This window comes from Aeromonas sp. TS_SC_11 (assembly GCF_057318915.1).
In genome coordinates, this window is sequence record NZ_CM170470.1 from 902501 (window position 1) to 950000 (window position 47500).

47 protein-coding genes and 2 rRNA genes (2 of these 49 cut by a window edge) are annotated in these 47500 nt (G+C 60.1%); 20 read left to right on the forward strand and 29 right to left on the reverse strand.

Annotated features, from left to right (window positions below; translation table 11 throughout):
* Positions 1-2539 carry the 5' portion of a DNA polymerase I gene (gene polA, locus AC1P02_RS04290; protein ID WP_485184235.1) on the reverse strand. The gene continues 218 nt to the left of window position 1, outside the view, so only the first 2539 of its 2757 coding nucleotides appear in the window; it begins with the start codon at positions 2537-2539; the stop codon falls past the left edge of the window.
* Positions 2540-2939: 400 nt separating this feature from the next.
* Here polA and elbB point away from each other — a divergent pair, with 400 nt between their 5' ends.
* The gene (gene elbB, locus AC1P02_RS04295) at positions 2940-3590 is read left to right on the forward strand and encodes an isoprenoid biosynthesis glyoxalase ElbB (RefSeq protein WP_408125089.1); all 651 of its coding nucleotides are present in this window, start codon (positions 2940-2942) and stop codon (positions 3588-3590) included.
* 71 nt (positions 3591-3661) lie between these two features.
* On the opposite strand, the gene AC1P02_RS04300 is transcribed toward elbB, so the two are convergent.
* The 4 genes from AC1P02_RS04300 to fieF form a co-directional block, all read right to left on the reverse strand.
* Complete coding sequence (locus AC1P02_RS04300) at positions 3662-3871, reverse strand: cell division protein ZapB (protein WP_011899225.1); 210 nt, start codon at positions 3869-3871, stop codon at positions 3662-3664.
* A gap of 259 nt (positions 3872-4130) precedes the next feature.
* Positions 4131-5411, reverse strand: coding sequence for a hypothetical protein (locus AC1P02_RS04305; RefSeq protein WP_058395965.1), 1281 nt, complete (start codon positions 5409-5411; stop codon positions 4131-4133).
* 21 nt (positions 5412-5432) lie between these two features.
* The gene (gene cysE / locus AC1P02_RS04310) at positions 5433-6212 is read right to left on the reverse strand and encodes a serine O-acetyltransferase (RefSeq protein WP_485184238.1); all 780 of its coding nucleotides are present in this window, start codon (positions 6210-6212) and stop codon (positions 5433-5435) included.
* A gap of 8 nt (positions 6213-6220) precedes the next feature.
* The gene (gene fieF / locus AC1P02_RS04315; RefSeq protein WP_005321213.1) at positions 6221-7132 is read right to left on the reverse strand and encodes a cation efflux pump FieF; all 912 of its coding nucleotides are present in this window, start codon (positions 7130-7132) and stop codon (positions 6221-6223) included.
* Positions 7133-7218: 86 nt separating this feature from the next.
* On the opposite strand from fieF, the gene AC1P02_RS04320 reads away from it, so the two are divergent.
* The 3 genes from AC1P02_RS04320 to trmL all read left to right on the forward strand — a co-directional run bounded on the left by AC1P02_RS04320 (position 7219) and on the right by trmL (position 9812).
* The gene (locus AC1P02_RS04320) at positions 7219-7914 is read left to right on the forward strand and encodes a response regulator (RefSeq protein ID WP_485184241.1); all 696 of its coding nucleotides are present in this window, start codon (positions 7219-7221) and stop codon (positions 7912-7914) included.
* Positions 7911-9266 carry an ATP-binding protein gene (locus tag AC1P02_RS04325; RefSeq protein ID WP_005321218.1) on the forward strand — a complete coding sequence of 452 codons (1356 nt, stop codon included), beginning with the start codon at positions 7911-7913 and terminating at the stop codon, positions 9264-9266. The genes AC1P02_RS04320 and AC1P02_RS04325 overlap by 4 nt, the downstream gene beginning before the upstream one ends.
* Positions 9267-9347: 81 nt before the next feature.
* Positions 9348-9812 carry a tRNA (uridine(34)/cytosine(34)/5-carboxymethylaminomethyluridine(34)-2'-O)-methyltransferase TrmL gene (gene trmL / locus AC1P02_RS04330; RefSeq protein ID WP_005321220.1) on the forward strand — a complete coding sequence of 155 codons (465 nt, stop codon included), beginning with the start codon at positions 9348-9350 and terminating at the stop codon, positions 9810-9812.
* On the opposite strand, the gene AC1P02_RS04335 is transcribed toward trmL, so the two are convergent.
* From AC1P02_RS04335 to lexA, 4 genes are all read right to left on the reverse strand, one after another.
* Positions 9794-11179 (reverse strand): MATE family efflux transporter, encoded by a 1386-nt coding sequence (locus tag AC1P02_RS04335; protein ID WP_485185417.1) that lies wholly within the window; start codon positions 11177-11179, stop codon positions 9794-9796. The genes trmL and AC1P02_RS04335 overlap by 19 nt on opposite strands.
* A gap of 22 nt (positions 11180-11201) precedes the next feature.
* The gene (locus tag AC1P02_RS04340) at positions 11202-11828 is read right to left on the reverse strand and encodes an SCO family protein (RefSeq protein WP_125609354.1); all 627 of its coding nucleotides are present in this window, start codon (positions 11826-11828) and stop codon (positions 11202-11204) included.
* 209 nt (positions 11829-12037) lie between these two features.
* Positions 12038-12325, reverse strand: a complete 288-nt coding sequence (locus AC1P02_RS04345; RefSeq protein WP_005321232.1) for a hypothetical protein — start codon at positions 12323-12325, stop codon at positions 12038-12040.
* 453 nt (positions 12326-12778) lie between these two features.
* Positions 12779-13402, reverse strand: coding sequence for a transcriptional repressor LexA (gene lexA / locus AC1P02_RS04350; protein WP_005321237.1), 624 nt, complete (start codon positions 13400-13402; stop codon positions 12779-12781).
* A 204-nt stretch (positions 13403-13606) separates the two neighbouring features.
* Here lexA and plsB point away from each other — a divergent pair, with 204 nt between their 5' ends.
* Entirely contained in the window at positions 13607-16030 is a 2424-nt protein-coding gene (gene plsB, locus AC1P02_RS04355) for a glycerol-3-phosphate 1-O-acyltransferase PlsB (RefSeq protein WP_096119124.1), read from the forward strand.
* A gap of 58 nt (positions 16031-16088) precedes the next feature.
* Here plsB and ubiA read toward each other — a convergent pair whose 3' ends face one another.
* Together ubiA and AC1P02_RS04365 are read right to left on the reverse strand one after the other, a co-directional pair.
* Positions 16089-16958: a 4-hydroxybenzoate octaprenyltransferase gene (ubiA, locus tag AC1P02_RS04360; protein WP_005321240.1), complete on the reverse strand. Its 870-nt coding sequence runs from the start codon at positions 16956-16958 to the stop codon at positions 16089-16091.
* The gene (locus AC1P02_RS04365; RefSeq protein ID WP_058395971.1) at positions 16955-17491 is read right to left on the reverse strand and encodes a chorismate--pyruvate lyase family protein; all 537 of its coding nucleotides are present in this window, start codon (positions 17489-17491) and stop codon (positions 16955-16957) included. The genes ubiA and AC1P02_RS04365 overlap by 4 nt, the downstream gene beginning before the upstream one ends.
* A 145-nt stretch (positions 17492-17636) precedes the next feature.
* Between AC1P02_RS04365 and AC1P02_RS04370 the strand changes: the two genes are divergently transcribed.
* Both AC1P02_RS04370 and AC1P02_RS04375 read left to right on the forward strand, forming a co-directional pair.
* Complete coding sequence (locus AC1P02_RS04370) at positions 17637-18068, forward strand: flagellar basal body-associated FliL family protein (RefSeq protein ID WP_485184246.1); 432 nt, start codon at positions 17637-17639, stop codon at positions 18066-18068.
* Between the two features lie 105 nt (positions 18069-18173).
* Complete coding sequence (locus AC1P02_RS04375; RefSeq protein ID WP_005321246.1) at positions 18174-18338, forward strand: hypothetical protein; 165 nt, start codon at positions 18174-18176, stop codon at positions 18336-18338.
* Positions 18339-18365: 27 nt separating this feature from the next.
* Here the strand turns inward: AC1P02_RS04375 and AC1P02_RS04380 are convergent, their stop codons facing one another.
* From AC1P02_RS04380 to AC1P02_RS04395, 4 genes are all read right to left on the reverse strand, one after another.
* Positions 18366-18698 carry a DUF2799 domain-containing protein gene (locus tag AC1P02_RS04380; RefSeq protein ID WP_034283891.1) on the reverse strand — a complete coding sequence of 111 codons (333 nt, stop codon included), beginning with the start codon at positions 18696-18698 and terminating at the stop codon, positions 18366-18368.
* Between the two features lie 137 nt (positions 18699-18835).
* Positions 18836-18958 (reverse strand): hypothetical protein, encoded by a 123-nt coding sequence (locus tag AC1P02_RS04385; protein WP_005321250.1) that lies wholly within the window; start codon positions 18956-18958, stop codon positions 18836-18838.
* Positions 18959-19032: 74 nt separating this feature from the next.
* Entirely contained in the window at positions 19033-20013 is a 981-nt protein-coding gene (gene acuI, locus AC1P02_RS04390; protein ID WP_155603889.1) for an acrylyl-CoA reductase (NADPH), read from the reverse strand.
* Between the two features lie 32 nt (positions 20014-20045).
* Positions 20046-21068 (reverse strand): LacI family DNA-binding transcriptional regulator, encoded by a 1023-nt coding sequence (locus AC1P02_RS04395; RefSeq protein WP_059113557.1) that lies wholly within the window; start codon positions 21066-21068, stop codon positions 20046-20048.
* A 252-nt stretch (positions 21069-21320) separates the two neighbouring features.
* On the opposite strand from AC1P02_RS04395, the gene AC1P02_RS04400 reads away from it, so the two are divergent.
* The 3 genes from AC1P02_RS04400 to ulaA are packed head-to-tail and all read left to right on the forward strand — an operon-like array spanning position 21321 to position 23394.
* Positions 21321-21764, forward strand: coding sequence for a PTS sugar transporter subunit IIA (locus AC1P02_RS04400; protein WP_096119127.1), 444 nt, complete (start codon positions 21321-21323; stop codon positions 21762-21764).
* Between the two features lie 32 nt (positions 21765-21796).
* Positions 21797-22084, forward strand: coding sequence for a PTS sugar transporter subunit IIB (locus AC1P02_RS04405; protein WP_005321257.1), 288 nt, complete (start codon positions 21797-21799; stop codon positions 22082-22084).
* 53 nt (positions 22085-22137) lie between these two features.
* A complete protein-coding gene (gene ulaA / locus AC1P02_RS04410; protein WP_096119128.1) occupies positions 22138-23394 on the forward strand; it encodes a PTS ascorbate transporter subunit IIC in 1257 nt (418 codons plus the stop codon).
* 65 nt (positions 23395-23459) lie between these two features.
* Here ulaA and waaA read toward each other — a convergent pair whose 3' ends face one another.
* A complete protein-coding gene (waaA, locus tag AC1P02_RS04415; protein WP_485184251.1) occupies positions 23460-24725 on the reverse strand; it encodes a lipid IV(A) 3-deoxy-D-manno-octulosonic acid transferase in 1266 nt (421 codons plus the stop codon).
* Position 24726: 1 nt separating this feature from the next.
* Positions 24727-25842, reverse strand: a complete 1116-nt coding sequence (waaF, locus tag AC1P02_RS04420; RefSeq protein WP_219598139.1) for a lipopolysaccharide heptosyltransferase II — start codon at positions 25840-25842, stop codon at positions 24727-24729.
* A 241-nt stretch (positions 25843-26083) separates the two neighbouring features.
* On the opposite strand from waaF, the gene AC1P02_RS04425 reads away from it, so the two are divergent.
* Positions 26084-26872 carry a glycosyltransferase family 2 protein gene (locus AC1P02_RS04425; protein WP_485184254.1) on the forward strand — a complete coding sequence of 263 codons (789 nt, stop codon included), beginning with the start codon at positions 26084-26086 and terminating at the stop codon, positions 26870-26872.
* A 61-nt stretch (positions 26873-26933) separates the two neighbouring features.
* Here AC1P02_RS04425 and AC1P02_RS04430 read toward each other — a convergent pair whose 3' ends face one another.
* Complete coding sequence (locus tag AC1P02_RS04430; RefSeq protein ID WP_485184256.1) at positions 26934-27977, reverse strand: glycosyltransferase family 9 protein; 1044 nt, start codon at positions 27975-27977, stop codon at positions 26934-26936.
* 233 nt (positions 27978-28210) lie between these two features.
* Here AC1P02_RS04430 and coaD point away from each other — a divergent pair, with 233 nt between their 5' ends.
* Entirely contained in the window at positions 28211-28693 is a 483-nt protein-coding gene (gene coaD, locus AC1P02_RS04435) for a pantetheine-phosphate adenylyltransferase (RefSeq protein WP_005321264.1), read from the forward strand.
* A 78-nt stretch (positions 28694-28771) separates the two neighbouring features.
* Here coaD and AC1P02_RS04440 read toward each other — a convergent pair whose 3' ends face one another.
* The 6 genes from AC1P02_RS04440 to radC all read right to left on the reverse strand — a co-directional run bounded on the left by AC1P02_RS04440 (position 28772) and on the right by radC (position 32442).
* Entirely contained in the window at positions 28772-29650 is an 879-nt protein-coding gene (locus AC1P02_RS04440) for a VirK/YbjX family protein (protein WP_485185418.1), read from the reverse strand.
* A 178-nt stretch (positions 29651-29828) separates the two neighbouring features.
* Complete coding sequence (gene mutM / locus AC1P02_RS04445) at positions 29829-30641, reverse strand: bifunctional DNA-formamidopyrimidine glycosylase/DNA-(apurinic or apyrimidinic site) lyase (RefSeq protein WP_404293852.1); 813 nt, start codon at positions 30639-30641, stop codon at positions 29829-29831.
* 25 nt (positions 30642-30666) lie between these two features.
* On the reverse strand, positions 30667-31122 hold the full coding sequence (locus AC1P02_RS04450; protein ID WP_265467463.1) for a hypothetical protein: 456 nt from the start codon (positions 31120-31122) through the stop codon (positions 30667-30669).
* 93 nt (positions 31123-31215) lie between these two features.
* Positions 31216-31383 (reverse strand): 50S ribosomal protein L33, encoded by a 168-nt coding sequence (gene rpmG, locus AC1P02_RS04455; RefSeq protein ID WP_005307500.1) that lies wholly within the window; start codon positions 31381-31383, stop codon positions 31216-31218.
* A gap of 11 nt (positions 31384-31394) precedes the next feature.
* The gene (rpmB, locus tag AC1P02_RS04460) at positions 31395-31631 is read right to left on the reverse strand and encodes a 50S ribosomal protein L28 (protein ID WP_005321271.1); all 237 of its coding nucleotides are present in this window, start codon (positions 31629-31631) and stop codon (positions 31395-31397) included.
* A 136-nt stretch (positions 31632-31767) separates the two neighbouring features.
* Positions 31768-32442, reverse strand: a complete 675-nt coding sequence (radC, locus tag AC1P02_RS04465) for a RadC family protein (RefSeq protein WP_017411691.1) — start codon at positions 32440-32442, stop codon at positions 31768-31770.
* Positions 32443-32589: 147 nt separating this feature from the next.
* On the opposite strand from radC, the gene coaBC reads away from it, so the two are divergent.
* From coaBC to AC1P02_RS04485, 4 genes are all read left to right on the forward strand, one after another.
* On the forward strand, positions 32590-33792 hold the full coding sequence (gene coaBC / locus AC1P02_RS04470) for a bifunctional phosphopantothenoylcysteine decarboxylase/phosphopantothenate--cysteine ligase CoaBC (protein ID WP_058395980.1): 1203 nt from the start codon (positions 32590-32592) through the stop codon (positions 33790-33792).
* Between the two features lie 145 nt (positions 33793-33937).
* The gene (dut, locus tag AC1P02_RS04475; protein WP_005321291.1) at positions 33938-34396 is read left to right on the forward strand and encodes a dUTP diphosphatase; all 459 of its coding nucleotides are present in this window, start codon (positions 33938-33940) and stop codon (positions 34394-34396) included.
* A gap of 68 nt (positions 34397-34464) precedes the next feature.
* Positions 34465-35061: a nucleoid occlusion factor SlmA gene (slmA, locus tag AC1P02_RS04480; RefSeq protein ID WP_005321293.1), complete on the forward strand. Its 597-nt coding sequence runs from the start codon at positions 34465-34467 to the stop codon at positions 35059-35061.
* Positions 35062-35211: 150 nt separating this feature from the next.
* The gene (locus tag AC1P02_RS04485; RefSeq protein ID WP_485184265.1) at positions 35212-36048 is read left to right on the forward strand and encodes a mechanosensitive ion channel domain-containing protein; all 837 of its coding nucleotides are present in this window, start codon (positions 35212-35214) and stop codon (positions 36046-36048) included.
* A gap of 161 nt (positions 36049-36209) precedes the next feature.
* Here the strand turns inward: AC1P02_RS04485 and AC1P02_RS04490 are convergent, their stop codons facing one another.
* Complete coding sequence (locus tag AC1P02_RS04490) at positions 36210-36398, reverse strand: hypothetical protein (protein WP_034524411.1); 189 nt, start codon at positions 36396-36398, stop codon at positions 36210-36212.
* 422 nt (positions 36399-36820) lie between these two features.
* Between AC1P02_RS04490 and pgi the strand changes: the two genes are divergently transcribed.
* Complete coding sequence (gene pgi / locus AC1P02_RS04495) at positions 36821-38470, forward strand: glucose-6-phosphate isomerase (protein WP_485184267.1); 1650 nt, start codon at positions 36821-36823, stop codon at positions 38468-38470.
* A 159-nt stretch (positions 38471-38629) separates the two neighbouring features.
* On the opposite strand, the gene ilvC is transcribed toward pgi, so the two are convergent.
* Positions 38630-40111 carry a ketol-acid reductoisomerase gene (ilvC, locus tag AC1P02_RS04500; protein ID WP_485184269.1) on the reverse strand — a complete coding sequence of 494 codons (1482 nt, stop codon included), beginning with the start codon at positions 40109-40111 and terminating at the stop codon, positions 38630-38632.
* A gap of 188 nt (positions 40112-40299) precedes the next feature.
* Between ilvC and ilvY the strand changes: the two genes are divergently transcribed.
* Positions 40300-41193, forward strand: coding sequence for an HTH-type transcriptional activator IlvY (gene ilvY, locus AC1P02_RS04505; RefSeq protein ID WP_005321302.1), 894 nt, complete (start codon positions 40300-40302; stop codon positions 41191-41193).
* Here the strand turns inward: ilvY and AC1P02_RS04510 are convergent.
* Entirely contained in the window at positions 41182-42054 is an 873-nt protein-coding gene (locus AC1P02_RS04510; protein WP_234578110.1) for a substrate-binding periplasmic protein, read from the reverse strand. The two genes, ilvY and AC1P02_RS04510, sit on opposite strands and share 12 nt — an antisense overlap.
* Positions 42055-42226: 172 nt before the next feature.
* Here AC1P02_RS04510 and AC1P02_RS04515 point away from each other — a divergent pair, with 172 nt between their 5' ends.
* Together AC1P02_RS04515 and AC1P02_RS04520 are read left to right on the forward strand one after the other, a co-directional pair.
* A complete protein-coding gene (locus tag AC1P02_RS04515) occupies positions 42227-42418 on the forward strand; it encodes a hypothetical protein (RefSeq protein WP_234578107.1) in 192 nt (63 codons plus the stop codon).
* Between the two features lie 91 nt (positions 42419-42509).
* Complete coding sequence (locus tag AC1P02_RS04520) at positions 42510-45080, forward strand: bifunctional acetate--CoA ligase family protein/GNAT family N-acetyltransferase (protein ID WP_485184272.1); 2571 nt, start codon at positions 42510-42512, stop codon at positions 45078-45080.
* Positions 45081-45167: 87 nt separating this feature from the next.
* Here AC1P02_RS04520 and rrf read toward each other — a convergent pair.
* Both rrf and AC1P02_RS04530 read right to left on the reverse strand, forming a co-directional pair.
* Positions 45168-45282, reverse strand: a 5S ribosomal RNA gene (gene rrf, locus AC1P02_RS04525).
* Positions 45283-45404: 122 nt separating this feature from the next.
* Positions 45405-47500, reverse strand: a 23S ribosomal RNA gene (locus AC1P02_RS04530); it runs 794 nt beyond the window's last position.

Here is a 47500-nt window from a genome sequence, read left to right on the forward strand (position 1 = left end):
GCTTGATGATGTCGGCGGCCGTCCCCTGCATGGGGGCGTTGATCGCCGCCCGCTCGGCGCCCTTGCGCAGACCGGCGTTGCGGGACTTGATATCCGGCAGATAGAGACGACGGCCGAACAGGGTTTCGACATAGCCCTGCGCTTCCGCCTGCTGGCGGGTACGCTCCATATACTCCAGCACACCCGGGTAGCGTTCGAAGTAGAGGTCCATGTACTTCTGCGCCTCGGCGCGACCGATCCCCAGCTGTTTGGCCAGGCCAAAGGCGCTCATGCCATAAATGAGGCCGAAGTTGATCGCCTTGGCGCTGCGACGCATGTCGGTGGTAACCGCATCGAGCGCGACCCCGAACACCTCGGCGGCCGTTGCCTTGTGGATGTCCTTGCCCTCGGCAAACGCGGTCAGCAGCCCCTTGTCACCGGAGAGGTGTGCCATGATGCGCAGCTCGATCTGGGAGTAGTCTGCCGCCACCAGCTTGTAGCCGGCGCTCGGGATGAAGGCCTGCCGGATCCGGCGACCCTGTTCGTTGCGCACCGGAATGTTCTGCAGGTTGGGGTCAGAGGAGGACAAACGGCCGGTGGCCGCCACCGCCTGATGATAGGAGGTGTGTACCCGCCCGGTCTGGGGCTTGATCATCAGCGGCAGCTTGTCGGTATAGGTGGACTTGAGCTTGGCCAGAGTGCGGTGCTCCATCAGCAGGCGCGGGAGCTCGTAGGTCTCGGCCAGCTCGGCCAGCACCTCTTCCGCGGTGGATGGTGCACCCTTTGGGGTCTTCTTGATGATCGGCAGACCCAGCTTGGTGAAGAGGATCTCCCCCAATTGCTTGGGCGAGGAGAGGTTGAACTCCTGCCCGGCCAGCTCATGGGCCTGACGCTCCAGTTCGGCCAGCCGCAGCTCTATCTCCTGGCTCTGCTGGTGCAGTAGCTTGGGATCGATAGTGGTCCCGAGCAACTCCATCCGCGCCAGTACCGGCAGCAACGGCAGCTCGATTTCGCTGAATACCTGGCACAGGCCAGGCACGGCTTCCAGTTGGCCCCACAGGGTCTGGTGCAGACGCAAGGTGATATCCGCATCTTCCGCCGCATAGGGGGCTGCCTGCTCCAGCTCAATCTGGTTGAAGGTGAGCTGTTTGACCCCTTTGCCCGCTATATCTTCAAAAGAGGTGGTTTCGACCCCGAGATAGCGTTTGGCCAGCGAATCCATGTCGTGACGACTGGCGGTAGAGTTGAGCACGTAGGACTCGAGCATGGTGTCGTAGGCGATACCCTGCAGGTCGATGTTGTGGTTGAGCAACACGTTGCGATCGTACTTGAGGTTCTGACCCACCTTGAGACGGGTCGGATCTTCCAGCAACGGCTTGAGCTTGCCCAGCACTACGGCCTCGGTCAGCTGCACCGGCGCCCCGAGATAGTCGTGACCGAACGGCACATAGGCCGCCTTGCCCGCTTCGACTGCGAAAGAAACGCCGACGATGCGCGCCTCCATGTAGTCGAGACTGGTGGTTTCGGTATCGAAGGCAAACAGCGGTGCCACTTTCAGCTGTTCCAGCCAGCCGTCAAACTCGGCTTCGTCCAGAATACAGCGGTAGTCGGTTTCGATGGCGGCAACCGGTGCAGCGCTGTCATCGCCAGCCTCTTCCTGTCCAGCCCCCTCTTCGCCACCGGACTCAAGCTCCTTGATCAGGTTGCGAAGCTCGTATTCGCGGTAGACTGCCAGCAGTGACTCCTTGTCGATGGGGCCAAGCTGCAGCTCTTCCAGACTTTGTTCCAGCTCGACATCGGTCTTGATGGTCGCCAGTACATAGGAAAGGCGAACCTGCTCCTCCTGCTCACGGAACTTGTCGGCGAACGCCTTGGAGCCGCGGAAGCCGAGGGCCGCCACCTTGTCGAGGTTGGCTGCAATCTCGTCTATGCTGCCGATCCCCTGCAGCAGGGCCAGCGCTGTCTTCTCGCCGACACCCGTCATGCCGGGGATGTTGTCCACCTTGTCCCCCATCAGGGCCAGATAGTCGATGATGAGCTCGGGCGGCACGCCAAACTTTTCAATCACCCCTTCCCTGTCTGTCTTCACATCTTTCATGGTGTCGATCAGGGTGACATGGTCGGAGACCAGCTGCGCCATGTCCTTGTCGCCGGTACTGATCAGCACAGGCAGCTGCTTCTCGGTGGCCTGGCGAGCCAGGGTACCGATCACATCGTCAGCCTCGACTCCTTCGACCATCAAAAAGGGGAAACCCATCGCCTTGATCATCTGATGGATGGGGGCGACCTGGCTGCGCAGATCGTCCGGCATGCTGGCACGGGTAGCCTTGTACTCGGGATAGATGTCGTCACGGAAAGTCTTGCCCTTGGCGTCGAACACCACGGCCACATGGCAGTCAGGGTATTGCTTGCGCAGGCTGCGCATCATGTTGGCCATGACACGGACGGCACCGCTCGGCAAACCGGTCGATGTGCGCAGATCGGCCTGCTGGGAGGCGAAGAAGGCGCGGTAGAGATAAGAAGAGCCGTCGACCAGAATAAGGGGATTGCTAGGGGCCATGAAATCGTCCTGCCAGAGATAAACAGCCGCTAGGATGCCACAGGGCCCCCTTCACACCAAGGGGGCTAGCGCCACCATCAACAGGCCATTGAAAAGGGGCGCGCTGTGGATAACTCTGTGTTCAAAAATGGGGCTCACTACGGACCACAGTGACAAAGCTGTGTATAACAACATAAAAGTACATATAAAACAATACGATGAGATCGTAAAAACTGATCTTGAGACGGTTGAGATGATCTCGATCAATGTGGAAAAAGATTTAAGGGAGTAGATACGGCAGGATCGAAAACGAAACAATCCTAGCACAGCGGGATGACTTGACCAGCGGATGGCGAACGATAACCATACAAAAGTACAACAATCTATCCTGGCTCACATTTTCAACAACGAGGGGTTTACCATGAAAAAAGTGGCCGTGATTTTGAGTGGCTGTGGCGTCTTTGATGGTGCCGAAATCCATGAGGCCGTCATCAGTTTGCTGGCGCTGGCCCGCCAGGGTGCGACTACCCAATGCTTCGCTCCGAACGTGGCGCAGCTCCATGTTATCAACCACCTGACCGGTGACGTGAGCGAGGGGGAAAACCGCAACGTGCTGGTTGAAGCCGCTCGCATCTGTCGCGGCCAGATCAGGGATGTGGCAGAGCTGGATGCGGCCGATTACGACGCGTTGCTGGTGCCCGGCGGCTTTGGTGCCGCCAAGAACCTGTGCGACTTCGCCATCAAGGGAGCCGAGTGCCAAATTCAGCCGGATGTCCTCAAAGCCTGCCAGAGCTTTGCCAATGCCAACAAGCCGGCAGCCTATATCTGCATCGCGCCCGCCATGATACCGCTCATCTATGGCGCCGGCACTCTGGCGACCATAGGTCATGACGAAGGCACCGCCAATGCCATGGAGGCCATGGGGGGCAGCCATCTCAACTGCCCGGTCAACGAGTTCGTGGTTGATCAGGAGCGCAAGGTGATCTCCACTCCCGCCTACATGCTGGCCAACAACATTGTGGAAGCGGCAGATGGCATAGAGAAGACGGTCAAGCAGCTGCTGGCGCTGTAATCCCCACCCCGCCAAAAACAAACGGGCCGCTCATGGAGCGGCCCGTTTTCAATCTTGCAGCTGGCTGCCGGTTAGATGGATTCGCCCATCTGCTCCATCTTGCCCAGCAGGGCACGCAGGCGCTCCTGCCATGCAACGTGCTCGTTGCGCAGCAGATGGTTCTCGTCTTGCAGCTTGCTGTTTTGCTCTTTCAGTTCGTCCAGCTCCATCTTCAGCAGGGAGATGTTGTCGACGGCGGATTGTACTTTGGATTCGAGTTGCTCAAGGACTTCTAGTGACATATGCATACCTGTATGTTCAATTGCGATGCCCCACAGAGGGCGATTCAAGCGCGTAAAGCCAGCATACCCCGAGCACATCGGCACAAACAAGCCAGCGCGCTGTAAAATGCGCCTTCCATAGATGTATTGTCTAAATATGCGTCTATTTTTCTCGCATCCTGCGCCAAGGCCGATACAAGAGCCTCATAACCAGCAGGCAACGCCCTGCCAATCCAGTCACCACGGGCATGTTGCCGGGCACTTCCCCCCAGTTATGCCTTCATCCGTGCAGCGCCACATAAGCCCCCAACAGCAAGCAGGCGACCCCGTACATCAGCAGGCCATAGAGCAGGTTCCAGCGCAGGATCATCCCCGCACTCAGGTTGTAGCGCGATGCCAATGCCAGGTTGGAGCCGGAGAGCGGGCTGGTCCCGGTCGCAAGTCCCCATCCCAGCAAAAAACACATGCCGAGCAGGCTGGGATCCGGTGACAAGGGCCACAGCAGCGGCGCCAGCCCGGAGATGCTGATGAGCGGATGCACACCGACGATGGCCACCAGCAGGATCAGCAGCAACGTCAGGGATGACTCGAGCCAGCCGAAGTGGTTGAAGAGTGGTAGCCCGTGCTCACCGCCGAGTTCGAGCACAGACAGAGCGCTGTTGATACCGGCTGCCAGCAAACCGGCCCCCAGAAACAGCACCAGCTGGCCACCGATGGCAGGGAAACGCTCCACCACCTGCCGCTTGAGGGCGGCGCCTCGCCCGGCTCTGGGCATGAACAGCAGCGCCAGCAGCGGTGCCACCAGGGCGATCACAGCCAGAATGCCAAGCGCTGGCCAAATCTGTTTGATGAGCAGCACCAGCAGCGCCAAGGCCACCGGCAGCCCCAGGGTCTGCAGTCGCAGCGGATAGCCGGCAAAATCCTGTACGCCGAGTCGCTCCACCTGCCAGGCGGTCAGTCCCATGGCCAGCAGAGCAGCAATCACGCCAAACGGCATTATGCTGGAGAGTTGCAGACCCGGCGCGTACGTGAGCGCCACTGCCATGGCGACGAAGAAGGGGGACCAGAAAGCCGCCGCACAGAAGATCCGGCTCAGCACCATTACCTGGCGCCGCTCCAGGGTGCCGTTACGTTCCAGCCGATCGCCGATGATGAACAACACAGAGAGGTTGATGACGGATCCCAGCAGATTGAGGCTGGCCATGGTGCTCCACAGCCCCTTGCGCCCGGTCCAGGAGGCAGTACCGGTCAGCAGGCCGGACGTTGCAAGATTGAGGGTGCTCACGGCGGCAAACATGGTGAGCATATTGATGTTGGGCAACAGCCAGTCGCCCGGGTTGAGACTGGCCCCCCGCCACCATGAGAAGATCAGCAGCAAGAGGGCTGCGCCATACAGGGCAAGAGCCTGTCGTCTGGCAGCCCCCACCAGCCAGGGCCAGGTGAGGAGCGATGCCCCCCAGGCGGCGATGGCCGCCGGCCAGGGGGAGAATCCCAGATAGAGGTGCAGCAGGTTGAGCAGCCACATCCCCAGGATCAGGTAACCTGACCAGCGCTTGGCCATCGAATCGTCTCGGTCAGGGGATCAGAGACACTGATCCATATCCAGCGAAGGCTTGTCGCACTCCGGGCGGCCCACTATCTTGGCCGGTACGCCGGCGACAGTGGTGTGCGGGGGCACAGGGTTGATCACCACGCTGCCGGCTCCTATCTTGGCACCTATCCCCACTTCGATATTGCCGAGCACCTTGGCGCCCGCCCCTATCATGACCCCTTCGCGGATCTTGGGATGGCGATCGCCACTCTCCTTGCCGGTCCCTCCCAGGGTCACGCTCTGCAGGATGGAGACATCGTCTTCAATCACAGCGGTTTCACCGACCACTATGCCGGTGGCATGGTCAAACATGATGCCCTTGCCGATCCGTGCAGCCGGGTGCACGTCGACCCCGAATACCACCGAAATCTGGTTTTGCAGGTAGAGCGCCAGCGAGCGACGACCCTGGCGCCACAGCCAGTTGGCAACCCTATACCCCTGCAGGGCATGGAAACCCTTGAGGTAGAGCAGCGGGGTGGAGAAGAGATCGACCGCCGGGTCGCGCTCCTGCACGGCGCAGATATCTGCCGCCACCATTGCCAGCAACTCGGGCTCGCTGCGCAGGGCCAGCTCGATCACCTCACGCAGGGCGATGGCGGGCATGGTGGCGCTGTCGAGCTTGTTGGCCAGCTGGAAGCTGAGAGCCGAACGCAGGTTCTTGTGATTGAGAATCGTGGAGTGAAAGAAGCTGGCCAGCATGGGCTCTTCGGTCGCCATGCATGCCGCTTCTCGCTCAATTTTTTGCCAGGTTCTGGCAACCAGATCATCCATGTTGCAGCCTACTGTTGTTCTGATGGAGTGCCTTGCTGTTCCTTGTGCACCACAGAGATGGGGTCCATATGAATAATGACATCCATGCGTTCAAATTCCTGACGCACCGCCAGTTCGGCTTCATCGGCAATCTGATGGGCCTTGACCAGAGGGAGCTGATCGTCCAGTTCCAGATGCAACTGAACGAAACGGGTCGGACCGGATTGGCGGGTACGCAGATCATGCACCCCGTGGACACCTTCGACTTCACAGCAGAGGGCCATTATTCTCGCTTGTTCTTCGGCTGGCAACTGACGATCGAGCAGCGCCTGCACAGACTCATAGCCGATATGGATGGCGCCCCACAGCAGGAACAGACCGATCAGGATGGCAAACAGACCATCGGCCCAGAACCAGCCCCGCCCCGCCAGCACCAGCGCCAGCAAGACGCCGGCATTGAGTAGCAGGTCGGAGCGGTAGTGCATCATGTCGGCCTTGATGGCCACGCTGTTGGTCTTGCGGATGACAAAACCCTGGAAGCTGACCAGCAGCAAGGTCAGCACTATGGAGCCGCCGCTGACCCAGATACCCGCTTCGAGTCGCAGAATGGGGGCCTGATTGAGCAAGGAGGAGATGCCGTGCATCACCAGCAGCAGGGCTGACCCCGAGATGAAGGCAGACTGGATGAGACCCGCCAGCGATTCCGCCTTGCCGTGGCCAAAACGGTGCTCATCATCGGCCGGTGCCAGCGCATAGCGAATGGCCAGCAGGTTGATGATGGAGGCACTGACATCCATGAAGGAGTCGGTGAGCGACGCCAGCAGACTTGAGGAGTCGGTCATGAGCCAGGCGATCAGCTTGCCGGTGATCAGCAGGGTGGCGGTGGTAACGGCGGCCATGCTGGCCAGCGTCACCCAGCGGGAATATTGTTGATGGCTCAAAACCGGCTTTCCTCTTGCGGTTAAAAATCTATTATACCCTGACCCCTGCGTCACTTTGGCGCGAAAAATCAGCGGAATGACCCTAGATGCACAAAATACTCCTGGTCGACGACGATCTCGAGCTGACTCAGCTGCTCACCGAAATTCTGACCCTGGAAGGCTTCCAGGTGACTGTCGCCGAGGATGGCGAAGAGGGGTTGCTGCGGCTGGCAGAGCAGGACTTCAACCTGGTGCTGCTTGACGTGATGATGCCCAGGCTCAACGGCTTCGCCATGCTGGCAAAGCTGCGTGAGACCCACGACACACCGGTGCTGATGCTGACTGCGCGGGGCGACAGCCAAGACAGGGTCAACGGGCTGGAGGCGGGCGCCGATGATTACCTTGCCAAGCCCTTTGATGACAGAGAATTGCTGGCCCGGATCCGCGCCATACTGCGCCGGACCCAGAGTGCGCAACCCCAGCGTGGCGGCACTTCCGAAGAGATCCGCTTCATGGATCTGGTGCTGCAGCCGGGCTTGCAGCAAGCCAGCTGCGGCGAACAGCTGCTGGAGCTCACCGCCACCGAATTCGGGCTGCTGGAGTGTCTGCTGCGCAATCCCGGCCAGATCGTCAGCAAGAGCCAGCTCTCGGAGCTGGTGCTCGGCAAGAAGCTGGAACCCTTCGATCGCGCCATCGACATGCACCTGAGCAACCTGCGCAAGAAGCTGCCGGAACGCACCGATGGCCAGCCCCGCTTCAAGACGGTGCGCGGACGCGGCTATCTGTGGCTGGAACAGGCATGAACACGGCCCGCACCTTCAATGGCCTCTCCACCCAGATCTTCCTCTGGTTCTGGTTCATGCTGCTGGTCGTGGTCGCCGCTGTCGTGATACTGCCGACCCTGGATCCCCGCAACATAATTCCGTTACCCGCCCACGAGATGGTGCGGATGAACAACAACCTGAAAGCTCTGCAGCGGGGTGCCGACCCCAATCAGGATTTCGATCTGGCCAAGGCCATAGAGGCGGCGGGTCTGTTGCCGGTGGACAATATCTACCTGCGCGACGAGAAGGGCCAGATGCAATCCAGCACGCGGCTCAGCAAGTTCGTCGTCCGCTTCATGGTCGACTCGGACAACCCGGCCAAACCCATGCTGGGCAGCGAGCACCAGAGAGCCATCGCAGGTCCCTTCGAGATGGAGCACCACGGTCAGACCTATCACGTCTACTTCGGCCTCAATGTCGAAAACTCCTATCTGTTCCTGTTTATCCAGATCCTGGATCACCCGATCCAGATCCTGGGGATCGCCATGCTGGTCAGCACACCACTCTGCCTGTTGCTGGCCTGGCGACTGACCCGTCCCATACTGCAGTTGCAGCGTTCAGTCTCCCAGTTGGCGGAGGGCAACCTGGAAGTACAGATCCCCAATCTGGGGCGGCGTGACGAGATCGGCCAGCTGGCGGATCACGTCAGCCACATGGTCGACACGCTCAAGAGCATGATCCAAAAGCAGAAACAGCTGCTGTCCGATATATCCCACGAGCTGCGCAGCCCCCTCACCCGCATCCAGCTGGCGCAGGCGCTGATCCGCCGCAAGCAGGGCGACAGCAACGAGCTGGCACGGATAGAGTCGGAGATTGGGCGGCTGGACAAGCTGATCGGCGACCTGCTCGACCTGTCACGGGTACAGCAGCATGTGGAGGCACCTGTGGTGATGCCGTTGGCCGAACTGCTGGAGCCCATGCTGGATGACGCCATGTTCGAGGCCAACCAGAGCGGCAAGCAACTCCGGCTGCCGCCACTGCCGACCGAGTCGATCAGGATGTGGCCCGAGCTGCTGGCACGGGCGCTGGAAAATCCCCTGCGCAACGCACTCAAGTACGCTCACAAGTTCATCAAACTGGATTGGTATAGGGAAGGAAGGGAGTGGGTCATCACCATCCGTGATGACGGCCCGGGTGTGCCGGTGGCGCAACAGGAGCAGCTGTTCCTGCCCTTCTTTCGGGTGGATGATGCCCGCAACGCCAAGACCGGCGGCACCGGGCTGGGGTTGGCCATCGCCTCGGAGGCAATCCAGCGCCATGGTGGCACCATTCGCGCCAGTTGCAATCAGCCCACCGGGCTGACTATCACCATACGTCTGCCTATTGGCTGAGCCATCTCTTTTCATCCAGGCGGGCGCTGGGTATGCTGGCGCCCTTTTCAGCCCCATCTCGGCCCGCATCAGGATCCCGCCATGCTCGATATCGTGCTCTACCAACCGGAAATCCCGCCCAACACCGGCAACATCATCCGCCTCTGCGCCAACACAGGCTACCGGCTGCATCTGATAGAACCGCTGGGGTTCGAGTGGGATGACAAGCGGGTGAAGCGGGCCGGGCTCGATTATCACGAGTTTGCCGAGGTGAAACGCTGGCCGAGCTATGAGGCATTTCTGGCTGCCGTTGCTCCCGAGCGGGTGTTTGCCTGCACCACCAAGGGCAGTACCGCCCATTCTGCAGCGCAGTTCGCGCCCGGTGATGCCCTGCTGTTCGGCCCGGAGAGCCGAGGTCTTCCACTGGAGATCATAGAGAGCCTGCCGTTCGAACAGCGGCTGCGCATCCCCATGTTGCCCCAGAGCCGCAGCATGAATCTCTCCAATGCGGTCGCGGTATTCGTGTACGAGAGCTGGCGCCAGCTGGGTTATGAGGGTTCGCTCTGAACCTGGCTCACCCCATGGGGTGAATGCAACAGGCGGCCATCACGTTCCAATTGCCAGCACAGATACCCCAGCGTCAGACCTCGGCCCGCCATCAGGGCGCCCATGGCGGCCCACAAGGCGGCAACGCCCCAGCCCTGACAGAGCCACCAGACCGGGAAGAAGCCGCAAAACGCCGCTACCAACATGCTGTTACGCATCTCCCGGGCACGGGTAGCGCCAATGAAGACCCCATCCAGCAGGAAGCACCAGACCGCCAGTAACGGCATCAGGATCAGCCAGGGCAACTGGCGGTTTGCCTCGGCGATCACCGCCGGTATGTCGGTAATATGGGCGATGAGCTGGCTGCCGCCCGCCGCAAACAGCAGGCTGAAACCAATCGCTATGATCAGCGCCCAGCCAAGGTTCAAGACAATGGCTTCGCGCAGCGCCTGCCGATCCCGCCGGCCGATGGCGCGGCCCACCATGGCCTCCACCGCATAGGCAAAGCCATCCATCCCGTAGGAGATGAGCATCAGAAAGTTGAGCAGCACCGCATTGGCGGCCACTGCCACATCCCCCAAACGCGCACCCTGCAAGGTCATGAAGGCAAAGCAGAGCTGCAGGCAGAGGGAGCGGATGAAGATATCCCGATTCAGGCTGAGCAATCTCAACAGCGCGGGCCACTGACGCCAGCGTTGCCAGGCCCCCTGCCACACCTCGGGCGAGAGGCGGCGCAGATGGCGGCTCACCAGCCAGAGTCCGACCCCCAGGGCGCTGTAATCTGCCAGCAGAGAGGCGGCGGCCACTCCCTTCACCTGCCAGCCCAGCCCCAGTACGAACAAGGTATCCAGCGCCATGTTGATCAGGTTGGTGAAGATCAGCAACAGCATGGGGCTGCGGGCATCCTGCATGCCCAGCAACCAGCCCATGATCACCAGATTGCAGAGCGCCGCAGGCGCACTCCAGATCCGTACCGACACATACTCGCTGGCATAAATCTGCACCTCGGCTGACCCGCCACTGAGTGCAATCAGCACGGGCAGCAGGGGCAGCAGCAAGAGCAAGAGCAGCACGCCCAGCCCGACGGCGAGACCGAGCGCCCGCGCCAGGGTGTCGAGCTGGCCACCTGGACTACCGGCGCCATGAGCCTGGGCGGTCAGCCCTGTGGTGGACATGCGCAGGAAGCCGAGCAGCCAGAAGATGAGATTGATGAGGGTAGCCCCGACCGAGACGCCTCCCAAAAACCAGGCCTGACCGAGCTGGCCTATCACCCAGGTATCCACCAGCCCCAGCAATGGGGTAGTGATATTGGAGAGCACCATGGGCAATGCCAGGGCAAACACGGCCCCATGGCGCCGCCTGTCTGTCAACCAGGGCGGGATCAGCATGAGAGCAGCCACTCATCCGGCATCATTCGCCCTCCAGTCGCACTATTTTGGCGAAATCGGAGACCAGGGTTTCCATGACCACGTGGGGTACTCGCCCCTCGCTCATCTGGGGGCGGAACACGGCTTCCAGCTTGCCTTCCGGATTGATCAGCACTATGGAGGCGGAGTGGTCGATCAGGTAATCCTTCTCTCCCTGTTCGGCAATGGAGTAGATGAGGCCCAGGTTGCGCACAAACGGGAACAACTTCTCGTGGGGGCCGGTTGCCGCCTTGAACTCGGGATGGAAGAAAGCGGTATAGGTCTTGAGGCGAGTGATGTCATCGCGCTGCGGATCCGCCGAAATGAACACTACCTGGCTGTCCGGTGCAATCTTCTTCAGCGCCGGATAGACGGAGCGCAGATCCGCCAGCGTGGTCGGGCAGATATCCGGGCAGAAGGTATAGCCGACAAACAGAAAGGTCCAGTGCCCCACCAGACTGGCTGGAACGAAGGGCTGCCCATCCTCGTCGGTAAAGGCAAACGGATTGATGTCCCGCCCCGCCGGATAATAGTCGGCCTGCTCGGGCAGGGAGGGTCGGCTCCAGTGGAATGCAGCCATCATGCCCCCGACCAGCAGCAGGAACAGCAAGGGATAACGCGGTTTAACCATAACAACAGACCTTTTCACTGCGACATGCCCGCAGAGTGGGCACGAATGGATGGCCCATTGTAACCCAGCCCATCGCGCTCCGGGTTATCCCTTGCACCGGATGCCGCTTGGGTCAAAAGAGGCTCCCATAATCACTGGTCAGCCGGGCTGGGCCATAAAACAACAGCCCCACCATCAAGGTGGGGCTGTGAGACAAGGGCCAGGAAACATCAGGGTTGTTGTCTGCGGCGCTCATGGGCGCGCTTTGTCAGGGCACGCAGCGGTATGACGGGAGCGGTCCAGGGAAGATCCGTTTGTCCCGTGTCGCTATGACGGTGAAACAGCCGCACCAGGCGGACTATCTTGTCTTTGGGGCAGCCAAGCCAGACAGTCCAGCAGGCACCCTTGTGATGTACCCAGAGAGCATAGAAACGGGTCATCCGGTTACCCTTGATGAAACGGGTGATGGAAGAAGCGGGCGATGCCAGACCCGGATCCCATGGCGAGCTTGAAGCCATACCTGTCCTCCTTGACCAACAGGTCACGCCGGTCGGCATCGACAGCCCCCTTGGGTGGCCAGATCGATGACTGCCGCGTGTCGACTGCGCAGGTGTGCCTTTATTCTCCAGACGGCAGATGCCGCCGGTGCAATGCTGGCCACCCTCCCTTCTATCCCGCGAACGCCTCCATCTAACTGGGCTGGTAGCGCCCTTGCTGTCCGGCGCGCCGCCTGAGGCTGTTGTTATGCATCCCTGCTGACCTTGATTCCTGCCACCTGCCAAGTGGGAGAGGATCGTCTTGTCGAGCATTCGGGGCAGATCAAGCAAGTGACTGCCTTAGCCAAGGATATATCTGAAATGAGCCGGATGCGGACGGGCGAGACAGACAAAAATCACGGGTATCAGGATCTGATTGAAATCATGGGGAAAGGGGTACAGAAGCGAGACGGCCTCCCGAGGGAGGCCGTGCTGTTACATCCAGTCGGCGTTGCGGATTACGCCGACGGCCAGTCCCTCTATGGTGAGTTGCTGGCAGGAGAGATCAACGGCGATGGGTTCAAGCTCTTCATTTTCAGGCAGCAGCCACACCTGGCTGCCCTTGCGCTGGAAGCGCTTGACGGTGACGTCTTCGTCGAGACGTGCCACCACCACCTGGCCGTTGCGCACTTCCTGGGTCTTGTGGACGGCCAGCAGGTCGCCATCCAGGATGCCGATGTTCTTCATGCTCATGCCTTGCACCCGCAGCAGGAAGTCTGCCCGCGGATGGAACAGGGCGGGATCCACCTGATAGTGGCTCTCGATATGCTCCTGAGCCAGTATGGGTTCACCGGCCGCGACCTTGCCGATCAGAGGCAGGCCTGTCTCTTCCAGCACAGCTTCCTCTTCAATCAGCAGGCGGATGCCACGAGAGGTCCCCGGCATGATCTCGATGACCCCTTTTTTGGCCAGGGCCTTCAGATGTTCTTCGGCCGCGTTGGCCGACTTGAAACCAAGCTTCTGGGCAATCTCGGCACGAGTCGGCGGCATGCCGGTCTCGCTCATATTCACCTTGATCAGTTCCAGCACTTCGGCCTGGCGTGGGGTAAGGGGTTTCATAACATTGGCACCTGTTTTTTTATACAGCACACTGGCAGTATATACAGTGCAGTGGCCAAGGCAAGGCGCGGCTGACATTTGTCGCGGCCAACCCCTTATTTGCCATGGTTTTACGGCTGCGCAGCCGACTCATCGTACCTCTCGGCGACAAGCCGCCGGTGATTTGTTATGCTCACGCCGCATTTTTTTGGAGAGCAGACGCACATGTCCCTTGGACAGAAGATTTCCAGAGCCATCTTGCAATGGCCGGTCAGTGGCTTGGTCAATCACAAGAGCCTGCCGGAAAATCCCATCACAGAGCTCAAGCTGGATCCAGCCAGACCCATAGTCTATGCCCTGAAAACCAGCTCGATCACCGACCTGATGACACTGCAACAGTGCTGCGAGGATCTCGGCCTGCCCGGTCCCTTCACCCCGCTGGAGCTGAACGGTCAGTTGCTGCCGCGCTATGTCTGTCTGGACCGCCCGCCTCCCCTGTTCGGCAAGCGCAGCAAACCGCTGCCTTTCTTGCAGGAGTTCCACCAGCTGCTGGATCTGCACAAGCAGGATCCGGCACTGGATATCCAGGTGGTGCCCGTCACCCTGTTCTGGGGTCGCGCCCCCGGCCGGGAAGGGGAAGAGGCCTCCGGCTGGAACATCATCAGCAGCCTGGCACCGAACCGCCTCAAGAAGGCGCTGATCGTGATCCTCAAGGGCCGCGAGAACCTGGTGCGCTTCTCTCCGCCGCTCTCCCTGCGTCAAATGGCCGACAAGCACGGCACCGACGAGGCTATCGCCCACAAGCTGGCGCGGGTGGCCCGCACCCACTTCAGCCGCCAGCAGCTGGCGGCCACCGGCCCCAAGCTGCCTAACCGCAGCCTGCTGTTCAGGCAGTTGCTGGATTCCAGCGTGATCCAGCAGGCCATAGAAGAGGAGGCGCAGCGCGAGGGCATCAGCCTGGAGAAAGCGCAAAAGCGCGCCCACGGTTACATGGACGAGATCGCCTCCGATTTTTCCTACCGGCTGATCCGCCTCAGTGAAAGCTTCCTCGGCTGGCTGTGGAACAAGCTCTATCGCGGCCTTTCGGTCAACGGCGCCGAGAAGGTACGCCAGCTGGCGCAAGAAGGGCACGAGATCGTCTATATGCCCTGCCATCGCAGCCACATGGACTACCTGCTGCTCTCCTACGTCATCTACCACCAGGGGATGGTGCCGCCCCACATAGCGGCGGGCATCAACCTCAACTTCTGGCCGGCGGGCCCCATCTTCCGCCACGGCGGCGCCTTCTTCATCCGCCGCACCTTCAAGGGCAACCCGCTCTACAGCACTGTATTTCGCGAATACCTGAACCTGCTGTTTGCCAAGGGTTATTCGGTGGAGTTCTTTACCGAGGGTGGGCGCTCCCGCACCGGTCGTCTGCTGCCACCCAAAACCGGCATGCTGGCGATGACACTGCAGGCCATGATGCGCGGGCTGGACAGACCCGTGACCCTGGTGCCCGTCTATCTGGGCTACGAGCACGTGATGGAGGTGAACACCTATCACAACGAGCTCAAGGGTAGCCGCAAGGAGAAAGAGAGCTTCCTGCAGGTGCTCGGCATACTGCGCAAGCTGCGCAACTATGGCCGCGGCTTCGTCAACTTCGGCGAACCCCTGACCCTCAACAGCTACCTCAATGAACATGTGCCCGAGTGGAAGGACCACATAGGTCAGGAGGAGCGCCCAGAGTGGATGGCACCCACAGTCACCCGGCTGGGCGAGCTGCTGATGACCCGCATCAACGCTGCCGCCGCCGTCAATGGCCTGACCCTGAGCGCGCTGGCACTGCTAGCCGCCGAACGCCACGCCCTGACTCGCGATGAACTGCAGGCACAGCTCAACACCTATCTGGACCTGCTCAAGCAGGTGCCCTACAGCCCCCAGAGCACAATCCCGGCTGAGGATGCCAAGACACTGCTGGATCAGGCGATGGAGCTCAACAAGTTCGAGGTGAGCGAGGACAAGCTGGGCCAGATCATCAGCCTGGACCGCTATCAGGCGATCCTGCTGACCTACTACCGCAACAACATACTGCACCTGTTTGCATTGCCATCCCTGGTGGCCGCGCTGATCGAACGTTGCGAAGGGATATCCCGCGGCGAGATCGTCGCCCGCTGCATCGACATCTATCCGCTGCTCAAGACGGAGCTGTTCCTCCACTACGAAGAGGATGAGCTGCCGGAGCTGGTCGATGCCCTGCTGGCCGAACTGCAACGCCAGCAACTGGTCGAGGCACGGGATGGCGGCTTCTGGGTCAATCCTGGCAACCAGATGCGCCTGCTGCTGCTGGCCGAGAGCATCCAAGAGACGCTGCAACGCTACGCCATCGTGTTGACCCGGGTGCTGGCCCAGCCCTATGTCGAGGCGGAGCAGCTGGAGGCGGACGGCCTGATGATGGCGGAGCGCCTCGGCACCCTGCACGGCATCAATGCCCCCGAGTTCTTCGACCAGAAGCTGTTCAGCACCCTGATCCACACCCTGCGCAAGGAGGGCTACCTCTCTCCCGAGTGCAAACCGGATCTGGGCCGCTTCCAGGCGCTGGCCGACAACATAGTGCCGCTGCTGAGCAACAAGATCCGCCGCACCATACAGGCGGGCAACCGGCTCTGACAGAGACCGGAAACAAAGAAGGCCGCATCATGCGGCCTTCTTTTTATCCTGACATGCGTCACGGCAACAGGTAGTTGAGCACCAGACCGATGAATACCAGCGCCCCCGCATAGTTGTTGTTGAGAAACGCCTGGAAGCAGGCCTCCCGCTGCCGCTCCCGGATCAGCCGCTGCTGGTAGACAAACAGGGCCGCAGCCCCCAACAGCCCCCAGTAATACCAAGCCCCCAGCCCCATCAACTGGCCTACCGCCAGCAGGATCAGCAGGGTGGCCAGCTGCAACACGCCGATGATCCGCTTGTCGTGGCGACCAAACAGAATCGCGCTCGATTTCAAGCCGAGCTTGAGGTCATCATCCCTGTCCACCATGGCGTACTGGGTGTCGTAGGCGATGGTCCACAGCAGATTGGCGAGGAATACCAGCCAGGCCACCAGCGGCAAGGCGTTGGCCTGAGCCGCATAGGCCATGGGGATAGACCAGGAGAAGGCCATGCCGAGCACCAGTTGCGGGATCGGAATATAGCGCTTCATGAAGGGGTAGCAGACTGCCAGCAGCAAGGCCGCGAACGACAACGCTATGGTGAGGGAGTTCATGGTCAGCACCAGCGCGAACGAGATGAGCGCCAGTACGGCAAACAGCGCCAGCACCTCCCGCGGCTTGACCTTGCCCATGGGCAGTGGCCGACCGGCGGTACGTTTCACATGGCCATCGAAGTTGCGATCCGCATAGTCGTTGATGACACAACCGGCCGAGCGCATCAGAAACACGCCCACCACAAACACCAGCAGGGTCCAGAGATCCGGCAGGCCGCCGGCCGCCAGCCAGAGCGCCCACAGGGTCGGCCACAGCAGCAGCAGGGTCCCGATAGGCTTGTCGATGCGGGCCAGCTGCACATAGGCCAGTCCCCGCTCCTTGGTTAACAGATTCACTCCAGCTCCTTGTTGCATGACAGAGAGGGCAAGAAGAGTTCATGGACCAACAGTGGCCATTGCCCCAGAAACAGACGGGAACGACGTCCCCAGACGGTGGCGGCCGGGCACCAGGGATTGCTCGCAATCTCGAAACAGGCCAGTTGCAGGTGATCGCGGCGGGCAGGCTCGTCACCGAAAATACGCTCGCCCAAGGGCTGCTCACCCAGCTCGCGCAGCCCGCTCTCTTGCAGGGCGGCTTCGGCAAACAGGGTCCAGCCCAGCACAGCCGGCCCCCCATCGCCGTGCAGTATCACCTCGCGGCACAAGCCCATGGGTTGCTCGGCGGCCACTAGCTGCTGTTCATCGGCGCAGAGGGTGACACTGCGATTGCCCAGCAGCTGCACCGAGAAGTGGCGATTGTGGTGACGCAGACGCCGGGTCATGGAATCGGCCTCCAGCAACCAGGGCCGCAATGCCTCGGGCAGCTCGCACTCTGCGGGAACCCGCCACGGCGCTAGCTGGATAAGGGGAACAGTCAACTCGGACTTCACGGCTTCACCATCCGGAGATTTACGTTATCAGGTTAAAATCCGGTTTATTATCCGTAAATCATTCGAGAATTGTAAGAACATCCGTGCTTGACGGCCCCGATGGCAACATCAAAAATGGGGTACCTGCCGCTGATGAGCCATCTATATGAAGATCTTCAAAATTCTGCTGCTGTTGTTACTGAGCTGTGGCTCCCTGCATGTGCAGGCCTCGTCCGAAGAGGAGCCCCCGGCAGACGCCGAAGCGGCTGCCAAGCCCGGCTTTTCCTACCATGCTCTCGATCCCGACATCATCACCAACTACCTGAGCGATGGTAAAACCCTCGGCTATATCCGGGTCACGGTCGAGCTGATGGCTGAAAACGAGGGCGACCTCAAGCTGCTGGAGCAGCACGACCCCCTGATCCGCGACGCCATCATACGTCTGATGGGCAGCAAGACCGCCGATCAGATAAAGTCCCTGGTGAACCGCGAGGAGCTGCGCAAGGAGTGCCTGACCCAGGTCAACGAGCTGCTGGTGAAAGAAACCGGCAAGAAGGCAGTACGCGAGCTCATCTTCACCAAGTTCCTCTACCAGTAACAGATACAAGCCTTAAGCGAGGGCCACGCCAAGGTGGCCCAGTCGCTGTTTTCGAAATGAAAATTGATTACACTAGGCCCCCACCGAGTTGTCGAGGTAGTCGTTATGGGCAACAAAACCCTGTGTGAATGGCGCCGCAGCGAGATCCCCACCGATCTCAAGACACTGCGCAAAATCGTGCGCAAACCCAAGTTTGTCTGTGGCAAGTGTGCTCGTAGCGCCAATGACAAAAGCTATCTGTGTCAGCCGCTGCGGTTGAAAGAGGAGTAAGACTGCACATCCCCACCACGTGACCGGCTATTGATCGGTCCAGCCCTGGCGCCCCTGCTCGAACAATCTGCGCGCCTGCCCGTCATTGGGGCAAACCCCACGGTATTCACTGCCGGAACGCCCGGCCAGATAGAGGTGTTCAGGCCGGCAATACCAGGCCAGTCCCTTCTGGCGCCCCTGCTTCCATAGCTCGACATCCACCTTCTTGCCACACAGGTCCTGGTGAAACGCGACCCGTTCCGTGGTGAAGCCCAGCTTGCCATCGGCCTCCCCCACATCGCTCCATACCTTCTCGCACGGATCATCGTTGGAGGCACAGCCTCCCAGCAGGGCAGCAAACAGTATGATGGTGAGTCTCATAGTCATCCTTGAGTGTCGTTTGGGCAGTTCATTCTAGTCAGCCTGATGTCGGCGACCAAGGGATCATCCCCATTCCTGTGAGCCGCACAAAAAAATCAGGCGGGCCCCAAGGCCCGCCTGTTCTCTCAATGCGTGGATTACTGATCGTCGAGAGGGTCATCATCCAGCCAGCTCTCGTCTTCCCATTCATCCAGCTCTTCTTCCCAGGATTCCGGTTCCCATTCATCATCGAGATCGTAATCCGGCTTGTGTCCACCCATGCTCATTCTCCTTGGATAGTGCACCCGCCCTCAAAGTCTATCCAGAAAAATGGGGCTCGCCAGTCAAGGCTGGATCAAAGTTTGACCAGAGTGCGACCCGCGATCCGGCCTTGCGTGATGGCCTCGGCAGCCGCCACCACCTGCTCCAGTGCTATCTCGGTCACCGCCTGTTCGAAGAAGCTGGCGGGCAGATCCCGCGCCAGTCGCTGCCACGCCAACTGGCGGCGCGCCAGCGGGCACATCACAGAGTCGACACCTTGCAACCGCACGTTGCGCAGGATGAAAGGCATGACAGTGGTTGGCAGATCGAAACCGCCAGCCAGCCCGCAGGCGGCCACGGCACCACCATAGTTCATCTGGGCCAGCAGCTTGGCCAGCACCTGACTGCCGACGGTATCGACCGCCCCGGCCCACAGCTGCTTCTCCAGCGGCTTGGCAGGCTCCAGCAGCTCGCCGCGCGGCACTATGCGGCTGGCACCAAGCGCCATCAGCATCTCCCCCTGCTCCTCGGGGCGACCGGTCAGGGCCGCGACTTGATAACCCAGTGCGGCCAGCAGGGCCACTGCGGTGGAACCCACGCCACCCGCGGCGCCCGTCACCAGAATTTCGCCGCTGTCGGGGGTGATGCCCGCCTCCTCCAGTCCCAGTACGCAGAGCATGGCGGTGAGACCGGCGGTACCGATGCACATGGCCTGGCGCTCATCCAGCCCGGCGGGCAGCGGCACCAGCCAGTCGGCCTTGACCCTTGCCTGCTCGGCCATGCCGCCCCAGTGTCCTTCCCCCACGCCCCAACCGGTCAACACGACTTTGTCGCCGACCTGATAGCGGCTATCGGCCGATTCCAGCACTGTACCGGCAAAATCGATGCCGGGCACCAGCGGCCACTGACGCACTATCTTGCCCTTGCCTGTGATGGCCAACCCATCCTTGTAGTTGAGGGAGCTGTAGCTCACCGCCACCCGCACCTCCCCTGCCGGCAACTGGCTCTCTGCCAGCCGGGTCAGGGTCGCAGCAGTCTTGCCGTCTTGATTTTCCAGTAACAGAGCCTTGAACATGGTTGCCTCTTTGATGAAATGTGAAACGGGGATCAACTGCTTTGACGCTTCTGCAGTTGAAAATCCAGGGTCAGGGCCGTGCCCATGACAGGTTCGCCAGCCAGCTGGCGCAAGATAAGCTCGGCCGCCTCCTGCCCCATTTTGCGATAAGGGATCCGGACCGACGTGAGCGCCGGATAGCAGGCGCGCGCCACATCCAGATCGTCGAATCCGGCGATGGCGAGCTTGCCAGGCACGCTCAGGTGACGACGCTGGCACTCGAACAGCACCCCCGCCGCCAGCTCGTCGTTGACGCACACCAGTGCATCCAGCTCGGGCCAGCGCAACAAAAACTCCCCCAGCATGGCGGCCCCTGTGCTGAAACTCGGCAGCTCAGAGGTGTTGATGATGGCATCGGGAGAGAGGTAGTTGTCCAGCAGTGCCTTCTGCCAGCCCTGCATGCGCTGTTGCAGCATCCACTGTTCCTGGCGGGCACAAAGAAAGCCGATGTTGCGATAGCCGCGCTCGATGAGATGACGGGTCAGCTGATAACCGGCATCGAAGTTGGAGACCCCCACGTTCATGTCGACAGGGTTGCGCGCCATGGCGCCCACCTCCACTACCGGCAGGCGGGATGCTTTCAGGCGGGTACGTATGGTCTCGCCGGGATCGCCACCAAACAGCACAACAGCAGCCGGGTTATGCTGCAAAAAGCTGGTCAGCAGGCTCTCTTCCTGCTGCTTCAGGTGCTGGGCATCCCCCAGCATTATCTGGTAGCCCTCATCGAGCAGGGTCTGCTGCAGCCCGGCGATCACGTCGCCGCAACCGCGCTCGGTCAGGCTGGGCACTATCACCACTATGGTCTGGGACGTAGCGGAGGCGAGCGCACCCGCCGCCCGGTTGGGAATGTAGCCGAGTTCATCCACGGCGGCATCGATGCGCTCGCGCATCTTGTCTGACACCAGCTCGGGGGTGCGCAGGGCACGGGACACCGTCATGGCACCCACTCCGGCCAGCTGGGCCACATCGTTGAGGGTCACCCGACCCGTGCTACGGCGCTTCTTCGCTTCTGACATCCCTTCCCTTCCTCGACATACGGGTGCTCACTTTAAGGCAAAAGTGCGGCACTGACTATTTGCTCAAACCGGATTTTACCCCCTTTGAGCGAGTGACGGGGCAATATGAATCCCACTCATGGCATAAATGATAGCGCTATCACAATTCCATGTTAGCGCTATCTGGTAGCGCTAACTTTCGCGATCAGGCTCACAGTTATCACGGGGCAAGATCGCTAGATTGGCGCCATCTCATCCAGCCGGATCATTGCCATGCTGACTCAACTGCTGACCGAAGAGGTCATTTCCATCGAAACGGGAGCCCGCGACTGGCGTCATGCCATCGAGCTCGCCACCGCTCCCCTGCTGGCCAACGGCACCATAGAGCCTTCCTATGTGGCGGCGCTGTTTCGCTCCCACGAGGAGCTCGGTCCCTACTATGTGCTGGGCCCGGGCCTGGCCATGCCCCACGCCCGCCCGGAAGATGGCGTCAATCGTCTCGGCCTTGGGCTGACAGTGCTGAAAACCGGAGTCAATTTCGGCTCCGAGGGCAATGACCCGATCCGGCTGCTCGTCACCCTGGCCGCCAGCGACAGCAATTCCCACGTGGAGACCATCGCCCAGCTGGCCGAGCTGTTCATGAACGAAGAGGACGTGGCGGCCATCATGGCGGCCAACACCAAAGACGACATATTGCGCATTCTGGCGCGTTACTGAGCGGCGCCCTGCGCCCGACAAAGGAAGAGACGATGAAAATTCTGGTTGTATGCGGACACGGCCTGGGCACCAGCCTGATGATGGAGATGAGCATCAAGAGCATCCTCAAGGAGCTGGCAGTCACTGCCGAAGTGGATCACAGGGATCTCGCCTCCGCCGGCAGCGAAACCGCCGAGATGTTCGTGGCTACCCGCGACATCGCCGAGCAGCTCATCAGCATGGGGGTCAACGGTCGGCTGGTGTCCCTGGACAACATGGTCGACAAGGCCGCCATGAAAGAGAAACTCTCCATCGCCCTGCGCGAACTGGGCGCTCTCTGACCACCTGACTTCGCGGCCTGCGGGCCGCCTCTTCCATCTGATTGGAGCTGACCATGGAATTTTTCAATTTTCTGATGTTTGACGTGCTGTCCGAACCGGCCGTGCTGGTCGGCCTGATCGCGCTCATCGGCCTGATTGCCCAGAAGAAACCCGTGACCGAGTGCATCAAGGGCACGGTCAAGACCATAATGGGTTTCGTCATCCTGGGGGCCGGTGCCACTCTGGTGGTGAACTCGCTGGGCGATTTTGCCACCATCTTCCAGCACGCCTTCGGCATCAAGGGCGTGGTTCCCAACAATGAAGCCATCGTCTCCATCGCCCAGCAGTCGTTCGGCAAGGAGATGGCGATGATCATGTTCTTCGCCATGCTGGTGAACATACTGATCGCCCGCCTCACCCCGTGGAAATTCATATTCCTGACCGGTCACCACACCCTCTTCATGTCCATGATGGTGGCGGCGATCCTCTCCGCTGGCGGCATGAGCGGCATTCCGCTGATCGCGGTCGGCAGCCTGGTGGTCGGCGTGACCATGGTACTGTTCCCGGCCCTCGCTCACCCCTACATGAAGCAGATCACCGGCTCGGACGAGGTGGCACTCGGCCACTTCTCCACCATCTCCTATGTGCTGGCCGGCTGGATCGGCGCCAAGTTCGGCAACAAGGCCCACAGCAGTGAAGAGGTGCAGGTGCCCAAGAGCCTGCTGTTCCTGCGCGATACCCCGGTGGCCATCTCCTTCACCATGGGCATAATCTTCCTCATCACCTCCGCCTTTGCCGGGCCCGAGTTCGTCACCAGCGTTGCCAAGGGCAAGCACTGGTTCATGTTCTCCCTGATGCAGTCCATCACCTTCGCCGCCGGTGTCTACGTCATCCTGCAGGGTGTGCGCATGGTCATCGCCGAAATCGTGCCGGCCTTCAAGGGGATCTCCGACAAGCTGGTCCCGAACGCCAAACCGGCGCTCGACTGTCCCATCGTCTTCCCTTACGCCCCCAACGCCGTGTTGATCGGCTTCCTGTCGAGCTTCACCGCCGGTCTGGTGGGCATGGTGCTGCTCTACCTGCTGGGGCTCACCGTCATCATCCCTGGCGTGGTACCGCACTTCTTCGTCGGCGCGGCGGCCGGGGTATTCGGCAACGCCACAGGTGGTCGCCGCGGTGCCCTGCTTGGTGCCTTCGCCAACGGCCTGCTGATCACCTTCCTGCCAGTGTTTCTGCTGCCTGTGCTGGGGGATCTCGGCTTTGCCAACACCACCTTCAGCGATGCCGACTTCGGCGTGGTGGGCATACTGCTCGGCCTGATAATGCGTTGACCGACGCCTGCACGAAAAACAAAAACGGAGCGCCTGACGCTCCGTTTTTTATGGCCACTCTGGGCTCAGTCGCTTTCCAGACTGGCAAGACAGTGAGAGAGGGTGCGCGCCAGCGCGCCCTGATTGCGCAACACAACGGCACGGGCCTGTTCGCCCATCTGGCGACGCTCGCCCTCGTCGGCCAGCAGCTCGCTCACCTTCTCCCCCAGCGCGGCGGCATCGGCCACCAGGGCCGCGCCACCCTGAGCCACCAGCTGGCGGGTGATGTCGCTGAAGTTGAAGTAGGCAGGGCCGCTCAGACAAGGCTTGCCCAGCGCCGCCGGTTCCAGCAAGTTGTGACCGCCGACCTTCACCAGACTGCCGCCGACAAAGGCCACATCGGCCGCCGCCAGCATCAGCGGCAACTCGCCCATGGTATCGCCGAGATAGACCTTGTCCGTCTCGCGGATCGGGGCGCCGCCGGTGCGCCGCACACAGCCGTAAGGGGCGCACAGCTCGGCCACCCGAACGAAGCGCTCCGGATGGCGCGGCACCAGGATCAGCAATGCCTGGGGATGGCGTTGCAGCACCAGGTCAAACGCCGCCAATACCTGTTCATCCTCACCCTGATGGGTACTGGCGGCGATCCAGACCGGCCTGCTCTGCCCCAGCTGCTGACGCAGGGCCTGCCCCCTGGCCTGCACTTCGTCACCCAGCTGGATATCGAACTTGATGGAACCGGTCACCGCCAGCCGCTCACGACCGACGCCGAGCCGTGCAAAGCGCTCGGCATCGTCCTGATGCTGGCAAAGCAGATGGGTCAGTGGCCGGCTGAGGGTATCGAACGCCCCTTGAAAACGGGCATAACGCTGGCAGGAGCGTTCGGAGAGACGGGCATTGATGATGGTCACCGGCAGATGGCGCGCCTCGCAGGCCGCCAGCCAGTTCGGCCACAGCTCTGTCTCCATCACCCAGAGGGCGCGAGGCTTGATGCACTTGAGAAACGCGGCAACCGCCCAGGGGTAATCGAGGGGGGCGTAGCGATGCACCACCAGATCGCCGAGCTTGGCCGCCTGCTCGGCGCCGGTGCGGGTGGTGGTGGTGAGCAGGATCGGCAAATCCGGCCGCTCGGCCTTGAGTGCACGGATGAAGGGACTGATGGCCAGGGTTTCACCCACGCTGACCGCATGGATCCAGAGCGGCGCCTCCTGCCCGCTGGCCGGCGTCCGTCCCAGATGTTCGGCCCAGCGCGCACCAAAGCCAGGCTTGCCCTTCTTCGGCTTGTAGAGTGCCAAAAGCGCCAGCGGCAACCCCAGGTGGATCAGCAGGTTGTAGAGCAGCCGATAGCCCATGTTATGTCGGCTCCGATCGCTTGCTCGCATCGGAGACAAACCGTGGCGGCTCACCCACTTGCAGCACGATCGGTTGATCTGGCGACTCGGCGCACTCCAGCCGTCGGCCTGCCTCTATGACCTGTTCCGGCATCAGCTCGATCAGGCACTTGAGGTGGCCGAACTTGCAAGTGCGCTTGAAACAGGGGCGGCACTCTATGTCGGTGTGCACTATCTCGACCCTGTCCGCCAGCGGCGGCGTGTAGAGCGGCGAGGTAGAGCCATAGACGCCGATCAACGGCCGGTTGAGGGCGGCGGCTATGTGCATCAGGCCGGAGTCATTGGAGATGACCCGCCCGGCCAGCGCCATCAGATCGATCGCCTCATACAGGTTGGTCTTGCCCGCCAGCACGTGGCAGTTGGGGCGCGACAGCGGATTGATCCGCTCGCGAATGGTGTTGGCCACAGGCACATCCTTGCCGGAGCCGAAGATCCACACCTGCCAGCCCTCATCCAGATACTTCTGCGCCACCACGGCGTAGTGCCCTTCCGGCCAGCGCTTGGACGGGCCGAACTCGGCACCCGGACAGAGCACCAGCACGGGACGAACACGATCCAGACCGAGTCGCTCCAGCGCCTTGCCCTGATTGATGAGATCCACATTGAGCGAGGGGTGGGGAATGGCGGGAATATCGGTCCGGCTCTTCATCTGTGCCTTGGGATAGGCCAGCGCCAGATAGGCTTCCACCATCAACGGGAAGGCGGACTTGTTGCTGCGCATGTCGTTGAGCAGGCCGAAGCGGTGCTCCCCCTTCCAGCCGGTGCGCACCGGGATCCTGGCGAACCAGGGGATCAGCGCCGACTTCATGGAGTTGGGCTGGATGATCGCCTGATCGTACTTCTCGGCCGCCAGCTGTTTGCCGAGCCGACGGCGGGCTCCCAGCTTGAAGTCACCGTGGCCGAGCGGCATGGGGACAGCCTTGTCCACTTCGGGCATCCGCTCCAGCAGGGCACCGCACCAGGCTGGCGCCATCACATGCAACTCGCTGTCAGGGTGATTGGTCTTGATCGCCTTGTAGAGGCTCTGGGACATCACCATGTCGCCGACCCAGGAGGGGCCGATCACCAATATTTTCATCTCACGCTTCTCTTGGGGCCAAGCCCTGCGGTTAATCATTACTGGCCGAGATTATGCCCCAAGAATGGCCCGAGAAATAACAGAAGATCCCCGTACCACCCGCTCTCACACCAAAAAAGAAGCCATTTGAAACTGATGCACCATAGGCGCCGGAACCATGCTCCGCCAGCCGTTTTAGGCTAGAATGGGCGCCAATTTGAGCATGCCCCGCCAGCCGGGCGCCAACAAGAGCCTTCAACCCGTGAAAAAACCGACTCTGGCGGCCGTCCTGATCGTCAAGAACGAAGCCGACAACCTGAAAGCCTGCCTCGCCTCACTCGACGGTCTGGTGGACGAGATCGTCATTCTGGACTCCGGCAGCCAGGACGAGACCCCCGCCATCGCCGCCGAATTCGGCGCCCGTTTCTTCGTCAATACGGTGTGGCCCGGTTTCGGCCGCCAGCGCCGCCTCGCCCAGTCCCATGTCCAGTCAGAGTGGGTACTGTGGCTGGATGCGGACGAGCGGCTCACTCCCGAGCTGAAAGCGGCCATCGCCACCGTCATGGCCAATCCGGCCAGCGACACCATCTACTCCATCCCACGCCTCTCCTGGGTGTTTGGTCGTTTCATCCGCCACAGCGGCTGGTATCCGGATCGGGTGCTGCGCCTCTATCCCAAGGCGCTCACCCGTTACAACGAGGTACTGGTACACGAGAAGGTGGAAGTGCGGGCCAATATGCAGATAGTCAACCTGCATGGCGACCTGCTCCACTACACCTACCGGGATCTGGAGCACTATCTGGTGAAGTCCGCCGGCTATGCCAGAGCCTGGGCCGATCAGCGCACCGCCCGTGGCAAGAAGGGCTCCCTCGGCCAGGGACTGGTCCATGCCGTGGGCTGTTTCCTCAAGATGTACCTGCTCAAAGCCGGCTTCCTCGATGGCAAGCAGGGGCTCTTGCTCGCGATCCTCTCGGCCCACTCCACTTTCGCGAAGTACGCAGACCTCTGGATCCGCCAGCAGCCGCAAGCACCGGACCAGACCGGCAGCTAATTGCGCAGCCGCTCAAGCCAGCATGACGAAACAGGGCCCGAAAGGGCCCTGTTTGCATCTGTCAGCTCTCTGTTCGCCAGAAGGGCAGTGCCCAGCGAGCTATCGCCGCCGCCATTGTCTTGGGATCGAGCTGGCTCATGTCTTCCGGATGATCGCTGTCTTCCGGCGGGCTGAACGCCAGGTGACGCCCCTCGCTGTTGAGCGGACGCCAGCGCAGCGGGGTGGCCGAGCGGTGCGCCGGGAAGAAACCTATGGTCGGCACGTCCAGCGCCGCCGCTATGTGCAGCGGCCCGGTACTGCCCGCCACAAACAGGGCCGCGTTGGCCATCACCTGACAGAACTTGGGCAGCCCCTCGTCGGAGCGATAGATCCAGCCATTGCCACCGTGGGCCAGCAATTCTGCCGCCAGCTGCTCGGCGATCTTCTCCTCCCCCGGCCCCGCCGTCAGGATGCACTGCAATTCCGGGCATGCCTGATTGAGCTTGATGATGAGGCGCGAGTACTGCTCGATGGAGAGGTTGTTGGCCGAACCACCGCTGCCGGCGTGTACCATCAGCCAGGGGCGACTGGCATCCAGCTTCAGTCTGGTTGCAACCTGTTCGCGCACCAGCTGCAGGCTCTGGGGGTCAAAGCTGAGGTAGGGGCCCTGTGGCTCGACCACGCTCACCTGCTGGTCGGCGAGAAAGCGGCGCACCAGATCCAGGTTGTACTCGTACTCCGGCTTCTGGGAGCGGGAGCGGCGCTGGATCAGGCGCTGGTTGTAGAGTACCTGGGCCAGCTTGGTCGCAGGAGCCAACCGGTAAGGGATGTGCGCCTTCCACACCAGCATGGCATTGCGGGAATTGGAAAAAAGGCAGATGGAGGCATCGAAGGCCGCCGCCTTGATACGCGCCTGCAAGGCACGTTGCTGTTCCTTGTCGGCTCCTGAACCCGGATCCAGGATAATTTCGTCGATCCAGGGGCAGAGACGGGCCAACGGCGCCGTGTAGGCAGGAACCAGGGCAGTCACATGACAATCCATGGAGCGCTTGAGCATGGCAAAACTCGGCCATGCCAGCATGAAGTCACCAATCTTGTCGTTGCGTACTACCAGAATACGTTTCATAAAAAATCCCTTTGCTCCCTGTCACCAATGCAAGGAGGCTTGATGCGCGGTGCGGGTATTCTTGCCTGATGCACAGCTATTCTCAAGCGAAGACACCAGACGATACTGATTTGGACGATCAAACCGGGCCGCTCGCGCCAGGTCCCGCACAAAACGGACATCGTCCCGGTCGCGACAAAACATCAACAGACCCTATAATGCGACCAAATTTCCAGGTTGCAGGAATCAAGAGCATGACCAACAAGGTAATTTATCCCGGCACCTTCGACCCCATCACCAACGGCCATACCGACCTGATAGGTCGTGCCGCCAGGCTGTTTGATGAAGTGGTCGTCGGGGTAGCCAACAGCCCGAGCAAGCGCCCCTTGTTCGATCTTGCAGAACGTGTCCTGCTTGCCCGGCAAGTGACAGCCCACCTGCCCAACGTCAAGGTGGTGGGCTTCTCCGGCCTGTTGGTGGACTTTGCCAAAGAGCAGCAAGCCAACGTGCTGATCCGCGGCTTGCGGGCCGTCTCCGACTTCGAATACGAATTTCAGCTGGCCAACATGAACCGCCGCCTGATGCCGGAGCTGGAGAGCGTCTTCCTCACCCCGGCGGAGGAGAACTCCTTCATCTCCTCGACCCTGGTGAAAGAGGTCGCCCTGCACGGGGGAGACATACGCCAGTTTGTCGACCCGATCGTCGCCAAGGCGATTGCCGCCAAGCAAGGCAAGTAACAAGCAAACAGGCTACCCGAGGGTAGCCTGTTTAGTGCGGCGCACATGGGCCGCGCTCGCCATTGTTCGCACTGGCAGTCAGCCCGCCGCGCGACCCAGCACCTGCTGGCAGGAGAGCGCCAGCTCGTCGAGCCATTCGTAGCGGCGCCGGTACATGGCCCGCTTCTTGGAGGCAATCTCCTCCAGCGGCTTGCGCACCGCAGGCAACAGCTGCACGAAGTTGTCATCCTGATCGATGGCGCCAAATTCCTCCCACAGCTCGTCATAATCCGCCTGCAGACAGGCTTTTTTCTTCTTGCTGTAACGCTTGGCCTGGTAGATGTGTGCCTTCATCCGCACCGCCGAGATATGCTCGGCCCCCATCGCCTCGGCCAGCTGCATCACCAGCATCACCACCAGCGACTTGGGCCGCAAGCCATTGCCCTCCTTGGTCAGGGCTCGAACCTTGTCCTGTGCCTGTTCGACGCAGGGTTCCGGCCCCTGTACCGAGCCGATCACCAGCGACAGCTTGCCGGGGGTACCCGCCAGCGAGAAGGCACAACTATAGAGGCGCTTGCCCTGTTGATCGACGATGGAGAGCGCCAGCTCGGCCTCACGACGGAAGGTACCATCGTGGCGCAGCACTATGCGACATCCACTCTGGGGATACTGGCCAAGCTCAATGCCCTCGTCCAGATAGAGCGGGTCTATCAGCTCGGGATAACGGGCCAGCAGCAGTCGATAGTGGTTTTCCAGCATCTCGGCCCGCTGGGTCGCGGTGGAGCCGGCAAACCGATAGGGTCGCATCGGCTTGTCGAGCAGCTCGGGATAGTGTGCAGGCAGGGCCTTGAGCGGTTCGGCCTGAAACAGCTCGAACACCCGGCTCATCTGCTGCCGATAGAGCAGGCTGCGCAGCACGAACTTGGCGCGATTGAAGGTCTTGCGGGCGCTGTCATCGGGATAGAGGAAGCGGGCCATTTTTTGGGCGCAATAGTGCCCCTGCCGGGATAAATGATCCCAGTCCATTGATTTAGCTGTCATTTTATTTTCTCAAACCGCCTGAACGGTCGAGATACTAGTGACAGGCGCCCAAATATTCAACAGACCGGAAATACTCTCTTACAACTTGGCCATGTTTGGCCAAAATAACTGCGATTCAGCGCTGGCAGTGGGAGCAAAACACGGTTGTACGCTGCCCCAGCCGTATTTCACTGAGCAGGGTATGACAATGGAAACAGGCTTGACCACCGCGACCATAAACCTGCAACTGCTGCACGAAATAGCCCGGCTTGCCATCGGCGCTGGTGAAATCCTTGAGGGTGGTTCCCCCCTGCTGGATGGCAGAAGCCAGCACCCGCTTGATCTCGGCCACCAGGGTTTCCAGTCGCTCGGCACTGATGTTGCCCGCCGCCCGTTTGGGATGAATACCGGCAGCGTACAGCGCCTCATTGGCGTAGATGTTACCCACACCGACCACCACATGGTTGTCCATCAGGAAGGTCTTGATGGCAGTGCTGCGCCCCTTGGCACGCCCTTGCAGATACTCGGCGTTGAAGGCATCGGTCAGCGGCTCCGGGCCCAGTTTGGCCAGCAGGGCGTGTGCCTCGGCGGGTTCACGGGTCCACAGCAGGGCCCCAAAGCGGCGCGGGTCATTGAGTCGCAGCAGCTTGCCGTTGGCGAGCTCTATATCCACGTGATCGTGTTTCTCGGCCGCCGTACCGATGTTCAGCACCCGCAGACTGCCGGACATGCCCAGATGCAGGATGGCGGTGCCAAAGTCGGTCTCCAGCAGCAAATACTTGGCACGACGGCTGACCCTGTGGATGGTGAGATCCACCAGCTCCTGGATTTCGCCAGGTACCGGCCAGCGCAGCCGGCCATCCCGTACCACGACGCGGGTCACCTTGATGCCGGTGAGCCAGGGAGATATTCCCTGGCGGCTGACTTCAACTTCCGGTAATTCAGGCATGGGGCCTCCAACAAATTAAGGTGGATTACGGAGAGGGGCGCAACAGGCTGCGATACTGCTCCTGACTCAGGGTGAGCCAGGTCGAGGGCGGCAACAGGGCGGCAAACTTGCCGTTGTCCTGATAGATCCCCACTTCAATCGGGTCGCTCTGACCGGCGATCCACACCTTGAGGGTAACCGGCGCGCCACGCACCGCATCGCCAGGGGGCAGCAACCAAGCCTGCCACGCCTCGATATGGGCCGCCAGCTGGGCACTGGTGAGCCCCAGATCCGGTCCACTGCGCCAGCCCTGGCCGATGCGTTCTATCTGCCAGCTCGGCCCCTGCCAGGTGAGAACGACTGCACTGTCCGGCAACAGGGTACGAGGCCGCTGGGCGCTGTTCTCCTGCTGGGCCATCTCCAGCCGGTGCAGCAGAGTGATCACCGCCAGCACGGCCACTATGATCACGTTATTCCAGCCTTTACGGCTCAATTTCAACATGGCAAGCCTCCGTTTGAACCGGCAGTGTACTGAATTCCAGCCATAAAAAAACCCGGCACTGGGCCGGGCTTTTGGGAATGCAGCATCAAGTAATTACTTGATTTTGCCTTCCTTGTAGATCACATGCTGACGAACAACGGGATCAAACTTTTTGATCTCCATTTTTTCGGGCATGGTGCGCTTGTTCTTGGTAGTGGTATAGAAGTGACCAGTACCGGCGCTGGAGTTCAGGCGAATTTTCTCGCGAATACCTTTAGCCATGATCTAATTCCTTATACCTTAACACCGCTGGCGCGCAGTTCAGCCAGAACCACTTCAACGCCACGCTTGTCGATAATACGCATGCCTTTTGCGGATACGCGCAGGCTTACGAAGCGTTTTTCACCCTCAACCCAAAAACGGTGAGTGTGCAGGTTCGGCAGGAAACGACGCTTGGTAGCGTTGTTAGCGTGCGAACGGTTGTTACCAACTGCCGGGCGCTTGCCGGTTACTTGGCATACTCTAGACATGTCAGTCTCTCCAAATCTTACTTCATTGCTCGAGCAAATATCTGCCCCGCTGGCCTTCGATTGCGGGGCAAACAGAAGGCGGCATTTTATACAGCATCCGTGATCAAAGATCAACTAATACAGTGCCAGAGCCCAGTTACAACCAACCACGCTCTGCAAAAGAAACCGTGATGCCGTCACCGATCACCAAGTGATCCAGCACTCTGATATCGATCAGGGCCAAAGCGGCCAAGATCCGATCCGTGATCTGGCGGTCGGCCCGACTGGGCTCGGCCACGCCGGACGGGTGATTATGCGCCAGAATCACTGCGGCTGCATTATGTTTGAGCGCGATCTGCACGATTTCTCTGGGCCAGACGCTTGCAGAATCGAGGGTGCCGTAAAAAAGTTCAACGAATTGAATGACTCTGTGCTGGTTATCCAGCAACAGCAGGGCGAACACCTCCCGCGGCCGATCCCGCAGCTGGGCTTGCAGGTAATCCCGGGTCAGCTGGGGCGAGGTCAGGGCATCGCCCCGTTGCAACTGCTCGGCCAGATGGCGCTTGCCCATCTCCAGCACCGCCTGCAATTGAGCATACTTGGCAGGCCCCAGTCCATGGGCATGACAGAAGGCGCCTTGATCGGCCCCGAGCAGTGCCCGCAGCGAACCAAACTGCTGCAATAGCTGACGGGAGAGATCCACCGCACTTAGACCGTTGACGCCGGTTCGCAGGAAGATGGCCAGCAATTCGGCATCGGATAACGTTGCTGGCCCCTGCCGCAGCAGTTTCTCTCTGGGTCTCTCATCCTCAGGCCACTCCTTGATGCTCATTTGTCTCTCCCTCATGCCTATTGAGAGAAAACATAGCAAAAAATCGCGGGAGGCCGGCCACAAGTCCCCCATGTCAGCCTCTGTCGTCGTCCGTTGCCTGTGGTATCTTAGCCGACCAGTCAGAGTGAGCCGGAAGAGAAGCAGCAGATGAGATTGGCCGATAAACGCATCCTGTTGGGTGTCAGTGGCGGGATCGCCGCCTACAAGAGTGCCGAACTGGTACGCCGCCTGAAAGATCAGGGGGCCGAGGTACGGGTAGTGATGACGCGCTCCGCCAAGGAGTTCATCACCCCGCTGACCCTGCAGGCGGTTTCCGGTCATCCGGTGGCTGACAGCTTGCTGGATCCGGCTGCCGAAGCGGGCATGGGCCATATCGAGCTGGCCAAATGGGCGGATCTGGTGCTGATCGCCCCGGCGAGCGCCAATCTGATGGCCCGCATGGCCGCCGGCATGGCCGACGAACTGCTCACCACCCTCTGTCTGGCGACTCCGGCTCCGGTGGCACTGGCTCCCGCCATGAATCAGCAGATGTATCTCAACGCCGCCACCCAGGCCAATCTCAAGACCCTGGCCAGTCGCGGCATACTGCTGTGGGGGCCGGATTCCGGCAGCCAGGCCTGTGGCGACGTAGGCCCGGGACGGATGCTGGATCCCTTGGAACTGGTTGAGCGCTGCTGCCAGCAACTGGCCGCCGAGCCGCTGCTGGCGGGCGTCAGACTGCTGCTCACCGCCGGACCGACCCGCGAGGCACTGGATCCGGTGCGCTACATCAGCAACCACAGCTCGGGCAAGATGGGTTACGCCATCGCCCGCGCCGCCCGTGAGGCAGGGGCCGAAGTGACGCTGGTGAGCGGGCCGGTCGCCCTGCCTGCACCGAGCGGGGTGGAGCGTGTCGATGTGGAGAGCGCCGAGCAGATGCATCAGGCGGTGATGAGCCGGGTCGGCGAGTGCGACCTCTTTATCGGTTGCGCGGCGGTGGCCGACTATAGGCCCGAGCAAGTCGCCAGCCAGAAGATCAAAAAGACCGGCGACAACGATCAGATGGTGCTGACCCTGGTCAAGAATCCCGACATCATAGCTGCCGTGGGGGCGTTATCAGACAAGCCCTTCACCGTCGGATTTGCCGCCGAAACCGTGGATGTGGAACAATACGCCCTCGATAAATTGCAGCGAAAACGGCTGGACATGATCGCCGCCAACGATGTGTCTCGTGCGGGCCAGGGCTTCAATGCCGATGACAATGCTCTGACCGTGTTCTGGCAAGGGGGTCAAGCCCCGCTACCACTGGCCGATAAGCTGACGCTGGCTCGCCACCTCATCGCCCTGATTGCGCGCCACTACCGGCGCTGAGTGCAGACACATGGCACCCCGCTGGCATTGCCCATGCAGGACGCCCACACCAGCACTCGCTGAGCAACGATCAATTCATGACTGCCCGGACTGTACCGAATATTCCGGGTGTCCACACAAGAACCCATTGAAAAACGAACGATTCATGACAACACAAATTGAGCTGAAAATTCTGGATGCCCGCATCGGCACCGAGTACCCGCTGCCCGCTTACGCCACACCGGGCTCTGCCGGTATGGACCTCCGTGCGCTGCTGGATGCGCCCATCACGCTGGCACCAGGCGACACCATTCTGGTACCGACCGGTCTGGCCATCCACATTCAGGATCCCGGCTTGTGCGCCACCATTTTGCCCCGCTCCGGCCTCGGCCATAAGCACGGCATAGTGCTGGGCAACCTGGTGGGCCTCATCGATTCCGATTACCAAGGCCAGCTGATGGTTTCGGTCTGGAATCGTGGCAACGACAGTTTCACCATGCAACCCGGTGAACGCATCGCCCAACTGGTGATAATGCCGGTGGTGCAGGCCAGCTTCCAACTGGTCGATGAGTTCAATCAAAGTGAACGGGGTGAAGGCGGTTTTGGTTCTTCTGGTCGCCAATAACAGACCACACAAGCCCCCGGGCCTGTGCCTAATAACAGAATCAAGCCATTGTTTTTTTAGGGGAATCCATGGCAAGCAGTAATCAGAAACAGAGTCGGCGCGATCAGATCCTGCAAGCACTCGCCCATATGCTGGAGACCAGTCCTGGCCAGCGTATCACCACGGCACGTCTGGCGGCCGAGGTGGGTGTCTCTGAGGCCGCCCTCTATCGACATTTTCCCAGCAAGGCGCGGATGTTCGAGGGACTGATCGACTTTATCGAGGATTCCCTGCTGTCACGGGTCAACCTGATCATGGCCGAAGAGAAGGACACCATGGCCCGCTGCCATCATATCCTTCAGCTGCTGCTGGTGTTCGCCGAGCGCAATCCCGGCATCACCCGCATCCTCAACGGCGACGCCCTGCTGGGTGAGCACGATCGACTGCGGGATCGCATCAGCATCCTGTTCGACAAGCTGGAAACCCAGATCAAGCAGGTGTTGCGGGAAAAACGGCTGCGGGAAGGTCAGGGCTTCCAGCTCGACGAGACCATGCTCGCCAATCTGCTGCTGGCCTATACCGAGGGACGCATCAGTCAGTTTGTCCGCTCCGAGTTCAAACTCAAGCCCACCGCCGGCTTCGAAGATCAGTGGCTCTTCATCCGCAGCCAACTGCTGCAAAGCTGACGCCATTCGGGTGGATACACAAAGGGAGGCCTTGGCCTCCCTTGTTTTTTATGGCAAAAAATGGAAGGGAGCACCAGATGCGACCCAAACTGTCGCATGCCAGTGTTAGATTCATGTGTCATAAACCTTTACTGCCTGACAGGACATCCTATGGAACCCGAAATCATCACAGAAGCGCAGACCTGGCTGGTCAATAATCAGGGCCTGCTGATCGAGTATGCCGTCAATATTGCGGCCGCCCTGATCACCCTGCTGGTCGGTTACATCGCCGCCAACCTTCTCAGCAATGGCGTGATCAAGGTGATGCATGCTCGCAAGCTGGATGCCACAGTGACGCATTTCGTTGGCAGCATCCTCAAGTACACCATTCTGGTGTTCGTGGTGATTGCAGCCATGGGTCGAGTCGGGGTGCAAACCGCCTCCTTCGTCGCCATTATCGGTGCCGCCGGTCTGGCCATAGGTCTGGCACTGCAAGGCTCGCTCTCCAACTTCGCCGCCGGTTTCCTGCTGATCATCTTCCGCCCCATCAAGGCCGGTGAGTTTATCGAAGTGGCGGGCACTGCGGGTGTGGTGCAGTCCGTTCAGCTGTTTACCACTACCCTCACCTCGGGTGACAACAAGATGGTAGTGGTACCCAACTCCGCCATCCTCAACGGCACCATAGTCAACTACTCGCGCATGGACACCCGCCGCGTCGACATGACCTTCGGTATCGGCTACGGTTCTGACCTACGCAAGGCCAAACAGCTCCTCGAGCGCCTGGTGAGTGAAGAGCCGCGCATTCTGAAGGAACAGGCAGCCACCATAGCCGTTGCCGCCCTGGCCGACTCCTCGGTCAATATCGTAGTGCGTCCCTGGGTCAAGACTGCCGATTACTGGGGCGTCTGGTTCGACTTCCACGAAAAGGTGAAGCTGACCTTTGATGCCGAAGGCATCGAGATCCCCTTCCCGCAGATGGTCATGCACATGCAAAAGCCCCAGGCCTGATACCTGCGCAGACGATCACGACAATGCCAGCCCTGAGGCTGGCATTGTCGTTTCTGAAACCCAGGTCGTGCCGCAAGGCATAAAGACTCGACCCGCAGCTCACCTTGCATCATGGGGTCGAAAAACTGTCAATCCGGGCAGCTAGGTTGGCTTGCCCATCTTCATACCAGTCGACGAGCGACCCGGTTAAGCAGTGGCTGCACCAGCGCATAGCCCCCCAGCACGGCCCCGATCACGGCCAACACCCGAATCTCGAGAGTCGGCGCGGCGGCGGTCAGCGCCAGGGTCAGCAGGCCGATGAGGCCGGTGGCGATCAGGCTCAGGGCAAACAGGGATAAAACATGTTTCATATCGATCTCCTCATTCCAGACAGTGGCCATCCCTGGGAGATCTCGTCCATTCGGTGCACATACTAGCCAACGCCCAACCCCGACAAGTTGCGTTTGCTCATAAAACGAGCCGAAAAACGGCTGTCAGATACCTCTTTAGCTGTAATACAAACTTGCCAGGCAGGCAGCCATAGATGAAAGCCCTTTCAACCCGGGCAAGCCGAGTGAAGTATGAGCAAACTCAAGATCCCCTGGTCATGAGTGACTCATAATCGCAGCGTTTTGGTTGTAAACTCCTTCGATGGCAGACAATTGGTAAAGCTCTGTTACACGGGCCGCGCCATGGCCTCGGTATAATGGGCCCGGTATAGTGCTCGAATAATAAGGTTTGGCGGGAGCCTTGCCTGCAAGGTTCAAACACAACTTGGAAGATCGGTAATCCTATGAAAAATATCAATCCAACCCAGACCCAGGCCTGGCAGGCGCTGGAAGCCCATTTTGCAGCTAACAAAGAGACTCGACTCAAGGATCTGTTCGCGCAGGACCCGAAGCGCTTCGACAAGTTCTCCCTCACCTTTGGCGGCGACATTCTGGTCGACTACTCCAAGAACCTGATCACCGAGGAAACCCTCAAATTGCTGGTTGATCTGGCCAAAGAGACCGATCTTCGCAGCGCGATCGATGCCATGTTCAATGGCGACAAGATCAACATGACCGAAGGGCGCTCCGTACTGCACGTGGCCCTGCGCAACCGCTCCGACCGCCCCATCGAGTGCGACGGCAAGGATGTGATGCCGGAAGTGAACGCCGTGCTGGCCAAGATGAAGGGCTTCTGCGAGAAAATCATCTCAGGCGAGTGGAAAGGCTACACCGGCAAGGCGATCCAGCACGTGGTCAACATAGGTATCGGTGGCTCTGATCTGGGCCCTGTGATGATCACAGAGGCACTGCGCCCCTACAAAAACCACCTGCAGATGCACTTCGTCTCCAACGTCGATGGCACCCACATCGCCGAGACGCTCAAAGAGATTGATGCGGAAACCACCCTGTTCCTGGTGGCCTCCAAGACCTTCACCACTCAGGAGACCATGACCAACGCCCTGACCGCCCGCGACTGGTTCATCAAGATCGCCGGTGACAAGGCCCACGTGGCCAAGCACTTCGCCGCGCTCTCAACCAACGGCAAGGCCGTGGCTGAGTTCGGTATCGACACTGACAACATGTTCGAGTTCTGGGACTGGGTTGGCGGCCGCTACTCCTCCTGGTCTGCCATCGGCATGCCTATCGCCCTGTCCGTCGGTTTCGAAAACTTCGAAGCCCTGCTGCAAGGCGCCTTCGAGATGGACATGCACTTCGCCACTGCCTCCTATGAGCAGAACGTGCCTGTGCTGCTGGCGATGATTGGCCTGTGGTACAACAACTTCCATGGTGCCGAGTCCGAAGCCATTCTGCCGTACGATCAGTACATGCACCGCTTCCCTGCTTACTTCCAGCAGGGCAACATGGAGTCCAACGGCAAATACGTGGATCGCAACGGCAAGCCGGTTGACTACCAGACTGGCCCCATCATCTGGGGTGAGCCGGGCACCAACGGCCAGCACGCCTTCTACCAGCTGATCCACCAGGGCACCAAGCTGATCCCCTGTGACTTCCTGGCACCGGCCATCAGCCACAACCCGATCGGTGACCACCATCCGAAACTGCTGGCCAACTTCTTTGCCCAGACCGAAGCACTGGCTTTCGGCAAGAGCAAAGAACAGGTTGAAGCCGAGTTCCTGGCTGCTGGCAAAACCCTGGAGCAGGTCAAGGATCTGGTACCGTTCAAGGTGTTCGAAGGCAACCGCCCGACCAACAGCATACTGTTCAAGAGCCTGACCCCGAAAACTCTGGGTGCTCTGATCGCTATGTACGAGCACAAGATCTTCGTACAGGGCGCAATCTGGAACATCTTCAGCTTCGACCAGTGGGGCGTGGAGCTGGGCAAACAGCTGGCCAACAAGATCCTGCCGGAGCTCAACACCGATGCGGCTGTCACCAGCCACGACTGCTCCACCAACGGTCTGATCAACACCTGGAAAGCGTGGAAAGCCTGATTTAGCCGGCCTTTCTGAATGCAAAAGCCCCGCTCGATGAGCGGGGCTTTTTTATGGCGGGTCGGGCTGGTTTTTCTGGCTGACCGTTCGGGTGTCCAGTCCGACCGGCGACGGGGATCGTCATCCCCGCCCCTTCATCACATCCTGCCTGATGCAGGCTTAACCGCCGACGGCGATGCGCTTCATGTCTTTCATATAACCACGCAGTACCTGACCGATCTTCTCGATCGGGTGGTTGCGGGTCGCCTCGTTGGCTGCCAGCAGCGCCAGGTTGTCGACGTTCTGCCCTTCGGCCTTGCTGGCACCCAAGTCGCCAGCCTTCAGGGTCGGCATGAAGTGCTCGCGCAGCAAGGGCACAGCAGCGTTGGCGAAAAGATAGTTGCCGTACTCGGCGGTGTCTGAGATGACCACGTTCATCTCGTACAGACGCTTGCGAGCAACTGTGTTGGCGATCAGCGGCAACTCGTGCAGGGATTCGTAGTAGGCAGACTCCTCGTAGATACCGGAAGCTACCATGGTCTCGAACGCCAGCTCGACACCCGCCTTGACCATGGCCACCATCACCACGCCATTGTCGAAATACTCCTGCTCGGCAATTTTGCCAGTGAACGCAGGAGCGTTCTCGAAGGCAGATTTGCCGGTCTCTTCACGCCAGGTGAAAAGTTTGACGTCATCTTCAGCCCAGTCGGCCATCATGCCACGGGAGAACTCACCGGCGATGATGTCGTCCATGTGCTTCTCGAACAGCGGGCGCATCAGGGTGCGCAGTTGCTCGGAGAGCTCGAAGGCACGCAGTTTGGCCGGATTGGAGAGGCGGTCCATCATCAGGCTGATGCCACCCTGCTTCAGGGCTTCGGTGATGGTTTCCCAGCCGAACTGGATCAGCTTGCCGGCGTAGGCCGGGTCTGTCCCTTCGGCAACCAGCTTGTCGTAGCAGAGCAGGGAACCGGCCTGCAGCATGCCGCAGAGGATGGTCTGCTCGCCCATCAGGTCGGATTTCACTTCCGCGACGAAGGAGGATTCCAGTACGCCGGCACGGTCGCCGCCGGTAGCTGAAGCCCACGCCTTGGCGATGGCCATGCCTTCACCCTTGGGATCGTTCTCCGGGTGGACGGCGAGCAGGGTCGGCACACCGAAACCGCGCTTGTACTCTTCACGCACTTCGGTTCCCGGGCACTTGGGCGCAACCATGACAACAGTGATGTCGGCGCGGATCTGCTGACCCTCTTCCACCACGTTGAAGCCGTGGGAGTAGCCCAGCGCGGCGCCCTGTTTCATCAGCGGCATCACGGTTTTCACCACGTCGGAGTGCTGCTTGTCCGGAGTCAGGTTCAACACCAGATCTGCGGTCGGGATCAGCTCTTCATAGGTGCCAACCGCGAAGCCGTTGTCGGTAGCCTTCAGCCAGGAGGCGCGCTTCTCGGTGATGGCGGCCTTGCGCAGGGCGTAGGAGATATCCAGCCCGGAGTCGCGCATGTTCAGACCCTGGTTCAGACCCTGGGCACCACAGCCCACAATCACCACCTTCTTGCCCTTCAGCACGTCGCAACCGTCGGCAAATTCCGCCCGCTGCATGAAACGACATTTGCCCAGCTGGGCCAACTGCTGACGCAGGTTCAAGGTGTTGAAATAGTTAGCCATGGTGATTGCTCCGTTCGATTGATTCCATGCCGGATAACGGCGTTGTCTGAACCACTATAGCGCGGGACACTCATTGCCTGAACTGATATATTCGAAACAGTATGTTGCAGGAATTGAAAGATGATTCTGCGCAATCTCAAGCTGTTTCTCCCCCACGTCAGCAAACCCGCCGCCGCAGGAATTAAACGATGGACCTTCGCAATCTCGAGCTGTTTCTCCACCTCGCCGACTCCCTTCACTTCGGCAAGAGTGCCGATGCCATGGCGGTCAGCCCCTCCACCCTGAGCCGCGCCATTCAGCGACTGGAGCAGGAGACCGGCTGCGTGCTGTTCGAGCGGGACAACCGCAGCGTGCGACTCACCTCGGCGGGTGAGAAACTGCGGGAGTTTGGCGGCAGCCTGTTGCAGGAGTGGCGCCAGCTCAAGCAGGAGCTCAAACGCAGCGACGAACCGCTGCAGGGGCGGCTGCGGGTGTTCTGCTCGGTCACCGCCAGCTACTTTCTGCTGCCCGAAGTGCTGGAGCGCTTCCGCCGCCGCTACCCCCAACTGGAGATCAAGCTGGAGACCGGCGACCCGGCGCTGGCGGTGGACAAGATCCTGGCCGACGAGGCCGATCTCGCCATCGCCGCGCGGCCGGATGCGCTCTCCGCCAAGCTGGAATTTGCCAGCCTGCAGCAGGTGCCACTGGTATTCATTGCCCCCCGTACCGCACCGCAACAGAGCCAGTGGTTCTTGCAGGGTGAGCCGGACTGGGAGCGACTGCCGCTGATACTCTCCGAACAGGGTCTGGCACGAAAGCGCTGTGACCAGTGGTTTCGCAACAAGGGAATTGCCCCCAACATCTATGCCGAGGTTGCAGGCAACGAGGGCATAGTCGCCATGGTGGCGCTCGGTTTTGGCGTCGGGCTGGTGCCTGCCGCCGTGATCGATCACAGCCCCATGGGGGAGAAGGTGCGCATCGTCGAGCCCAGACCGGCGCTCAAGCCATTCGACGTCGGTATCGCAGTGCTCAAGAAGCGGCTGGAAGAGCCTCTTATCCGCGCCTTCTGGGATACGGCGCGCGGCCAAGGTTCACTGCGCTGACGGGGTGGCCGTGACCGGCGCATAGATTAGCGAGGGGTCAGCCATCATGATGCGGCTCCTGGCGGGCAGATCCGGGTTATGCAGCTCAAGCATGACCCGCTCGTCCAGCTTCAACCGACGAATCGTGCTGCCAAACTCCTTTTCAAAGATCTGATCAAAGGCACCGGACTGGCGAGCCCGCTGCAGCCCGAGCTCGATGCGCTGTGCCAGTTCGGGATATTGGGGGGAAACAAAGAACAGCAGCGCCAGCGGATAACGGAACACCAGATGGGGCTCGATTGCGAGCTCCGGATGCTGCTTTAGTTCATCCTCTATCTCGATGACGGAACGCAGAAAGCAGTCAAAACGCCGCTTGCTCAGCATGTTGAACAGCGCCTCGTAGAGATTGCCCACCGTTACCTTGAGGCCGTTGGCCTTGAGCAGGCGGGTATCGGGCCAGGATCTGTGCTGACCGATGGTAAGTCCGGCGCTATGCCAGTCCGCCAGCGACCCTATGCCGCTAAAGCGCCCCTCATCCCCCGGCCGGATGAGGCAGACCCGCCAGCCCAGCAACCCCTTCGCCAACGGAATATGGACCGCCAGCAGGGAACGCTCCCGCTCTTCATCAGGGGCAAAGACTCCTATCTGTACCAGGGCACCCTCCTGTAACGCCTTGACCGCCCGCCCCTGCTCCATTGGCGGACTCGCAATCAGCTGATAGGGACCATATTCAGGCACTGTGAGATCGAGCGACAACCGCAGCAAGCCCGCCACAGCCGGATTGGGGTGCTCCAACAACAGGTTCCAGGCCCGAATGTACGACTCGGCAGCCAGGGCACTCCCCGCAAACAGTGTTATGCACCACAGCCAAATCCTGATCATTGCGCCTCGTACCTCTGATCTTGATGCACTCACTATAACGCGTGAGCGCCCAGTTCTGATGCATGGACCCGCAGATGTGTGAGCGACTTGGTGTCAAATCTGACAATGGTCAGAGCAAGACCCAGGTCACAGACTAGGCTCGGTGTTCAACCTGAATGGAAAAAGCCTCGCCATGATGCGTCACCTGATCGAAATCAACAGCTCACAGCTGTTTGAAGAGTACCTGCAGAGTCTGGGAGTGCCACAAACCTTGCTGGATCACGAACAGGATATCTATCTGCAAGAGCGCCCGCTGGCGGCAGTGCGCCAAATTCAGGGCAAGATGAAGTTTTATCTGCGAGCCAGCGCCCTGGCCAAACAGTGATCCGCAACCGGTCACAGAATAGGCAATCAAAGCGTATTACACTGGCACCATCCGTCACCCTCGCCTCCGGGGGTCGCCATGAGGAGTGCCCATGAAACCAAACGGCCTGGATCGGCTCTTCAAACCCCACTCAATCGCCGTCATCGGTGCCTCGACCGACCCGCAGAAAGCGGGTCACGTGGTGATCAGGCACCTGCTGGCGGGCCAGTTCAAGGGCCCCATACTGCCGGTCAGCACCCATAACAAAGCCATCGCCGGAGTGCTGGCTTATCCCGACATTGCCAGCCTGCCACTCTCCCCCGATCTCGCCATCATCTGCACCAAACGCGAACGGGTACTGTCGCTCATCGAAGCGCTCGGCAAAAAAGGGGCCGGGGCCGCCATCATACTGGCCGCCGATTTTTCCCAGGAAGAGAGAGAACAGTTGCAGCGCCTGAGCAGCCAATATGGCATTCGCCTGCTTGGCCCCAACAGCATGGGCATGTTACTGCCAGCACAGGGCATCAACGCCAGTTTCTCCCCCATCGCCGCCAAACCTGGGCAGGTTGCCTTTGTCTCCCAGTCGGCGGCCGTCAGCACGACCATACTGGATTGGGCCAAACAGCATGAGCTGGGCTTTTCCGCCTTTATCTCCCTCGGCGATCACTGTGACATCGACTTCGGCCAGCTGCTGGATCAGCTCTCTCGCGACGGCACCACTCGCGCCATCCTGCTCTATATGGACAAGTTGCACGACGCCCGCCACTTCCTCTCGGCAGCGCGGGCGGCTTCGCGCAACAAGCCAATACTGGTGCTCAAGAGCGGTCGCCACGATCCGGCCAAGGGGCTGGACAACGTCTACGATGCCGCCATCCGGCGAGCAGGTATGCTGCGGGTACGAGATACCCACGAGCTGTTTGCCGCGGTCGAAACCCTGAGCCATTCGCTGACCCTCAAGGGAGAACGGCTGGCCATCATCTCCAACGGCCGTGGACTGGCCAACATGGCGGTCGATGTGCTGCTTGAGCGGGGCGGAAAACTGGCTATGCCGCCAAAAGACATCGGCAGTGATGCCGATATCACCGCCTATCAGCAGGCACTCGATACCTTGCTGCAAGGGAATGAAGCAGATGCCATCCTGCTCATTCATGCGCCTTCCCTCACAGCACGCGGGGCCGAATTGGCGCGCAGTCTGATCGATTACCTCAGGCAGCATCCCAGAGCCAGGCGCTTCAATATCCTGACCAACTGGGCCGGGGAATACTCGGCACAGGAAGGACGCAAGCTCTTCATCGAGGCGGGCATTCCGACCTATCGCACTCCCGAAAGTGCAGTGGCCGCCTTCATGCATATGGTGGAATACCGTCGCAACCAGAAGCAGCTGATGGAAACACCCGCATCCCTGCAGGGGGACAAGCTCAATGTCGAACTCTGCCAACAACTGATCCGGCAGGCTCTGGAACGCAAGCAACTCACCCTCGATACCCATCTGGTGCAACCCATACTGCAAGCTGCCGGGCTCTCGACCCTGCCGACCTGGATTGTCTCCGACGCCATCGAAGCCACCCTGACGGCTGAACAGATCGGCTATCCGGTAGCAGTAAAATTGCGCTCGCCGGACATTGCCCACAAGTCTGCGGTACACGGCGTCATGCTGAACCTGCGCACTTCTGCCGAGGTCGCGCAGGCGGCAGATGCCATTCTGGATCGGGTCAGACAGCACGATGCCGGGGCCCGCATCGAAGGCTTGCTGGTGCAGCGCATGGCACGCCGCAGCGGAGGGCTGGAACTGAGGATCCGCCTGCAACAGGATCCCGTCTTCGGTCCTGTCATCCTGCTCGGCGAGTCGGGAGCAGAACCCCCGGAGATGGTCGCCGCACTCCCGCCACTGAACCAGGCTCTCGCGCGCTACCAGGTCATCGGCGCCCTCAAGAGCCGCAAGATCCGCGAGCAGGCCACCCCCGAAAGACTCGATATCGATGCGCTTGGTCAGGTGTTGTGCCAGCTATCGGAACTGCTGCTGGCGTTTCCCGAGATCCAGGAGCTGGACCTGCATCCATTGCAAGCATGCGGGGCCGAGATGGTGATTCTGGATGCCAGCCTGACACTGATGCCGATGACACAGCAGCGTTGCCCCTTGGCGATACGCCCCTATCCCACCGAGCTGGAAGAAGGGGCCTGGCTCAAGGACCAGAGCCATGTGCTACTCCGACCGATCCGGCCGGAGGATGAACCCGCTCACAAAGAGTTTGTGCTCAAGGTCTCCGATGAAGATAGGTACAAACGCTTCTTTGCTGACGTGGGAGAACTGGGCCACGAAGAGCTCGCTCGTATGACCCAGATTGACTACGATAGGGAGATGGCCTTCGTCGCGGTAGGACAGGACGGGGCCTTCAGTCAGCAAATTCTGGGGGTGGTGCGAGCCATTTCAAACCCGGATCAGTCCGATGCGGAGTTTGCCATTCTGGTGCGATCCGACCTAAAGGGGCTGGGGCTCGGCAAGTTGATGATGGAGAAAATCGTACGTTACGCCAGAGAGAGAGGGATTGGCCAGCTATCCGGCATGACCATGCCCAGCAATCGCGGCATGATCAATCTGGCCAAACGTCTTGGTTTCAAGATCGATATCCAGCTGGAAGATGGGGTGGTCAATATGGAGTTGCCCTGTGCGGAGAGAGCCTAAGGGGCATAGCGCAGAGGACACCGCAGGAATGATAAATTTCAGGCAATAAAAAACCCCGCTCGATGAGCGGGGTTTTTCGTGTTGGGTGCCTGGCAGTGTCCTACTCTCGCATGGCGAATGCCACACTACCATCGGCGCTACCGCGTTTCACTTCTGAGTTCGGCATGGGATCAGGTGGTTCCACGGCGCTATGGCCGCCAGGCAAATTCTTCAATCCAGAAAGCTGACGTGAATAACGATTTGCCTATTGGCTGGTCGCTATCACTGAATTAGGTAGTAGTTCTTCGATTTGCTACAAGCCTTAGAACACTTCTTGGGTGTTGTATGGTTAAGCCTCACGGGTAATTAGTATGGGTTAGCTCAACACGTCGCCGCGCTTACACACCCCACCTATCAACGTTGTGGTCTCCAACGGCCCTTTAGGACCCTCAAGGGGTCAGGGATGACTCATCTCAGGGCTCGCTTCCCGCTTAGATGCTTTCAGCGGTTATCGATTCCGAACTTAGCTACCGGGCAGTGCCACTGGCGTGACAACCCGAACACCAGAGGTTCGTTCACTCCGGTCCTCTCGTACTAGGAGCAACTCCCTTCAATCATCCAACGCCCACGGCAGATAGGGACCGAACTGTCTCACGACGTTCTGAACCCAGCTCGCGTACCACTTTAAATGGCGAACAGCCATACCCTTGGGACCGACTTCAGCCCCAGGATGTGATGAGCCGACATCGAGGTGCCAAACACCGCCGTCGATATGAACTCTTGGGCGGTATCAGCCTGTTATCCCCGGAGTACCTTTTATCCGTTGAGCGATGGCCCTTCCATTCAGAACCACCGGATCACTATGACCTACTTTCGTACCTGCTCGACCTGTCCGTCTCGCAGTTAAGCTGGCTTATGCCATTGCACTAACCTCCTGATGTCCGACCAGGATTAGCCAACCTTCGTGCTCCTCCGTTACTCTTTGGGAGGAGACCGCCCCAGTCAAACTACCCACCAGGCACTGTCCGCGAGCCCGATTCAGGGCCCTGCGTTAGAACATCAAACATACAAGGGTGGTATTTCAAGGACGGCTCCAGCGCAACTGGCGTCACGCCTTCAAAGCCTCCCACCTATCCTACACATGTAGGTTCAATGTTCAGTGCCAAGCTGTAGTAAAGGTTCACGGGGTCTTTCCGTCTAGCCGCGGGTACACCGCATCTTCACGGCGAATTCGATTTCACTGAGTCTCGGGTGGAGACAGCATGGCCATGGTTACACCATTCGTGCAGGTCGGAACTTACCCGACAAGGAATTTCGCTACCTTAGGACCGTTATAGTTACGGCCGCCGTTTACCGGGGCTTCGATCAAGAGCTTCGCTTGCGCTAACCCCATCAATTAACCTTCCGGCACCGGGCAGGTGTCACACCCTATACGTCCACTTTCGTGTTTGCAGAGTGCTGTGTTTTTGATAAACAGTCCCAGCCATCTGGTCACTGCGACTCCCAACTGCTCCATCCGCAAGGGACTTCACTGTCAAGAGCGAACCTTCTCCCGAAGTTACGGTTCTATTTTGCCTAGTTCCTTCACCCGAGTTCTCTCAAGCGCCTTGGTATTCTCTACCCGACCACCTGTGTCGGTTTGGGGTACGATGACTTGTAATCTGAAGCTTAGAGGCTTTTCCTGGAAGCAGGGCATCAATGGCTTCACCACCGTAGTGGCTTCGTCTCGTGTCTCAGTGTTGTGTCTCCGGATTTGCCTAGAAACACCACCTACGCACTTTCACCAGGACAACCGTCGCCTGGCCCACCTAGCCTTCTCCGTCCCCCCATCGCAATTACAAGTCGTGCAGGAATATTAACCTGCTTCCCATCGATTACGCCTTTCGGCCTCACCTTAGGGGTCGACTCACCCTGCCCCGATTAACGTTGGACAGGAACCCTTGGTCTTCCGGCGAGGAGGCTTTTCACCCCCTTTATCGTTACTTACGTCAGCATTCGCACTTCTGATATCTCCAGCATACCTCTCGATACACCTTCGCAGACTTACAGAACGCTCCCCTACCACTCATACATAAGTATGAATCCGCGGCTTCGGTGCCTGGTTTGAGCCCCGTTACATCTTCCGCGCAGGCCGACTCGACTAGTGAGCTATTACGCTTTCTTTAAATGATGGCTGCTTCTAAGCCAACATCCTAGCTGTCTGAGCCTTCCCACATCGTTTCCCACTTAACCAGAACTTTGGGACCTTAGCCGGCGGTCTGGGTTGTTTCCCTCTTCACGACGGACGTTAGCACCCGCCGTGTGTCTCCCGGATATTACTTACTGGTATTCGGAGTTTGCATGGAGTTGGTAAGTCGGGATGACCCCCTAGTCCAAACAGTGCTCTACCCCCAGTAGTATTCGTCCGAGGCGCTACCTAAATAGCTTTCGGGGAGAACCAG

Bases quoted from the DNA above. Each gene is read 5' to 3' on its own strand.
- elbB (WP_408125089.1), top strand. From the start codon at position 2,940: ATGAAAAAAGTGGCCGTGATTTTGAGTGGCTGTGGCGTCTTTGATGGT.
- AC1P02_RS04300 (WP_011899225.1), bottom strand. From the start codon at position 3,871: ATGTCACTAGAAGTCCTTGAGCAACTCGAATCCAAAGTACAATCCGCC.
- AC1P02_RS04305 (WP_058395965.1), bottom strand. From the start codon at position 5,411: ATGGCCAAGCGCTGGTCAGGTTACCTGATCCTGGGGATGTGGCTGCTC.
- cysE (WP_485184238.1), bottom strand. From the start codon at position 6,212: ATGGATGATCTGGTTGCCAGAACCTGGCAAAAAATTGAGCGAGAAGCG.
- AC1P02_RS04320 (WP_485184241.1), top strand. From the start codon at position 7,219: ATGCACAAAATACTCCTGGTCGACGACGATCTCGAGCTGACTCAGCTG.
- AC1P02_RS04325 (WP_005321218.1), top strand. From the start codon at position 7,911: ATGAACACGGCCCGCACCTTCAATGGCCTCTCCACCCAGATCTTCCTC.
- trmL (WP_005321220.1), top strand. From the start codon at position 9,348: ATGCTCGATATCGTGCTCTACCAACCGGAAATCCCGCCCAACACCGGC.
- AC1P02_RS04335 (WP_485185417.1), bottom strand. From the start codon at position 11,179: ATGCTGATCCCGCCCTGGTTGACAGACAGGCGGCGCCATGGGGCCGTG.
- AC1P02_RS04340 (WP_125609354.1), bottom strand. From the start codon at position 11,828: ATGGTTAAACCGCGTTATCCCTTGCTGTTCCTGCTGCTGGTCGGGGGC.
- AC1P02_RS04345 (WP_005321232.1), bottom strand. From the start codon at position 12,325: ATGGCTTCAAGCTCGCCATGGGATCCGGGTCTGGCATCGCCCGCTTCT.
- lexA (WP_005321237.1), bottom strand. From the start codon at position 13,402: ATGAAACCCCTTACCCCACGCCAGGCCGAAGTGCTGGAACTGATCAAG.
- plsB (WP_096119124.1), top strand. From the start codon at position 13,607: ATGTCCCTTGGACAGAAGATTTCCAGAGCCATCTTGCAATGGCCGGTC.
- AC1P02_RS04370 (WP_485184246.1), top strand. From the start codon at position 17,637: ATGAAGATCTTCAAAATTCTGCTGCTGTTGTTACTGAGCTGTGGCTCC.
- AC1P02_RS04375 (WP_005321246.1), top strand. From the start codon at position 18,174: ATGGGCAACAAAACCCTGTGTGAATGGCGCCGCAGCGAGATCCCCACC.
- AC1P02_RS04380 (WP_034283891.1), bottom strand. From the start codon at position 18,698: ATGAGACTCACCATCATACTGTTTGCTGCCCTGCTGGGAGGCTGTGCC.
- AC1P02_RS04385 (WP_005321250.1), bottom strand. From the start codon at position 18,958: ATGGGTGGACACAAGCCGGATTACGATCTCGATGATGAATGGGAACCG.
- acuI (WP_155603889.1), bottom strand. From the start codon at position 20,013: ATGTTCAAGGCTCTGTTACTGGAAAATCAAGACGGCAAGACTGCTGCG.
- AC1P02_RS04395 (WP_059113557.1), bottom strand. From the start codon at position 21,068: ATGTCAGAAGCGAAGAAGCGCCGTAGCACGGGTCGGGTGACCCTCAAC.
- AC1P02_RS04400 (WP_096119127.1), top strand. From the start codon at position 21,321: ATGCTGACTCAACTGCTGACCGAAGAGGTCATTTCCATCGAAACGGGA.
- AC1P02_RS04405 (WP_005321257.1), top strand. From the start codon at position 21,797: ATGAAAATTCTGGTTGTATGCGGACACGGCCTGGGCACCAGCCTGATG.
- ulaA (WP_096119128.1), top strand. From the start codon at position 22,138: ATGGAATTTTTCAATTTTCTGATGTTTGACGTGCTGTCCGAACCGGCC.
- waaA (WP_485184251.1), bottom strand. From the start codon at position 24,725: ATGGGCTATCGGCTGCTCTACAACCTGCTGATCCACCTGGGGTTGCCG.
- waaF (WP_219598139.1), bottom strand. From the start codon at position 25,842: ATGAAAATATTGGTGATCGGCCCCTCCTGGGTCGGCGACATGGTGATG.
- AC1P02_RS04430 (WP_485184256.1), bottom strand. From the start codon at position 27,977: ATGAAACGTATTCTGGTAGTACGCAACGACAAGATTGGTGACTTCATG.
- coaD (WP_005321264.1), top strand. From the start codon at position 28,211: ATGACCAACAAGGTAATTTATCCCGGCACCTTCGACCCCATCACCAAC.
- AC1P02_RS04440 (WP_485185418.1), bottom strand. From the start codon at position 29,650: ATGGCCCGCTTCCTCTATCCCGATGACAGCGCCCGCAAGACCTTCAAT.
- mutM (WP_404293852.1), bottom strand. From the start codon at position 30,641: ATGCCTGAATTACCGGAAGTTGAAGTCAGCCGCCAGGGAATATCTCCC.
- AC1P02_RS04450 (WP_265467463.1), bottom strand. From the start codon at position 31,122: ATGTTGAAATTGAGCCGTAAAGGCTGGAATAACGTGATCATAGTGGCC.
- rpmG (WP_005307500.1), bottom strand. From the start codon at position 31,383: ATGGCTAAAGGTATTCGCGAGAAAATTCGCCTGAACTCCAGCGCCGGT.
- rpmB (WP_005321271.1), bottom strand. From the start codon at position 31,631: ATGTCTAGAGTATGCCAAGTAACCGGCAAGCGCCCGGCAGTTGGTAAC.
- radC (WP_017411691.1), bottom strand. From the start codon at position 32,442: ATGAGCATCAAGGAGTGGCCTGAGGATGAGAGACCCAGAGAGAAACTG.
- coaBC (WP_058395980.1), top strand. From the start codon at position 32,590: ATGAGATTGGCCGATAAACGCATCCTGTTGGGTGTCAGTGGCGGGATC.
- dut (WP_005321291.1), top strand. From the start codon at position 33,938: ATGACAACACAAATTGAGCTGAAAATTCTGGATGCCCGCATCGGCACC.
- slmA (WP_005321293.1), top strand. From the start codon at position 34,465: ATGGCAAGCAGTAATCAGAAACAGAGTCGGCGCGATCAGATCCTGCAA.
- AC1P02_RS04485 (WP_485184265.1), top strand. From the start codon at position 35,212: ATGGAACCCGAAATCATCACAGAAGCGCAGACCTGGCTGGTCAATAAT.
- AC1P02_RS04490 (WP_034524411.1), bottom strand. From the start codon at position 36,398: ATGAAACATGTTTTATCCCTGTTTGCCCTGAGCCTGATCGCCACCGGC.
- pgi (WP_485184267.1), top strand. From the start codon at position 36,821: ATGAAAAATATCAATCCAACCCAGACCCAGGCCTGGCAGGCGCTGGAA.
- ilvC (WP_485184269.1), bottom strand. From the start codon at position 40,111: ATGGCTAACTATTTCAACACCTTGAACCTGCGTCAGCAGTTGGCCCAG.
- ilvY (WP_005321302.1), top strand. From the start codon at position 40,300: ATGGACCTTCGCAATCTCGAGCTGTTTCTCCACCTCGCCGACTCCCTT.
- AC1P02_RS04510 (WP_234578110.1), bottom strand. From the start codon at position 42,054: ATGATCAGGATTTGGCTGTGGTGCATAACACTGTTTGCGGGGAGTGCC.
- AC1P02_RS04515 (WP_234578107.1), top strand. From the start codon at position 42,227: ATGATGCGTCACCTGATCGAAATCAACAGCTCACAGCTGTTTGAAGAG.
- AC1P02_RS04520 (WP_485184272.1), top strand. From the start codon at position 42,510: ATGAAACCAAACGGCCTGGATCGGCTCTTCAAACCCCACTCAATCGCC.